General features: G+C 44.1%; 37 protein-coding genes and 1 pseudogene (2 of these 38 only partly in view). 18 read left to right on the forward strand and 20 right to left on the reverse strand.

Annotated features, from left to right (window positions below):
• The 5 genes from MSG35_RS06050 to MSG35_RS06070 form a co-directional block, all read left to right on the forward strand.
• Positions 1-1633: the 3' portion of a propionyl-CoA synthetase gene (locus MSG35_RS06050; protein ID WP_248383362.1), read on the forward strand. Its footprint begins 272 nt before the window's first position; only the last 1633 of its 1905 coding nucleotides appear in the window; its start codon lies off the left edge, out of view; the stop codon is at positions 1631-1633.
• Between the two features lie 146 nt (positions 1634-1779).
• Entirely contained in the window at positions 1780-2226 is a 447-nt protein-coding gene (locus MSG35_RS06055) for a hypothetical protein (RefSeq protein WP_048616354.1), read from the forward strand.
• 238 nt (positions 2227-2464) lie between these two features.
• Entirely contained in the window at positions 2465-2866 is a 402-nt protein-coding gene (locus MSG35_RS06060) for a glycine zipper domain-containing protein (RefSeq protein ID WP_017063819.1), read from the forward strand.
• Between the two features lie 215 nt (positions 2867-3081).
• A complete protein-coding gene (locus tag MSG35_RS06065) occupies positions 3082-3561 on the forward strand; it encodes a GNAT family N-acetyltransferase (RefSeq protein WP_248383363.1) in 480 nt (159 codons plus the stop codon).
• 85 nt (positions 3562-3646) lie between these two features.
• Positions 3647-5059 carry a phosphatase PAP2 family protein gene (locus MSG35_RS06070; protein ID WP_248383365.1) on the forward strand — a complete coding sequence of 471 codons (1413 nt, stop codon included), beginning with the start codon at positions 3647-3649 and terminating at the stop codon, positions 5057-5059.
• A gap of 100 nt (positions 5060-5159) precedes the next feature.
• Here the strand turns inward: MSG35_RS06070 and MSG35_RS06075 are convergent, their stop codons facing one another.
• Positions 5160-5969 carry a Cof-type HAD-IIB family hydrolase gene (locus tag MSG35_RS06075; RefSeq protein WP_048615105.1) on the reverse strand — a complete coding sequence of 270 codons (810 nt, stop codon included), beginning with the start codon at positions 5967-5969 and terminating at the stop codon, positions 5160-5162.
• A gap of 184 nt (positions 5970-6153) precedes the next feature.
• On the opposite strand from MSG35_RS06075, the gene queE reads away from it, so the two are divergent.
• Positions 6154-6822: a 7-carboxy-7-deazaguanine synthase QueE gene (queE, locus tag MSG35_RS06080; protein WP_348983477.1), complete on the forward strand. Its 669-nt coding sequence runs from the start codon at positions 6154-6156 to the stop codon at positions 6820-6822.
• Positions 6823-6880: 58 nt separating this feature from the next.
• Positions 6881-7576, forward strand: a complete 696-nt coding sequence (queC, locus tag MSG35_RS06085) for a 7-cyano-7-deazaguanine synthase QueC (RefSeq protein ID WP_017063822.1) — start codon at positions 6881-6883, stop codon at positions 7574-7576.
• Here queC and MSG35_RS06090 read toward each other — a convergent pair.
• From MSG35_RS06090 to MSG35_RS06105, 4 genes and pseudogenes are all read right to left on the reverse strand, one after another.
• A pseudogene (locus MSG35_RS06090) lies at positions 7536-9576 on the reverse strand (tetratricopeptide repeat-containing diguanylate cyclase). The gene queC and the pseudogene MSG35_RS06090 overlap by 41 nt on opposite strands.
• A 162-nt stretch (positions 9577-9738) precedes the next feature.
• Positions 9739-10089 carry a DUF2750 domain-containing protein gene (locus MSG35_RS06095; protein WP_017062305.1) on the reverse strand — a complete coding sequence of 117 codons (351 nt, stop codon included), beginning with the start codon at positions 10087-10089 and terminating at the stop codon, positions 9739-9741.
• A 135-nt stretch (positions 10090-10224) separates the two neighbouring features.
• A complete protein-coding gene (locus MSG35_RS06100) occupies positions 10225-10842 on the reverse strand; it encodes an OmpA family protein (RefSeq protein ID WP_248383368.1) in 618 nt (205 codons plus the stop codon).
• Positions 10842-12149: a TolC family outer membrane protein gene (locus MSG35_RS06105; RefSeq protein ID WP_248383371.1), complete on the reverse strand. Its 1308-nt coding sequence runs from the start codon at positions 12147-12149 to the stop codon at positions 10842-10844. Before MSG35_RS06105 ends, MSG35_RS06100 begins: the two co-directional genes overlap by 1 nt.
• Before the next feature lie 402 nt (positions 12150-12551).
• Between MSG35_RS06105 and MSG35_RS06110 the strand changes: the two genes are divergently transcribed.
• Complete coding sequence (locus MSG35_RS06110; RefSeq protein ID WP_282449830.1) at positions 12552-29060, forward strand: Ig-like domain-containing protein; 16509 nt, start codon at positions 12552-12554, stop codon at positions 29058-29060.
• Positions 29061-29144: 84 nt separating this feature from the next.
• On the opposite strand, the gene MSG35_RS06125 is transcribed toward MSG35_RS06110, so the two are convergent.
• Together MSG35_RS06125 and MSG35_RS06130 are read right to left on the reverse strand one after the other, a co-directional pair.
• Positions 29145-30338, reverse strand: coding sequence for a class I SAM-dependent methyltransferase (locus MSG35_RS06125; RefSeq protein WP_017059708.1), 1194 nt, complete (start codon positions 30336-30338; stop codon positions 29145-29147).
• Positions 30339-30467: 129 nt separating this feature from the next.
• Entirely contained in the window at positions 30468-31871 is a 1404-nt protein-coding gene (locus MSG35_RS06130; protein ID WP_017068925.1) for a methyl-accepting chemotaxis protein, read from the reverse strand.
• Between the two features lie 88 nt (positions 31872-31959).
• Here MSG35_RS06130 and yccX point away from each other — a divergent pair, with 88 nt between their 5' ends.
• On the forward strand, positions 31960-32247 hold the full coding sequence (gene yccX, locus MSG35_RS06135) for an acylphosphatase (protein WP_248383372.1): 288 nt from the start codon (positions 31960-31962) through the stop codon (positions 32245-32247).
• A gap of 58 nt (positions 32248-32305) precedes the next feature.
• On the opposite strand, the gene MSG35_RS06140 is transcribed toward yccX, so the two are convergent.
• The 6 genes from MSG35_RS06140 to MSG35_RS06165 form a co-directional block, all read right to left on the reverse strand.
• Positions 32306-32635, reverse strand: a complete 330-nt coding sequence (locus MSG35_RS06140) for a TusE/DsrC/DsvC family sulfur relay protein (RefSeq protein ID WP_017057205.1) — start codon at positions 32633-32635, stop codon at positions 32306-32308.
• A gap of 160 nt (positions 32636-32795) precedes the next feature.
• Positions 32796-33461 (reverse strand): Bax inhibitor-1/YccA family protein, encoded by a 666-nt coding sequence (locus tag MSG35_RS06145; protein WP_017057206.1) that lies wholly within the window; start codon positions 33459-33461, stop codon positions 32796-32798.
• Between the two features lie 283 nt (positions 33462-33744).
• Positions 33745-34509 (reverse strand): amino acid ABC transporter ATP-binding protein, encoded by a 765-nt coding sequence (locus MSG35_RS06150; RefSeq protein ID WP_017059704.1) that lies wholly within the window; start codon positions 34507-34509, stop codon positions 33745-33747.
• Positions 34510-34531: 22 nt separating this feature from the next.
• Complete coding sequence (locus tag MSG35_RS06155) at positions 34532-35629, reverse strand: amino acid ABC transporter permease (protein WP_248383374.1); 1098 nt, start codon at positions 35627-35629, stop codon at positions 34532-34534.
• A gap of 1 nt (position 35630) precedes the next feature.
• On the reverse strand, positions 35631-36836 hold the full coding sequence (locus MSG35_RS06160) for an amino acid ABC transporter permease (protein WP_065677515.1): 1206 nt from the start codon (positions 36834-36836) through the stop codon (positions 35631-35633).
• Positions 36837-36907: 71 nt separating this feature from the next.
• Positions 36908-37936, reverse strand: a complete 1029-nt coding sequence (locus tag MSG35_RS06165; RefSeq protein WP_048610904.1) for an amino acid ABC transporter substrate-binding protein — start codon at positions 37934-37936, stop codon at positions 36908-36910.
• A gap of 480 nt (positions 37937-38416) precedes the next feature.
• On the opposite strand from MSG35_RS06165, the gene MSG35_RS06170 reads away from it, so the two are divergent.
• On the forward strand, positions 38417-39358 hold the full coding sequence (locus tag MSG35_RS06170) for a bifunctional precorrin-2 dehydrogenase/sirohydrochlorin ferrochelatase (protein WP_017059700.1): 942 nt from the start codon (positions 38417-38419) through the stop codon (positions 39356-39358).
• Between the two features lie 190 nt (positions 39359-39548).
• Here the strand turns inward: MSG35_RS06170 and MSG35_RS06175 are convergent, their stop codons facing one another.
• Together MSG35_RS06175 and MSG35_RS06180 are read right to left on the reverse strand one after the other, a co-directional pair.
• Entirely contained in the window at positions 39549-40031 is a 483-nt protein-coding gene (locus tag MSG35_RS06175) for a YajQ family cyclic di-GMP-binding protein (RefSeq protein ID WP_004733632.1), read from the reverse strand.
• A 12-nt stretch (positions 40032-40043) separates the two neighbouring features.
• The gene (locus tag MSG35_RS06180) at positions 40044-41102 is read right to left on the reverse strand and encodes a 3-deoxy-7-phosphoheptulonate synthase (RefSeq protein ID WP_048615990.1); all 1059 of its coding nucleotides are present in this window, start codon (positions 41100-41102) and stop codon (positions 40044-40046) included.
• 207 nt (positions 41103-41309) lie between these two features.
• Here MSG35_RS06180 and MSG35_RS06185 point away from each other — a divergent pair, with 207 nt between their 5' ends.
• Positions 41310-42197, forward strand: a complete 888-nt coding sequence (locus tag MSG35_RS06185; protein ID WP_248383376.1) for a putative PEP-binding protein — start codon at positions 41310-41312, stop codon at positions 42195-42197.
• A gap of 176 nt (positions 42198-42373) precedes the next feature.
• Complete coding sequence (locus tag MSG35_RS06190; RefSeq protein WP_048612140.1) at positions 42374-42859, forward strand: DUF4442 domain-containing protein; 486 nt, start codon at positions 42374-42376, stop codon at positions 42857-42859.
• Positions 42860-42968: 109 nt separating this feature from the next.
• Here the strand turns inward: MSG35_RS06190 and MSG35_RS06195 are convergent, their stop codons facing one another.
• Entirely contained in the window at positions 42969-44324 is a 1356-nt protein-coding gene (locus tag MSG35_RS06195; RefSeq protein WP_048610915.1) for a hypothetical protein, read from the reverse strand.
• 28 nt (positions 44325-44352) lie between these two features.
• On the opposite strand from MSG35_RS06195, the gene MSG35_RS06200 reads away from it, so the two are divergent.
• Positions 44353-45261: a S1-like domain-containing RNA-binding protein gene (locus MSG35_RS06200; RefSeq protein ID WP_174214340.1), complete on the forward strand. Its 909-nt coding sequence runs from the start codon at positions 44353-44355 to the stop codon at positions 45259-45261.
• A 299-nt stretch (positions 45262-45560) separates the two neighbouring features.
• Here the strand turns inward: MSG35_RS06200 and rsmF are convergent, their stop codons facing one another.
• The 4 genes from rsmF to MSG35_RS06220 form a co-directional block, all read right to left on the reverse strand.
• Entirely contained in the window at positions 45561-46982 is a 1422-nt protein-coding gene (rsmF, locus tag MSG35_RS06205) for a 16S rRNA (cytosine(1407)-C(5))-methyltransferase RsmF (RefSeq protein WP_248383378.1), read from the reverse strand.
• A 149-nt stretch (positions 46983-47131) separates the two neighbouring features.
• The gene (locus tag MSG35_RS06210; protein ID WP_248383381.1) at positions 47132-49789 is read right to left on the reverse strand and encodes an MlaD family protein; all 2658 of its coding nucleotides are present in this window, start codon (positions 49787-49789) and stop codon (positions 47132-47134) included.
• Positions 49776-51059 carry a paraquat-inducible protein A gene (locus tag MSG35_RS06215; RefSeq protein ID WP_248383383.1) on the reverse strand — a complete coding sequence of 428 codons (1284 nt, stop codon included), beginning with the start codon at positions 51057-51059 and terminating at the stop codon, positions 49776-49778. Before MSG35_RS06215 ends, MSG35_RS06210 begins: the two co-directional genes overlap by 14 nt.
• 54 nt (positions 51060-51113) lie before the next feature.
• Entirely contained in the window at positions 51114-52910 is a 1797-nt protein-coding gene (locus tag MSG35_RS06220) for an ABC transporter ATP-binding protein (protein WP_017059690.1), read from the reverse strand.
• Between the two features lie 89 nt (positions 52911-52999).
• Between MSG35_RS06220 and MSG35_RS06225 the strand changes: the two genes are divergently transcribed.
• The 5 genes from MSG35_RS06225 to pepN form a co-directional block, all read left to right on the forward strand.
• Positions 53000-53491, forward strand: coding sequence for a GAF domain-containing protein (locus MSG35_RS06225; protein WP_017630025.1), 492 nt, complete (start codon positions 53000-53002; stop codon positions 53489-53491).
• Positions 53492-53588: 97 nt separating this feature from the next.
• The gene (gene proQ, locus MSG35_RS06230; RefSeq protein WP_017057223.1) at positions 53589-54212 is read left to right on the forward strand and encodes an RNA chaperone ProQ; all 624 of its coding nucleotides are present in this window, start codon (positions 53589-53591) and stop codon (positions 54210-54212) included.
• 17 nt (positions 54213-54229) lie between these two features.
• Positions 54230-56224 (forward strand): carboxy terminal-processing peptidase, encoded by a 1995-nt coding sequence (prc, locus tag MSG35_RS06235; protein ID WP_248383384.1) that lies wholly within the window; start codon positions 54230-54232, stop codon positions 56222-56224.
• Positions 56225-56498: 274 nt separating this feature from the next.
• Entirely contained in the window at positions 56499-57182 is a 684-nt protein-coding gene (locus MSG35_RS06240) for a hypothetical protein (protein WP_019823244.1), read from the forward strand.
• Between the two features lie 217 nt (positions 57183-57399).
• Positions 57400-57671, forward strand: the 5' end (the start) of a protein-coding gene (pepN, locus tag MSG35_RS06245) for an aminopeptidase N (protein WP_248383386.1). It continues 2335 nt past the right edge of the window; 272 of the gene's 2607 nt are visible here — the first part of the coding sequence; the start codon lies at positions 57400-57402; its stop codon lies beyond the right edge, outside the window.

Raw genomic sequence — 57671 nt, forward strand, 5'->3', positions numbered from 1 at the left:
TCAATCCTCGTACACTTACAATCAATTGCGTGACCAAGTGGCTAAAGTCGCAGGCATGTTGGCAACACAGGGCGTGACCAAAGGCGATCGTGTGGTGATTTATATGCCAATGATTCCCGAAGCTGCTATGGCCATGCTGGCTTGCGCTCGACTAGGCGCGGTGCATTCGGTGGTGTTTGGTGGTTTTGCTCCTCATGAGCTTGCCGTTCGAATTGAAGATGCCGAGCCGAAAGTGTTGATTACTGCCTCCTGTGGTGTCGAGATAAATAAAGTCCTGCCATATAAGCCGATGGTCGACAGGGCGATCATGGACAGCCGCTGGAAGCCTGAGAAAGTGGTGGTATTCCAAAGAGAGCAGTCTCTAGCCGAATTGAACAATGAACGCGATGTACTTTGGCAACAAGCGGTTGAGGATGCTTTGCCTCACGTATGTGTGCCTGTTCTAGCGACTGACCCACTATATATATTGTATACATCAGGGACGACGGGTAAGCCAAAAGGCGTGGTTCGTGACAATGGTGGTCACGCGGTCGCGATGAAATACTCGATGAGCACTATTTACGATATGCCGCAAGATGGTGTGTTTTGGGCAGCTTCTGATGTCGGCTGGGTAGTGGGGCATTCCTACATTGTGTATGCGCCATTGATTCATGGCTGTACGACCATTTTGTTTGAAGGCAAGCCAGTACGAACGCCAGATCCCGGGGCATTCTGGCGTGTGTGTGAAGAGTACAACGTCGATGTATTGTTTTCTGCGCCAACCGCGTTTAGAGCAATTAAGAAAGAAGATCCTGAAGGCGAGTTGCTCACCAAGTATGACTTATCATCGCTCAAGTCGATTTTCATGGCTGGCGAGCGCTTGGACCCGCCAACATTGGATTGGGTCGAATCTCATACCAATAAACCGGTTATCGACCACTGGTGGCAAACCGAAACGGGTTGGGCTATTTCTGCCAATCCAACAGGGCTTGAATCTTTGCCTGTAAAAGCGGGTTCTTCAACCAAGCCAGTACCCGGTTACCAAGTGGAGATCCTCAATGAACTCGGTGAAGTAGCTCAGCCTAATCAACAAGGTTTTGTGGCTCTTAAACGCCCGTTGCCACCCGGTTGTCTACCAACAGTTTGGCGTAATCATGATCGATTTGAATCTGGCTATCTGAGCCAATTCCCAGGCTATTACGTTTCGGGTGATGGCGGCTATCTCGATGAAGATGGGTATCTATTTATCATGGGTCGTATTGATGATGTGATAAATGTAGCGGGGCATCGTCTGTCGACGGGAGAAATGGAAGAGATCGTGGGTGGTCACCCAGCCATTGCAGAATGTGCGGTAGTCGGTATTCACGATGACTTAAAAGGGCAGCTACCTCTTGGTTTAGTTGTGCTGAAAGATGGCGTAAAAGTCGATGGCATTGAGTTGCAAAGGGAGTTGGTTGGCAAGGTTCGTAATGAGATTGGCGCGGTCGCTTGTTTTAAGCAAGCCTTGGTTGTAAAGAGACTACCTAAGACACGCTCAGGCAAAATTTTACGCAGAACCATCCGGCAGATCGCAGAAGGTGAACAATATGTGGTGCCTTCGACGATTGACGATCCTACCAGCTTAACGGAAATTGCTGAAAAGCTCGGTAAATAAGTTTTTTGCTTAGGTAATCTGATCTTCGGCTTGTTGATCTATACATAAGCCAGCGTGATGGTTTACCTAAACTCTACTTTATTCATCCGCTTATCCATTGCGTTTACTATGACCTCATTATGAATCCCACATATTGAGGTCTTTTTATGCGAGCTTACTTTTTGTTGATTGCTTTATTGGTCAGTGGTGCTGCTAGTGCCAGTATTTCAAAGGATGAAGCGAGTAGAGCGTTGTTAGAACCTTTGAGTCATCCCAAGGTATTTAAATGTGTGTCCAAGACTGGCGTCGATCTCTATCAAGCGGTTTTTGATATTGGTGTGGGATATGAAGCCGACCCGATCAACTCGAAGATGATCGTTAATTCAAGGAAAGGCCGCTACGAATATCAAATCTTAGGCGCGGTAAGGTCTGAAAGAGCCGGTGAAATTGTCGTGTTGACTCGTCATGTGGGAGACGGTGTTAAAGTTGCCGCGATGATTGATGACGAAAATGGCAAGATACTGGGGATAGGCGATAAAAATCATTATCGAGATTGCGGTGTTAGACCACCACCTAGCGCAGCAAACATGCAAAACTTTTGGTCTAAAGGCTAAGAGAGATATGTGAAAGACAAGAATTATTGAGAAAGCTCGATTGAGGCGACCTTATTGGTCGCCTTTTTTGTTGGTGAGGATAAAGCGAGCTCAAAGCTATATATCATTAATCAGTTATGTGATGGCTGAATAATACATAGCTGAACATGATGTATCGTCTAAACGTGGCTTTATTTATCTCATTAACGGTTCTGCTTAAGATGGCTCTACTCCAAACGAAGAACTAAGCGAGACTCCTATGAAATTCACTAAACCTTTTCTTTTAGCGACACTGATTGTGACTCTTTCTGGTTGCGCATCACCAGCAATGGATAACGAAAATGAGAATGCTGCACGTAATCGTGGTGCTGTGGGTGGTGCTTTATTAGGAGCGACAGCAGGCGCTCTAACTGGAGATGCGAGCTTAGCCGCGAAGGGTGCTGCATTGGGTGGTGTGACCGGTGGTGTTGCTGGTTCAATGAAAGATACGGATGATGCAAGAAACGCACAACGAACCCAAGTCACTGCTGATGGTCTGGCGCAAGACAATCGCACTGATGCAGAAAAGCGAGTTGCTGAAGTAGAGGCTGAAATTAAGCTTATTGAACTAGAACAACAGCTTGCTGAACTCAAAGAAGAGAAAGAGGACAACGGTGCATAAAGCTACCGCTACAGCAAAAGCTACAACTAAAGCTAGAGCCTAGATATTCGTTTAATTGAAAATCATTCAAACAGAATGGCCACGTAATGTGGCCGTTTTTGTATCTAAAATACGCACTTCAAACAATGAATTAATTCAATAACTTGTATAGATACTCACGCCAAGTAAACTAGACTCAGTTTAGATATTAATTTGGTTTGAGAAGCGCAATAGTCATGAATGTCATCTTAAGGGCTGCAAAGCACACGGATTTGGAACAACTTAACGAGTTAATGTTCGATCTCCACCATCACCACCACCTTGCTAGCCCAGAGCACTTTAAAACGGCAGAAGAGATTGAGCAGGAAAAAAGCATTGTACGATACTTGGATGACCCTGAATGTTTGGTTTATGTGGCATTAAAAGGTGAGCTCATTGTTGGCTTTATCTCGGGGCATTTTTGTGAGCTTATCTCAACGGTAAGTAAACCAGTGTCGATGGGGAGTGTCGATGAGCTGTTTGTCTTGCCTGATTATCGAAAAGAATCAATTGCAGAAAAGTTGTTTAGCAAAGTTGAAAGTACTTTTGATGATTATGGGGTTGAACAGGTCTTTGTAGAAGTTTGGGACTTTAATTCACCTGCCAAGGACTTCTATCAAAAAATGGGGTTCACACCTCACATTCAATGGATGAGGAAGGCTTTGCACAAAACGTAGACAGCGATTTTGTGTGGCTTTGATTACAATAGTTCAACTGCAACAGCAGTCTTAAATTTCTTCTATTATTTTTTAGGTAAACTCGTTGGTTATTCGATATCTATTAGTTTTCATACTGTCTCTTTTGAGTATTACTTCCGCTTGGGCAAACAACACTTTGCTCGATCATATCGCGGGCGCCTTGTGTGTAGTACGGGCTGATAACCAAATCGTGTTGGTTGATGAGTTGATCACAGGTCAATTGTCTCTACCGGGAGGCACTGTTGTTTCAGGTGAGCCGCCAGCCGTCGCGGCGCAACGTGAAACGTGGGAAGAGGCGGGTTTGTCAGTAACGGTCGGTGATGTACTGGGTTATACCGACAGTGCCGTCGTGTTTGATTGTATTTCTGACTCGGAAGTGATCAGCTACAAAGCTCGAAATGAGTTAGGAGGCTTTGAGCTGCCTATTTGGTTTGCGCCTCATTATGGCGTGGAAGTCAGTCGAGCGATGTTACTTCCTCCTACTGAGTTGCAAGATCACCAATACCGCTATCCAGAACAGTGGTCTGAGATTAACGAGCTGTTTTTATCCGCGACAGATCAACCGGTAACGTATGTAACTGAGCTGGTGGGCGCGGCACCCAAAGTCCATCAAGTTGAATTAAATTGGATTGTGTCACTTCAAAACACGTTCGATAAGATGCCAAGCGTGTTTGCGAATACTGTGCTTTTGACTGACTTGTTGGCGAAGCCATGGGTTTTCATTGTGATATTGCCGCTAATTGCTTGGTACTTTGGCCGTAACTTCGCGTTGAAGTTTGGCTTCACTTTGATCTCGGTGACACTACTTACTTTGATCGCGCACCAAGGTTTTGGTTTTCCACGTCCACACGCTTACTTGCCAACATTGAAGCTGGTGATGAGCAGTGGGTATAGTTTTCCAAGTCTGTTGGCTGCCTTGTGGGTTAGTTTAACCTTGTTAGTCTTTTGGAAACTAAAACGCCTCTTGGAGCAAAAAACTACTCTGATAGTGCTCGCTGGCCTGTTGTGGATCATGCTATTTAAGTCTTATTCAGGCAGTGCGTTCTTTAGTGATGTATTAATGGGTGGCGTATTAGGCGCGTTAACGACGTGGCATATCGTGAGATTAGACGCGAAACCGGATGTTGATATTAGCGCTTTGTTGAGCTCTAAAGGTGTTTGGTGGGCATTGTGCTTACTGTCGATTGTTCTCACGGTGATATGGCCACTGCCAACATTCTCATTCTGGGTGGCGATTTTGATGACGATTGCATGCCTAGTGACGTTAACAGACTCGAAACCTTTGGTTGGTCAGTTCTCATTCAAGATCGTTCTTGGAGTGATGGCGATGTTGTTAGCGGGAAATCTGCTGATTAGCTGGGCTGGAAGCTTTGTCTCTTTCAGTGGTATTGCTTCATTTATTATTGAAACGTTACGTTTCCCAATATTGATTCTGTTTGGTGTGGTGGCATTTCGTCTGCCATGGAAAAGAGAGTAATCGACTCGACTAACACAAAATCAAAAAGGCTGTGCAGTGCACAGCCTTTGTCATTTCTGAAACAAGCAAAAAGTAATTCTTATTAGAACCTGTTAAGCGTTTATGAGTTGAAGATAAACTTCTCAATCGCGACCGCTACACCATGGTCGTCGTTGCTCGCTGTGATGTGATCCGCCAGTTTCTTGGTTTCTTCCATTGCGTTTTCCATTGCAATGCCAAGGCCTGCGTATTCAAGCATATGGTGATCGTTTTCAGCGTCACCCATACAGATGACTTCTTCCGCTTTAATGCCTAAGTGTTTCGCTATCGCTTCAATACCGACACCCTTGTTTGATTTTGGGTTTAGGAACTCTAAGAAGAATGGCGCACTTTGTACGATAGTAAACTGAGTCTTAAGCTCTTGTGGCAACTTACCGATGATTTCAGTCAGCTTGCTTGGTTCAGCGACAATCATAGTTTTGATGATTTCGTGGTCATCTTCTAGTTGAGAAAAGTCGAACTCGGTTATATCTAAGCCATTAATACGCGCTTCAATACCAGTGTACTCATTGTTCTCAGGTGTGATTAAGCCGTGGATCTTGCTGAAAGCATGGACATAACCACCAAGTTGTTCAGCGAGGGCTGCAATCTCTTTTGCAGCTTTACCGTTGCTGATCTCACTGTGAATGATCTCTTTTGTCGATACGTTCTGAACCATAGAGCCGTTATAGAAGAGTACAAAGTCATCTTCGCCGTCAATCGAAAGCTCATCTAATTTGCTTTGCATGCCTTCTAAAGGGCGACCAGAAGCGAGAACCACTTTCACACCTGCAGCTCGTGCTTTGGCGATTGCGTCTTTGTTCTCTTGAGAAATCACTTTTTCACTGTTGAGTAGTGTGCCATCCATATCAAGAGCAATCAGTTTGTACATGTTGTTCCTTACTAAAAAATTAAAAGCTAACGAAATCTATGGGCGAAAGGATAAGGGAACTTGAAAGTTCAGGCTAGGGCTTTGATCAACTCATTTATCAGTACTCATTTGTTTGACCAAAAGGGGGAAGTGCTTTAAGGTCTGCGGTTGATTAATTTCATCAAATGATTGAGCTGAGGGAAAGTTGTACAAGATTAATGAAATGTTTGAAACCATTCAGGGTGAGGGCGTGTTTACTGGCGTTCCCGCTGTTTTTGTTCGTCTGCAAATTTGCCCAGTTGGCTGTTCTTGGTGCGATACCAAACAGACCTGGGAAGCGTTGCCAGAAGATGAAACCAGCCTTGGCGATATTATGGTTAAGACAGAAGATTCACCAACTTGGTCAGCAATCGATGCTCAAGGAATCGTGAATGAATATATCAAGCAAGGTTACACTGCTAAGCACATTGTGATTACTGGTGGTGAGCCATGCATTTATGATCTTGTTCCTCTTACTGAAGCATTTGAGCAGCACGGTTGTTGCTGTCAGATTGAGACTAGCGGAACATCAGAAGTTAAAGCCACATCTAATACTTGGGTTACGGTGTCACCGAAGGTGGCGATGAAAGCGAAACTGGAAATTTTAGATAGCGCTTTACAACGTGCTAACGAAATTAAGCATCCAGTAGGCACAAGCAAAGACATCGAACAACTTGACGGTTTATTGGAGCGAGCTGCGGTTGCTAGCGACACTGTTATCGCTCTGCAACCAATCAGCCAAAAAGACCGAGCTACTCAGCTTTGTATTGATACCTGCATTGAGCGCAATTGGCGCTTATCAATACAAACTCACAAATATTTGAGTATCGCATAGGTTGTATTTTTACTGGGCAAGATAAGTCGCTAGTAGAAGGTTCTCGTAAGGATTTAAGATGAAAAAAGCAGTTGTAGTATTCAGTGGTGGTCAAGACTCAACAACGTGTCTTGTTCAGGCATTAAAAGAGTATGATGAAGTTCATGCAATTACGTTTGATTATGGTCAGCGCCATAGACTCGAGATTGAAGTTGCTGAGTCATTGTCGAAAGAGCTTGGCGTGAAAGCGCATAAAGTGATGGACGTGACTCTGTTGAATGAACTGGCTATCAGCTCTCTGACTCGTGACGATATTCCTGTGTCTCATGAGCTGCAAGAGAATGGGCTGCCGAATTCATTCGTTCCTGGTCGTAATATTCTATTCCTAACTCTAGCGGGTATTTATGCTTACCAAATCGGTGCTGAAACCGTGATTACAGGTGTGTGTGAAACAGACTTTTCTGGCTACCCTGATTGCCGTAATGACTTTGTGAAGGCGATGAACTCTGCACTTGTACAAGGTATGGATAAGCAGCTTGATATCAAAACACCGCTAATGTGGTTAAACAAGGCTGAGACATGGGCGCTAGCAGACCAGTACTCAGCACTTGAGCTTGTTAGAAACAAAACACTGACTTGTTACAACGGCATTGTTGGTGATGGTTGTGGCGATTGTCCAGCATGTGAACTGCGTAAAGTTGGTCTTAACGATTACCTCGGTGATCGCGAAAGCATTATGGCTGAGTTGGTTCGCAAACAGGCTGAGAATAAATAATCTCAGGTAAATCAATCGGTTCGTCTTATGTCTACCAAAAAAGCATCAATAATACAGTTTCGACCGTTGCTTTTGGCTTGATAGAGCGCTTGGTCAAGCACTGAATACAAGTCATCAAAGTCACTTAATGCGTTTGAGGTTGCTAGATAAGCAAAACTCGCGGTCACATTAAGTGACTTTTTGCTTTCTGATAAGAAGACAGTGCTTGAAATTGCGTAGTGCAACTCTTCAACGCGTTCTCGTACCTCTGCTGGTTGGGTATCGGTTAACATGATGACAAATTCTTCGCCCCCTAAGCGACCAAACAATTCACCATTCACTAAGTGTTTTCTAACTTGATCACTAATGTGGACCAGTGCTCGATCACCAGTAGGGTGCCCATGCTCATCATTAATCTTCTTAAACTTATCGAGATCGAGCAGCACGAGCACATGCCGTTTGTCCGTCCCTTTACAGCGTTTCACTCTTTTGATTCTTCGAATTATCTCAGTTCGGCTATATGCTTTCGTTAAGCCATCAATTGCGGCTTTTGCGCGAACCGTTTTGTTTACCAATACCGTAAAGCTTGCAGCGCAAAGCAACAGAATAACAACGATGTTGTACATCCATCTTTGATGTTCCATTTTTTCAATTTGAACGCGGTCGAGTTTCGTTTGATGTGTCAGGAAAGAGCTTTCCAGTTCCTGCTCATATTTGGCGTGCGTCAGGCCGAGCGCTTCGAGTGCGAGTCGATTATCGATGTCTCTAGCTTCCATTTGTATTGACGAGTATCGCTGGTAGAAATAGAAAGCTTGTTGGTAATCGCCGAGTGATTGATGAATATCAGAAAGCTGCAGAAGTGACTGCGCGATGTATTTATGCCTTGTGACTTGTTCTGCTATTTCTAGCGCTTGTTGAGCATAGTTGAGCGCTTCCGTTGGCAATTTCTGTTCTTCGAACATGTCGCTGATCGCCAAGTAAGCATTGATGCGAATGACATCATTACTCAGTTCGCTCGAAGCTGAAAGAGACTCGATTAGGAAGGCTCTCGCCACATCATAGTTTTTCGTTTGAGTGTACGCCTTTCCTAAGCCAAGACTTGTGAGTGCGATACCGTAACTATGCGACGATGAGCTCAACAGTGTTCTTGCTGTCTGAAAGTGATGAATTGCCAGGTCACTTTGCTCTTGGTTGAGGTAGAGATCCGCAAGGCTGTGATGCACTTGTGCTTTCAGTAAATCTGAAGCGTTTGTTCTGAGAATGAGAGCTTCCTTTAGATACTCCACCGATTTTTCATATTGCTTTAATTCTTTGAGCAAGTTACCCACATCGTTGTAAACCCCTGAAATATCATGTCCTTGTGGAAACACGTTTATTAGTGATAGGTAGGTGTCTAGTGCAGCTTGATAGTCACTGCGGAAATGATGATTGTTCGCGATGACTCGATAAGTCCCGAATTTTGGTAATACAGGGTCAGCGATGTCATGTAAATCTGACTCAAGGGCAGAGCAGTAATAGTTCGCTTGATGGTATTTAGCTTGCTCGTTAAGCGATCGGCATAGCTGGTATTTTAGTAAGGCTTTACCAGTTAAATCACTGCGAGATTGCATTTTCGCCAAAAGTGTTAGAAAGCCTTGTTGTGCTTGTTCATATTGGCCTTTGCCGTCTTTCCTCAGAGCAGAAATAAACGCTGTTTCTATCGCTTGGTAGTCGCTGTCGTTTGAAGCGATTCCGTAGAACGGCTGATCTCGGTGGCTCATGTATTGATACAGAAGAGACGCAAGGTAAAGCTTATCTCCGTAATCCGTTGACCCGATGTAGCGTGTTTGCAGCATGTTTAATGCTCGCTCAGGAGAGTGGTTTAAAGTAGATAGATAAAGTGTGTTCCAATCAGCATTTGGAGTAGAGCTTAAATTGGAGGTATAGACTGGTGAATAGTGGTCACGATCTGACGTTGATACTTGGCTATAAGAACAAAAGCTAATGAGTAGTAGAAAGGTAACAAAAACGAAGTGATTCACAAGAGACGATCAATCAGATAAAGAACGATATTCTATTATTAGTTTGATGTTGCTTCAAATTTTGAAAGGTACAGCTACGAGGTTATGCGAGGTAGATCTCTAATTTATTGATACTAATCAGAGGTATATCGGTCGCACGATTCGCGCGACCGATATCGGAAATTAGATGTATAATTTCGCTAGGTCAGAAGGCTCAAGCTCTTTGCCTTCTAATGTTGCATTCCAGTTAGTACCAACAAGAACGCCGTCTTCAGCAAGAGTCAGTAACCAATCTTCTACAAAGATATCTAGTGGAATTTCTAATACTTCGAAGTCAGCCCACTCTTCAACGTTGTGAGTTTGAGCATCTTCTTTTGAAGACCAGAATGGCATCACTTCGCTGTTTTCGAATTCACTTGAGTCACATGCTAGCCAACCTTCTTCGTTGCGAAGGCCCCATACCAGTTTAGTTTCTTGTGTTTCAGAAACGAAAAGTTCTAGATTTGCTTGAGTATCAGCTGTTAGTTTGCTCATGGATTAATTCTCTATGTTGATAACGTGGCAAGATTAACATTATAGACGGCTTAGGTATATGCTATTCAAGGAATTATCACCATACTGAAACGTTAACTTAAGATAACGTTTCAGTATGGTAAAAGCAGGGTACGCTTACTTTTTAATTTTGGTGAAGATGTGCCATTCTTCTTTGATATTACCCTTAAATCCAACAACGGAAGCAACAACTTTTCGATGCAGTGCGTGATTGATTTGGGTGTCATCGCTGCTGAATTCAGAATCACCATGACCGACAATGTTGACTCTAGATGACTGAATACCGTTGCTTATTAGCGCACGTCTTACATGCGATGCTCGTTCTTTCGAAAGCTTTAGGTTGTGTGCCGCATTACCTACCTTACTGGCATAACCTTGCAATTCAATGCTTGTGCTCTCATAGCGCTTCAAAAACGCAGCCATTTGGCGTATCTGCCCTAGAAAGACAGGGTTTATTTCCGTGGAATTATTAGCGAAGAGTATATGCAGCTCTTTCTTTTCCGATGACTCGAAATATGATCCACAACCGTCGTTATCGATCTCGGCATCAATTTGTGTATCGGGACATAAATCTCGCGCGTTGATTACACCGTCATTGTCATCATCTTGAAGATCGTAAATCTGAGTAACAGGCGGAAGAGCGCGATATTCAAATTCATCTTCGTTGTTTTCAGCTAAAGCATTGGCAGATACAACCATGAAGCAAAGCGATAATACTGTGTTGGTAAGCTTCATTAATATTCCACCTTTTCATTCCATTCTTCTGGGATCTCAACTCGTAAACCGATGAGTAGGTTACCAGTTGCGTTCATTACGCGATATTTTGCGTATTGCTCGTCATACTTAGCATCTAAATAGCCTTTACGAGCTTCGAATAATTCATTCTCGGTGTTAAGCAAGTCGAGAAGGGTACGTTTACCGATGCGGTATTGTTTCTCATATGAGATAACCGTGTCTGATGCCGAGTCTACGTGGTCAGATAGGAACTCTTTTTGCTGAACCGTTAAATCAAGTGCGCTCCATGAAAGACGCAGACTCTCTTCTACATTGCGGTAAGTACTTTCGCGAAGGTCTTTGGCTTTGTTGAGTTGGTAGGCTGCACTTTCTGCGCGGTCTTGATCCGAACCACCATTGTAAAGGTTGTATCTTAAACGAACCATGGCAGAAAACTCATCGCTGCTACCTTCTGTGCCACCGGCGTCATCACGCCAAGTTTGAGCTGCTTCAAAAGAAACAGTCGGGTAGTTGGTACTCTTAGATTGTTTGTATTGGAACTTCGCTGAGTCAACATCGGCTTGTGCAATCTTGATTACTGGATGCTGGTTAAACGCTTTTGCCAACGCACCATCAACGGTGTAAGGAATTGCTCCCGCATCTGCGCGAGGGAAAGTTAACCCTAAAGGAGATTGACCAACAATTCTTTTAAACTGTGTATGTGTATCAAAAAGGTTGTTTTGAGCAGCAAGCAAATTCCCGTGCGCTTTTGCAATACGAGCCTCAACTTGTGACATATCTGCGGTTGAACCAATACCTGATTCCACGCGCTTACGAATATCGTTATATATCTCTTTGTGCGTCGCCAAGTTACTTTCCGAAAGAGAAAGCACTTCATAGGCTTTCACTGCGTCAAGATAAACCTTTGTTACTTCTAAAGCGATGTCTTGCGCGTTAGATAGTAGTTGATAGCGCACAGACTCTGCATCAGCGGCAGTACGGTCGATATCATTGGATGTATTAGCACCATCCCATATCAACTGGGTCAAGGTGATCGTTGCTTCTTTTCTAGTCAGGTCGGTAGTGTCTTGGTTGGTTGCAAGATCAGTATGTTCATAACCAATCCCACCATCTAAGTCTATACTTGGTCGATAAGCACCACCAGAAGCGTCGTTAAGATAACGCTTACTGATATATTCGTTATAAGCACTTTTGATTTCAGGGTTGCTTTCTAAAGTAAACGCAACGGCTTGCTCTAAGGTTTGTGCTGTTGTCGGCAAACTTAGCGCTATAGCTAACCCTAATGTTGTCGTTTGAATGTAATTCAATTTCCATCTCTCCAAATTGGACTGCATCTAAACCTACGCTTTTTAATGTGCTAGATACGAAATTTAGATGAACCGCCAAAAAAATAACGTTCGCTCGAGAAGCTACCGTAAATGGTTGTAAAGTTGTTAACAGTTTGCTGTGCGCTTTATGATGATTTTAAGAACGTCAATTTTACGTTTTTAGCTCTGTTATTTTTCGCAAACACAATAACTTATATTGATAGTGTGAGCACTTTCATTATTGTGTGATGTGATCAGCGTCATTACCTTGGCAGTGAGTATGTTAAATGCGAGATTCATAACTAGGAATTATGTGACGTTAAATGTTATATTTTGGCTAATATTATAAATAAGATGTCACAAAATTGACGTGGCAAGCGAAAATGGTTTTTAGGGGTTGATATGGACATTACAGCATTGAATTTGACCGGTGCTCTTGCATTGGGTCAACGCATTGTTATTTCAGTGGACGGCACGGTTAGAGTGCTCGAAGAGGGAGAGCCTCTTCAGGCTGGAGATGTAACTCTTGAGTCTCAAAATGAACCTAATGAACCTCAGGTATCAGTTAAGCGTTTTTCACCTGAAGACGGTGAAGTTGAACTAGACCAAGATATCGCAAATATCTTTGCCGCATTAGAAGAAGGTGAAGACCCTACTGAGTTAGGAGATGAGTTCGCTACCGCTGCTGGTCAAAACGGTTCTAGTCTAGCAACTAGTGGAACCGTAGAGCGTGATGGCGAAGAGACAATCCCTGGTACTGAGTTCATCACTACGGGTTTTGAAGCACTAGGCATGTCTCGAACTCAAAGCTTAAGCCTTCTAGAGCAATTTCGTTTCGCACAACAAGAGCCAATTTTTGTAGACCTTTCTTTTAGCGCGCTTGAAGATGCACTAAGTGCATCTGTTCCAGAAGATACTTTGTTAAGCGGCCAGTTAACTGCGACCGATGCAAATAATGACCTTCTTACCTTCTCAGTTGAATCGGGTCCTTCTAACGGTAGCCTTACCCTAAATGAAGATGGCTCTTGGCAATACACTCCAGATGCAAACTATAACGGCCCAGATAGCTTCCAAGTTATCGTGACGGATGAAACTGGTCTGACAGACACGCTAACTGTCACAATTGATGTTACGCCAGTGAATGATGCGCCAGTAGCAGAGCCTGAGGACCGTTCCTTATTAGAGGACCAGGTTATTAGCGGTATCATCAATGTTACGGATGTAGATCAACCTGTAGGTGAACCACTAGTGTTTACTGCGGACACCTTAGTTGAAGGACTAACTTTAAACGAAGACGGTAGTTATGAATTCGATGCGTCTTCTTATGATTATCTATCTGAAGGTGAAGAACTAAAGATTGAAGTACTAATCACAGTAACTGATGACCAAGGTACAACTGATACAACAACACTAACTATCACAGTCACAGGCACTAATGACCTTCCAATCGCAAACGCCGACACTGGTGCAGTTCAAGAGAACAGCACAGTAACCGTTGATGTGTTGGCTAACGACACCGATTTAGATGATAGCGCGACCTTTACCTTAGACAGTGTGAGCTCAGACAAAGGTCTGGTGACCATCGTTGATAACAAACTTGTGTTTGAAGCGACTGGCGAAGATTTTGATCACCTGCCAGTAGGTGTAACAGAGCAAGTTGTGGTGACGTACACGATGAGCGATGAAAGTGGCGAGCCAATCACATCGACCGCGACTATTACTGTCACCGGTACTAACGATCTCCCAATTGCTAATGCAGACACCGGGGCAGTTCAAGAGAACAGCACCGTAACCGTTGATGTGTTGGCTAACGACACCGATTTAGATGATGGTGCGACCTTTACCTTAGACAGTGTGAGTTCAGATAAAGGTTTGGTGACCATCGTTGATAACAAACTTGTCTTTGAAGCGACTGGCGAAGATTTTGATCACCTGCCAGTAGGTGTAACAGAGCAAGTCGTGGTGACGTACACGATGAGCGATGAAAGTGGCGAGCCGATCACATCGACAGCTACCATCACTGTCACCGGCACTAACGATCTCCCAATTGCCAATGCAGACACCGGGGCAGTTCAAGAGAACAGCACCGTAACCGTAGATGTATTGGCCAACGACACAGATTTAGATGATGGTGCGACCTTTACCTTAGACAATGTGAGCTCAGATAAAGGTCTGGCGACCATCGTTGATAACAAACTTGTCTTTGAAGCGACTGGCGAAGATTTTGACCACCTGCCAGTAGGTGTAACAGAGCAAGTCGTGGTGACGTACACGATGAGCGATGAAAGTGGCGAGCCGGTCACATCGACCGCGACTATTACTGTCACCGGTACTAATGACAAAGCGGTCATCAGTGTGAGTGACCCGCAGAGTGCTGATATTGTTGAGTTGGGTATTGATGCTCAAGGTGATGAGAGTGGTAATAGTTATGCAGAAGGTCAGCTGAGCGTTGTAGATGCCGATCAAGGTCAAGAGAGCTTTAACGAGGTAGATAGCGAGAAATTGCAAGGTAAGTACGGCATATTTACCTTTGATGAATCAACTGGCGATTGGACTTACACACTGAATGATTCTAAAGCTAATAAGCTAGACCAAGGTGATACGTACACAGAAAGCTTGTTAGTGACATCACTTGATGGTACCGATAGCTACGAAATACAAGTAGAGGTGTTGGGCAGCAACGATGCGCCAACCGTGGGCGATACACTGACGAAGACCACCCATGAAGACGCACCAGAGCAAACCCTGAACCTACTTAAAGGCGCAGATGACGTGGACGCGGACGCGACCTTGTCGATTGCTGACCTAGATACCTTACCTGCAGGACTATCGCTTGCCGCGGACGGTTACACGCTTGTGATTGATCCAAGTGCCTTTAACTATTTGGCCGCGGGTGAGAGCGAACAGATTGTTCTCAATTACAACGTCGTGGATGGCTTAGGTGGTGTTACATCACAAACGGCGACGATTACGGTGAATGGCCGTAATGACAAAGCGACTATCACGGTAGACGGAGAGCAAGATAGCAGCGTTGTTGAAGCGGGTATCGATGTAGATGGAAACCCAATCGGTGATGTTGCGGCGGGCGGCACTCTGAAAGTCGAAGACCCTGATCAGGGTGAAAGCACCTTCCAAGAAGTGGCCGACGCTAAACTAGCGGGTAAATACGGCACCTTTGAGTTTGATGACGCCACGGGCGAGTGGAGTTACTCCCTGGATGATACGAAAGCAGACAAGCTTGATGCTGGTGATACATACACTGAAACGCTAGTCGTTAAATCTGCGGATGGTAAGACGAAGCATGAAATTACGGTCGAAGTGAAAGGCAGCAACGATGCGCCAACCGTGGGTGAGCAGTTGATGAAGACGACTCACGAAGATGCTTCAGAGAAAACCTTGAACCTACTCAAAGGTGCGGACGACGTTGATGCGGATGCGGATTTGTCGATTGCTGACTTAGGTGCGTTGCCAACAGGACTATCGCTTGCCGGAGATGGTTACACTCTTGTGATTGATCCAAGTGCCTTTAACTATCTGGCAGCGGGTGAGAGCGAACAGATTGTTCTCAATTACAACGTCGTGGATGGCTTAGGTGGTGTTACATCACAAACGGCGACGATTACGGTGAATGGCCGTAATGACAAAGCGACTATCACGGTAGACGGAGAGCAAGATAGCAGCGTTGTTGAAGCGGGTATCGATGTAGATGGAAACCCAATCGGTGATGTTGCGGCGGGCGGCACTCTGAAAGTCGAAGACCCTGATCAGGGTGAAAGCACCTTCCAAGAAGTGGCCGACGCTAAACTAGCGGGTAAATACGGCACCTTTGAGTTTGATGACGCCACGGGTGAGTGGAGTTACTCCCTGGATGATACGAAAGCAGACAAGCTTGATGCTGGTGATACATACACTGAAACGCTAGTCGTTAAATCTGCGGATGGTAAGACGAAGCATGAAATTACGGTCGAAGTGAAAGGCAGCAACGATGCGCCAACCGTGGGTGAGCAGTTGATGAAGACGACTCACGAAAATGCTTCAGAGAAAACCTTGAACCTACTCAAAGGCGCGGACGACGTTGATGCGGATGCGGATTTGTCGATTGCTGACTTAGGTGCGTTGCCAACAGGACTATCGCTTGCCGGAGATGGTTACACTCTTGTGATTGATCCAAGTGCCTTTAACTATCTGGCAGCGGGTGAGAGCGAACAGATTGTTCTCAATTACAACATCGTGGATGGCTTAGGTGGTGTTACATCACAAACGGCGACGATTACGGTGAATGGCCGTAATGACAAAGCGACTATCACGGTAGACGGAGAGCAAGATAGCAGCGTTGTTGAAGCGGGTATCGATGTAGATGGAAACCCAATCGGTGATGTTGCGGCGGGCGGCACTCTGAAAGTCGAAGACCCTGATCAGGGTGAAAGCACCTTCCAAGAAGTGGCCGACGCTAAACTAGCGGGTAAATACGGCACCTTTGAGTTTGATGACGCCACGGGCGAGTGGAGTTACTCCCTGGATGATACGAAAGCAGACAAGCTTGATGCTGGTGATACATACACTGAAACGCTAGTCGTTAAATCTGCGGATGGTAAGACGAAGCATGAAATTACGGTCGAAGTGAAAGGCAGCAACGATGCGCCAACCGTGGGTGAGCAGTTGACGAAAACGACTCACGAAGATGCCTCAGAGAAAACCTTGAACCTACTTAAAGGCGCAGGCGACGTGGACGCGGATGCGACCTTGTCGATTGCTGACTTAGATAGCTTGCCAACAGGACTATCGCTTGCCGGAGATGGTTACACTCTTGTGATTGATCCAAGTGCCTTTAACTATTTGGCCGCGGGTGAGAGCGAACAGATTGTTCTCAATTACAATGTCGTGGATGGCTTAGGTGGTGTTACATCACAAACGGCGACGATTACGGTGAATGGCCGTAATGACAAAGCGACTATCACGGTAGACGGAGAGCAAGATAGCAGCGTTGTTGAAGCGGGTATCGATGTAGATGGAAACCCAATCGGTGATGTTGCGGCGGGCGGCACTCTGAAAGTCGAAGACCCTGATCAGGGTGAAAGCACCTTCCAAGAAGTGGCCGACGCTAAACTAGCGGGTAAATACGGCACCTTTGAGTTTGATGACGCCACGGGTGAGTGGAGTTACTCCCTGGATGATACGAAAGCAAACAAGCTTGATGCTGGTGATACATACACTGAAACGCTAGTCGTTAAATCTGCGGATGGCAAGACGAAGCATGAAATTACGGTCGAAGTGAAAGGCAGCAACGATGCGCCAACCGTGGGTGAGCAGTTGACGAAGACGACTCACGAAGATGCCTCAGAGAAAACCTTGAACCTACTTAAAGGCGCAGGCGACGTGGACGCGGATGCGACCTTGTCGATTGCTGACTTAGATAGCTTGCCAACAGGACTGTCGCTGGCTGCGGATGGTTACACTCTTGTGATTGATCCAAGTGCCTTTAACTATTTGGCCGCGGGTGAGAGCGAACAGATTGTTCTTAATTACAACGTCGTGGATGGCTTAGGCGGCGTAACACCACAAACGGCGACGATTACGGTGAATGGCCGTAACGACGACCCAGTAGCGATTGATGACACATATGAAACTCATAGTGAGACGCTGCTCTTCTCTGAGTCCTTTGAAAACATGACAAACACAGGTCGTTGGACAGTAGTAACTGGCGACGAACTAGGTGATTGGGAAGCAACAAATGGTCTAGAGATTCAGCGTGACGGTCTCATAGCTGACGCGACAGACGGTGACTACCTCGCTGAACTTGATGCTCATCAAAATACCTCGATCACAACAAGCATTAATACGTCAGACCAAGATAGCGTGCGTGTTGAATTTGATTACAACCCTCGACGAGACGGTAATTCATCTTCTGACATGACGTTTAAAGTCGGTGACACGTTAGTTACTGTTCACGCAGATGGATCTCTATCGGGTGCCGACGGACTTAATGTCCAAATAGGGCAACCTGACGCAAATGGTTGGTATAAGATCACGGCTGAGTTCGAAGTCCAAGGGGACGTTACGGACCTTACATTTGCAGGCGCTGGAGCTTCAGATAGCTACGGTGCGTTGTTAGATAACATTACAGTGACAGGTATTAATCAATCTAAACTTGTTACTGCTGAAGACACGTCTATCACGATTTCTTTTGATGAATTGTTAGCGAATGATACTGACATTGATGGTGATGAGCTCTCAATTGTTGTGGGTTCAATTACCTCCGCGACTAATGGTGAGCTGTTTGTCGACTACACAAACAATACAATTACATTCACACCGGATACCGACTATAACGGCGAGGCAACTTTTAAATATAAAGTGACCGATGGGAACGGTGGGGAAGACGAAGCAGAAGTTACGCTTAATATCACTCCTGTGAACGATGCACCAGTGCTGACAGGCGATTTGGCGGCGGAAGTGGACGAGGCAGGCAGCTACACGATCTCGGCAGCTGACTTGGGTTATACAGACGTTGACGATACAGACACAGGCGTGACCTTCACGGTCGGCAACGCGAGCAACGGCACAATCTTAGTGAACGGCGTCGCGTCGAGCAGCTTCACGGTGGCGCAGTTGGCGGCGGGTAAAGTGACGTTTAAACATGACGGCAGCGAAACCACGTCGGCGTCGTTCGACGTTAACGTTGAAGATGGCAACGAAGATGGCAGCACACCGGTAGACAGCACGTTCAACTTGACGGTGACGCCAGTGAATGATGCGCCGGAGCTGACAGGCGATTTGGCGGCGGAAGTGGATGAGGCAGGCAGCTACACGCTCTCGGCAGCTGACTTGGGCTACACAGACGTTGACGATACAGACACAGGCGTGACCTTCACGGTCGGCAACGCGAGCAACGGCACAATCTTAGTTAACGGCGTCGCGTCGAGCAGTTTCACGGTGGCGCAGTTGGCGGCGGGTGAAGTGAGGTTCAAGCATGACGGCAGTGAAACCACGTCCGCGTCGTTCGACGTTAACGTTGAAGACGGCAACGAAGATGGCAGCACACCGATAGACAGCACGTTCAACTTGACGGTGACGCCTGTGAATGATGCGCCGGAGCTGACAGGCGATCTGTTGGGTGAAATGGATGAAGCAGGCAGCTACACCATCACGGCGGCAGATCTTGGCTATACGGACGTTGACGATACGGACACAGGCGTGAGCTTCACGGTCAGCAACGCGAGTAACGGCACAATCTTAGTGGACGGCGTCGAGTCGAGCAGCTTCACGGTGGCGCAGTTGGCGGCGGGGAAAGTGACGTTCAAGCATGACGGCAGCGAAACCACGTCGGCGTCTTTCGATATTAACGTCGAAGACGGCAACGAAGATGGCAGCACACCGGTAGACAGCACGTTCAACTTGACGGTGACGCCAGTCAACGATGCGCCTGTAGCCATTAGTGATTCTTACAAAAACGTTCAAGAAACCATATTGCTCACTGAGTCATTCGAAAATATGGCAAACCCAGCGGGTTGGACGGTTGTTTCTAAAGACCCATCAGAGGTATGGGACTTTACTAATGGTATAGAGATTGAGCGAGACGGCTTAATTGTTGATGCTACCGACGGTGATTTTTACGCAGAGCTAGACCCACATAAAAACACGGTGATGACGACATCAATTGATACGTCGGATCAAGACTCTTTGAGGGTAGAGTTCGATTATAACCCTCGCCAAGATGGCAACTCGTCGTCTGATATGACTTTTACTGTTGGGAATACAACTATTACGCTGCATGCGGATGGAACAGTGACTGCTCCAGAAGGCATTTCTGTAACACTAGATGGTCCGGATAACAAAGGTTGGTATCAAGTAAATGCTGAGTTTGATGTTAGTAGTGATGCTACTTTAATCGCTTTTGCTGGTGCGGGTAAATCTGATTCGCTTGGTGCGTTCATCGATAACATTACAGTTACCGGAATAGATGCACCCAAACTTATAACGGAAGAAGATCAGGCTCTTACTATTAGTGGTAGTGAGCTGCTAGCCAATGATTTCGATGTTGATGGGGATGACATAACCATCTTTTCTGTCAACGCAACCGATGCTACAAACGGTTCTGTTCAGCTGATAGATGGCAATGTCGTGTTTGAACCTAACCAAGACTTCAATGGTGAAGCGACTTTCGAATACACCATTGTTGATACTCATGGTGAAAAAAGCACTACGACAGTGACCGTTAATGTCACACCAGTAAATGATGACCCTATCGCGAACGATGATTCAAGAGCGTTAGGTGATAACCTGATCGTCAATGGTAGCTTTGAAGACTATGAATCGGTATCAAATGCCGGTTGGGGTTCTCGAATCGACCAACTAGATGGTTGGTCCTACGATGCAAGAACTGGTGCTTTAGATTCAGTTCAAGAAGGCTATGCTGTTGATGAAACAGATGGCGATCGTATGATTGATATGGAAGGTAATGGTGACAATGTAACCCTTACTCAACAAATTCGAGGTGTAGAAAGCGGTACCTTATACCAACTGTCTTTTGATACGGCAATGTACGAACGATTGCCAAGTGCTGAGCTTGAGGTCATTTGGAACGGCGAAGTTGTTGCTACGATCACCCCTGAAAGTAACGTAATGCAAACTCAGTCATTGGAATTATTAGGTGGGAGTGGAGATGGTTCAAATACCCTTTCATTTAGAGAAGTTGGCACTGAAGGCGACAAGAGTGGGACTTATCTAGACAATATCAAATTTCAAGAAGTGATTAAAAATCTTCAGACACAAGAAGATTTAACTTTCGATATCCCTAGTAGCGAGTTACTTTCGAATGATTCTGACGTTGATGGTGATACGTTAATCATTTTAGATAGTTTAGTGATTGATCCAACATACGGTCAGGTTGAGTTAGTTGAACTACAAGATGGTTCTCAAACCGTTCGTTACACTCCTGCGGATGACTTCAATGGTATCGCTACGTTTACTTACACAGTTTCTGACGGTAAAGGTGGTACTGATACCGCCGTGGTTACGATTAATGTCACTCCAGAAAATGATGCTCCAATATTTGTCAAAGATGGAGTGCCGATTGGCGAGACTGATCAAATAAGTGTATCGACTAAAGAGGATAACTCTGTATCTGGTAAGGTTACTGCAACCGATATTGACGACACTGACCTGACTTACACGGTGAGCCAACCTACAAACGGTAGTGTTGAGATCGACTCTGAAACGGGCGAGTGGAAGTACACTCCGAACAACGAGTTTGATGGAGATGATTCATTTGTTGTTACCGTGTCGGACGGCAACGGTGGTACAGATACGGTTGTAGTGAATGTTGATGTATTACCTGTTGCTGAGCTAACAATTACGGCTGGCCAACCAGTGATAGAAGCAGAAGATGCTTTCTTATCATTTGAAATCAACCTAGATGAGCTTGTTTCAGAGAACGTGGCTCTAGACCTGACTCTGGGACATGCAGATGATACTGCAACTAAAGGTGTCGATTACGAAGACAAGATCTACGTTAAAGATGGACAAGATTATAAAGCGCTTTCAGAGCAGGAGCTTGCCGATCTTATTATTGCTAGCGGCTCTGATAGCTTAGAAGTCTTCATCAAGGTTCTTGATGATAAATTGCTTGAGGGTGAAGAGACTGTAACTCTAAATGCTAGCTCAACTAGTGAGTTTGTTGAAAATGACAAACAGGACTCAGGTACAGCTAAGATTGTCGATGAGACAGATACAAACGACAAAGATACCGTTACAGTTGGCCTGACAGGACCTGATTCAGTTGTTGAGGGTGATAAGACAAGTCCATTTACGATTACGTTAAGTGAACAAGTGCCTGAAGATAGTGTGGTTACTCTTCAGTACTCTTACACAAACGCGAGCAATGAAGATATTGTTGAAGTTATAACTGTAAACGTAGACGCAAATACAAATACAGCGACCTTTGAGATTCAAACGGAACAAGACAACGAATACGAAGTTGGACAAGAGTTTAACGTTAGTGTTGTATCCGTAACTCAAGATGGTACCGATGTATTTGAGAAGCTAGATACGTCTAGCGCTGATAAAAATGTAGCTATTGACGATAGCCATGATAACCTGCCAAAAGCTGAAGACTTCTCTATTTCTCTCAATGCAGATGGCTCTTCGCAAGTTATTTTCGATACCGGGATGGGGACTATCGAAGGTGATGGTACAGACCATATTTCTGATAATGAAGATGATAACGATAATGACGCAGATACAAATCTCGGCGTGATCATCACAGAGCTGCCTGATTCAGGAACTCTTTATTATGTCGATGGTAATAACAAGGTTGAAGTGGTAGTTGGGCAGACGTATGCAGATCCTAACAACATCGTTTATGAAGATGACCAAGAATCAACAGGCTTCTTCTTAGGTGTTGATGATACATCCACATTAGATAAAGGCCCTCATAGCACTGCAGAGTTCCATAACTGGGGTGATGAAGTAGATGCGTATACTCGTGAACTGAAATTTGATAATGGTGATGTCGTCACAATTACCTCGGAAGGTCGAAATAACGTTGACGCTAAGCCTTTAGTACAAAACAACAGTCAGCAAGGCCATATGGGTTTCGGTATTGCATCGACTAATCGCGGTATTCACCAAGACGAGGCAATCAACATTGATTTATCTTCTCGTCCAGCGGACTCAGTAACGGTTGGTCTAAGTGGTTTGGGTGGCTGGTTTGCCCCAAATGCTGATGATAGTGTTCAATCAAGAGCTGAGATTACAGTCACCTTTGATTATGGTAATGGTGTCACAGAAGAACAAACCTTCCTTTATGATGACACCCACAATAATCAAAATGTCACGATTGTCGCTCCTGAAGGTGCTGAGATTGTTTCGGTGGAAGCAAGCACACAAGGACCAGGTAACTGGGAGCTGACTTCTCTTGAAGCTAAGGCGTCAGATTCATTCGAATATAAAGCAGTAGACAGTGATGGTAACGAAAGTGAAGTTAAGACAGTTACTATCGATAAGTCTGGTGACCTGAATGCGAATAACGATCCGCAAGGCTTCGAAGTTAAACTGGGTGAGTTCAGTGAAGACAATGACTCTCCATGGTCAGCCGAAGGCGCTGAGCTAAATGCTAGCTTCAATGGCCAAGATAAAGACTTCGCACACAGCGGCATTAAGATTGGTGTTGCCGGCAAAGTAGGTGGATTGGGCGCTCAGATTGAATATGATCGTGCAGAGCAGCAATCTGAGAAGTTTGAAATCAACTTAGATAGCCCTGCGACTCAGTTTACATTTTCAGTATCTAACTTGTTTAAAAACGAAGGTAATGACGGTGATTTCACTGATAATCATGAACAAGGCAGTTGGGTAGCGTACCTCAATGGCGTAGCGGTTGCAGGTGATACGTTTATTGCTGAAGACGGTAACAATAAAGGTACTTACGAAATAACACCGCTTGGTCCTGATGGTATTCCAATCGCGTTTGATACTGTGGTATTTGAAGCAACTGAGTATTCCAACCAAGCAACGCATGATAATGATGCATCAGATTACTTCCTAACTGGTTTTAAAGCCTCTAGTGAAGGCGCATATGCAGTGAATCAAGGTGGCATTCTTGAGATTCCAACATCGAAGCTTGCTGGCATTATCGGTTCTGAGCTTCTAAATAACGATATCGATTCAGATGGCGACAATCTACGTATTACCTATGTATACGGTGAAACGGAAGGTAATGCGTATATCAAAGACGGCATCGTATACTTTGATTTAACTGGCGATGACTTTGTCGGTGAAACAACGTTTAAATATCAGATTACTGATGATAATGGCCAAATCGCGAGTGCTGAAGTTAATGTTATCGTCAACCCTCTACCAACCCCTTCTAGTGTTGCGTCTGTAGACCTGCTAGCAGACTCAGTAGTTGAAGGTGATGAACTTGGCTTTAAAGTCACTTTGGATTCAAGTGCACTTGTTGAATCTGCGTTGGACGTTACTTTTGGTAAGAACACGGATGCTGCGAATGATTCAGGTGACGAAAAAGATCTCGACCTGAGTCTGGTTCGTTTTACTAATGGCGTCACCTATGATCAGCAAAGTGGAAAGCTGATTGTCCCAATTGGAGTGAAGGATTTTGCAATCTTGATTCCGACAATTGATGACAGTCTCCATGAAATCGCTGAAACATACACCGTGACTGTTGATGGTGAATGCGCAGTGGGTAGCATTACTGATAACGATGAAGCTCCAATTATCGATACAGTGAGCAACGCGGTTAATCCAAATAATGAACAAGTAATTGAAGGCGATGTAGCTGTCTTCACCGTGAACCTAGTTAACACAAGCAGTCAAGAGACTCAATTCGACTGGTCGTTAAACTCCGGTTCTGCCGAGCTCGGTGATAACAAAGATTTCACCGACAACGTAGAGTTCACTGAGGGAGTGACGCTTGTTAATGGTCAGCTTGTTGTGCCTGCGGGAGTAACGTCGTTTGACATCAAGGTACCAACTAACGAAGACGGCATTGATGAGTTAAATGAGAACTTCACGCTCGAAGTGGGTGGTAAGCAAGGTATTGCGACGATCATTGATAACGATGAAGCACCGCAAGCACAGGACTCACATGTCATTGGCGATGAGGCACAAGCCCAAGGTTCATCGATTACGTTTAAGTGGGCCGATTTCAATGTTTCTGACGCAGATTCTAGTGAATTGTCGATTGTTATCACTAGTGCTCCAGGTGCGGGTGATATGTATCTGTACAACGAATCTACTGATGAATGGGTTCTGTTAAATACTGAAACGATTGGTACAGGAGTATCAGTAAGCCAAGAGCAGATTGAACAAGGTTTCTTGATATTCAACCCAGTAAGCTATGAATCAAGTACATTAATGTCTGATGAAGAGAATGTAGCAACTGGCAATAATCAGCAAGATTATGCGGAGTTTAACTACCACAGTTCTGACGGCATCAACATCAGCTCTAGTACGACGATGTCGATTGATATTCGCCCTGATACGACACTTGCCAAGTTAGTTGTAGAAACACCAAATGTAGATTTAGATGAAGGTTTTAAGTTAGAGCAATGGGAAAACCTAGACTTTGATTACAACAATGGTAGCGGAGTGGCTCCAGACCTTGTTGAACAAGCAATCGAGTCTGCAGGTGTTGCCAACTCTTCAGAAGTTACACAGGCGCCAGACTTTGGCACTCAGAACTCTCCAGCTATCGAAAACATTTCGAGCAAACTTACTGGTTTAGTATTCCTAGTTGCTGGTGAGTCATACGTGTTTAGCGGTCATGCGGATGATTCATTTAGACTTGAAGTCGGTGGTGAAACCATGGCCTCTCAAACTTGGGGCGGAGGCGGTACCTATGAGTCTTCAGCCTTTGTACCATCGGCATCTGGTTGGTACACAATTACTGCATTCCACGACAACGAGGCTGGTCCAGGTAATGCCACTATCAGTGTCGCAGTTGGTGGTAATGAACCCGTAGACTTTAACACGGACAACTTCGATATTGTTCCTGATGTAAGTTCGCTTGAGGATAAAGTTAATATCGGGGCACAGGTTGAACATGAATCCTTAGAGGGTGGTTATTACCCAGCGTTCGATATTAATGAAGGGCTGGAAGATACCTTTATCAATGTCTCTAAGATCACTACGCAGCTTGTTGATACCGATGGTTCAGAGACGTTGAGACTCGTCGTGTCCGGTTTGCCTGAAGGTTCAATTGTTAAACTTGGAGATCAGGAGCTTGTTGTTAATGCTGATGGTGAAGTTGATATATCTGCTTGGTTAACATCAAATGGTACTGCCGAAACAGTGCTCGCTGATCTGATGATTCAGGTTGATGAGCCAGGCACTTATAGCGTTAAGATTGAAGCTATTTCAGACGAGATTGTCGGCGATACCAGTGAGATTTCGAATGGGGCCTTCGAGCTAATTGTCCATCCAGTACCTGTTGGGCCAGATGCTGAGAGTAAGGAAGCCTTTGGACAAGAAGATACTATTTTAGTGCTATCGATTGATGATTTTGGGATTGAGTCTGGCAACGATGTGGTGATAACTCATCAACCACTCGATGGAGCGTTGGTGATTAACCTTGGCACTGTTCAAGAGCCGAACTGGCAACCATTAAACTCGAATCAGATTACATCGGCTCAATTAACTTCAGGCGTGATAGGCTTTAATCCAGATGCTAACGAATCTGGTTATGACGGCTTCAATGTTGAAGGTGTAGGCAATAAATCGAATGACTACGCTGAAATTAAGTTCAAGGCTGTAAACGAGAATGGTACGTCAGAAGAGCATACGCTTACGGTAGATATTACGCCTGTGGCTGATGCTCCTGTTGTTACTATTACTATTGGTGATTTGAAAACAATTCGAGTGGAACCTAGCTTCGATACATCTGACGAACAGGCCATTAAAGATCTATTTAATAATGGCACTCTACTAGAAATGGGTAATACGGGTAATATTGTTGAGGGACTCACCTCTAGTGGAGACGTTATTAATAACGCTGATACTACTGATGATCGTACTGACAAAGATGATTTGTTTATAGCGAAAGATCAGCGCAATCCAGATGATGTAGCATTGTCTCCCATCCACTTTGTCGGTGATGTATCGGCGGGTACACAGGGAAGTGATACATTTATAGGAAGCGCTTATAACGACCACTTTGACGGAGGTATAGGCTCGATCGATGATCCTAACCAAGTGGACAGTGTTATTTATACAGGGGACATATCAGACTACGTTTTACGTTGGTTCCCTGCTGATGATCATAGTGAAGTTCCATATTGGATTGTTGAAGACAAACGTTTCATTGATACGGCTGACCAAGTAGGTGCTAGTGATAAAGAAGCTGGTGATCACCTTTATGAGATAGAGCAGATTGTATTCAAAGATACTATCGTGAGTTTGGACAATGAATCTGGCACTTATCAAATTCTAGAAGATCAAGTTCTACCGATTGATGTGTCAGTTGCGCTTGTTGATGTCGATGGAAGCGAGACCTTAAGCGACAAAGTTGAACTAACCGGGATTCCTTCAGGGTTGAAGCTAGAAATAGATGGAGAGGCTATAGAGCCAGTATCATCTGCGAATGGTGTTGCAACTTATGAGTTAGATATTGATGCTGCAGGTAACGTTCTTGGAGATGTACAGATTCGAGTACCTTCTGAGTACCAAGGCGACCTAGACTTTGAACTTAAGGCTACAGCAACTTCGGTTGAAGTGGATGGTACTTCGCAGGACAGTTATGCCACATCTTCTGCATCAGTCCGCAATCACAGTATATTAATGGGTGAAAGTGGATCTGATAACATCATTACTGATGAAAACAGTAACATTGTCATCGGCGACACATCAGGCTTGCAAATTATCCCAGGGCAGGACTACAACATCGCGTTTATTTTCGACACTTCCGGTAGTATGAAGGGTACGATTGCCGAAGCTAAGCCCGAATTGCAGGCGGCATTTGATAAGTTAGTTGAAAGTGCAGGCGGTGAAAACTCAGGTACTGTGAACGTGTTGCTAACACAATTTGAAACTAATGCGTCTCATGTCATTAGTATCGATTTGAGTTCAGCTAGCCCTAAAACTCAGTTTGAGAACGCCCTCAACACGATAATTGATGACAACTCAGGACGAACCAACTATGAGGCTGGCTTCGATTCTGCGATAGACTGGTTTAATTCACTACCAGATAATGACGCGACTAATCATTCGTTCTTTATCACTGATGGTGAAATTAACCAAGCAACAGAGGATGATTTGGACGATGATGAACTTGATCAGTTCTGGATGTATGCGGATAAATCTAAGGGTGAAGCTCTAAGCTTACAAGATATCCTTGGTTCCGATTTTGACCTAGCATCTTTGCAGCCATCAGGAAGCATAGAAGTAAATGGTGTTAAGGTTGTTGAATATAATAATGGTCATGGCCATAACCATGCGCACGTATATTCACCTTATTTAGATAACAATGGTAATCGCGTTAGGCTTGGTACGTTGAAAATTGATGGTAATGAGCTTGTATTTAGGGATAAATACAGCGCTTCCGATACAGGCAGCAATAAGGTGACCCCACAAGCCGTTCACATGTTTAATATTTTAGCTGGCTTGTCTGCGGTACAGGCTATTGGCCTTGGTGGTAATGTCGACAAAGACACCTTAGAAATGTTTGATACAGACAAAGTGGTTGACCACAACATCAAAGTTGAAGACCTTGCTGAAGCAATCGCTGGAGATACGGTTCAGGCTGTCCCGGGACAAGATACGATCACCGCACAAAGTGGTGATGACATATTGTTTGGTGATCAGCCAGTGCTGTTTGCTGATGACGGTTCGACAGAGCTAACGCTCCAAGAATATGTAGCTCAAAAACTCAGTTCGGGTTTAGCTGACGTTGATGCTAAGACGATTCATGATTACGTCACTAGTCACAAAGAAGAGTTCGGCACTGCGTCAGAAAACGATGCTGATGATGAATTGTCAGGTGGTGAGGGTAACGATATCTTGTATGGTCAAGGTGGAGATGACACTTTAGATGGTGGCTTGGGTGACGACTTCTTATTTGGCGGAGAAGGCAGCGATACGTTGACCGGTGGGGAAGGAGCAGATTTATTCGCCTGGTTAGACGGAGACTTAGATGGAAGCGCTGATGTCATCAAAGATTTTGATGTGAATGAAGGCGATAAAATTGACCTTTCTGAACTATTTGAAGAGCTAAACTCAACTGAAATCGATTCTCTTTTAGGTGATATTAAAGACTCAGTCTCATCTAATGGTAATGGTGGTTCTGTTGTTACCGTTACTAAAGGTGGTGATTCAGTATCGATTGAGTTTGAGGGAGTAGCGACGGATGACCTAGCCAACTACTTGTTTGACCAAAGTGGTCTAAAGTATACCGATGGGTAAATAAAAAGACCGAAACATAAGCTTCGGTCTCTAGTCCAAACAGAAACCACCTTTGTCTAAGGTGGTTTTTATTTTTAGTGGCTATTATAAAACCTTACAAGCAAAACCTTTCAGGTAGAAACCTTCTGGGTAGGCTGTGTCTGTTAGATGATCGGCTGCTTGCTCGAAGCGTTCTACGAACTTAACAGTGCGGCCTGCATCTAATGCTGCATCAGCGATGATTTTTTGGAACAAATCAGTACCCATTAAGCCAGAGCAAGAGTAGGTGAGTAGAGTGCCACCTGGTTTCAGGATTTGCATCGCAAGCATGTTAACGTCTTTGTAGCCGTTAGCGCCTGAAGTTAGGTTATTCTTGCTTGAAACAAACTTTGGTGGATCCATGATCACTACGTCAAACTTAGTGCCTTGGTCACGGTACTCTCGAAGCAGTTTGAAAACGTCAGCGTTTAGGAATACAGCACGCTTTTTCGAGATATCAAACTCATTAAGTTCAGCGTTGAACTTAGCTGTATCAAGAGCAAGTTGAGATACGTCAGCGTTGATAACACGCTTCGCGTCGCCTTTAAGTGCGTAAAGGCCAAAACCACCTGTGTATGAGAAACAGTTAAGGACATCTTTGCCTTTAACGTACTTCATCGATTCTTTGCGGCTATCACGTTGGTCCATGTAAAAGCCCGTTTTGTGGCCTTCCATAATGTTCACGCTGATTTTGACGCCATTCTCTTCAATCACAATTGATTTAGGTGGCTCTTCACCATGAAGTACGCCGACAACTTGTTCTAGACCTTCTTTTTTACGAACCGCTACGTCTGAACGCTCGTAGATGTTGCAGTCAGGGAAGCACTCGATTAACGCTTCTACCAATACGCTTTTGTTAAATTCAGCGCCAGCACTTAGCAGTTGGCAAACAAGGAAATCTTGATATTTGTCGATTGTGATACCTGGCAAGCCATCAGACTCTGCGGCCGTTAGGCGGTAGCCCGTTAGACCATCACGCTCGATAATGTCTTCTCGTAAAGATTGTGCGTCTTGAATTCGTTTTACGAAGAACGCCTTGTTGATCTCTTCTTTTTCAAATGTCCAAACACGAGCTCGAATTTGAGATTCTGGTGAGTAAGCCGCTTTTGCAAGCCACTGACCATTTTGAGCATATACGTCTACAGTTTCACCTTGTTTTGGTTCGCCTTCGACCTTATCGATACCGCGTGAAAATACCCAAGGGTGTTTGCGGCGTAGTGATTTATCTCGGCCTTTAGCTAGATGAATTGAAGGAGTCATAATTTACTCTGTTTGTTGAATTTGAAGGAGGGGTATTGTCGGGGAAGTACAGGTGAAAAGCAAATAAGAAAGGGCTGCAGAAGCAGCCCTAGTAATGATTAATCAACACATTGTGGTTGGAGAGCAGTATTAAGCTTTAAGACCTGTCAGCAAACCTTCCATCGTATCGCTTTGTTTACGAAGTTGGTCAACATTGGAATTACTCTTGCTGATCATCTCGCAGATGCTGTCTGATTGATGACGAATCTCTTCAACACTCTGTGCAATGTTGTCAGCGACTACGCCTTGTTCTTCAGCTGCGGTAGCAATTTGAGTGCTGCTATCTGAAATAGACTGGTTCTTTTCCGCTAATGAACCGATCTCGACGTTCACTTCTGACATCAGTGTTTGGCCTTCGTTAGCATTATTCACCGTGACTTCCATCAGCTTGGTCAGTGATTGACTGTTACGTTGTAATGATTCAATCATGCTTTGGATTTCAACCGTTGCTTGCTGAGTACGACCGGCAAGGGCACGAACTTCATCGGCAACAACAGCAAATCCACGACCTTGCTCGCCAGCACGTGCGGCTTCGATAGCGGCGTTCAACGCCAACAGGTTAGTCTGTTCAGAAATACCGTTGATGGTTGTGACTACTTCATCGATCTGCGCTGCGTTGGCATCCAGCTCTTCTACTGCTTGTGAAGCGGATTGGATCTCTTGAGATAGGCTAGAGATAGACTCCAATGTATTTGAAACCTTTACTTGACCGCTCTGAGCAACGCCGCGAGCGTCCATCGTTTGTGAACTAGACTCATGAGCAAGGGTAGCGACTTCGCGAATGGTAGCCGCCATTTGTTCCGTTGCACTTGCCAAGCTATTCAGGTGTTCCTGTTGGTTACCTGAGATGTCTGAACTTTGTTGTGTTGACTGGTTCAAGTCTGAGCTGATTTGCTGCATGAGAGCGACAGACTCTTGGATTGATAGAACCATGTTTTGTTCACGTTCAGCGACTTTATCGATTGTAATAGCGATTTCACTGAACTCGTCACGAACTAAGAAGTAGTTCATGCGGCAAGTTAAGTCGCCATTCGCTAGGGTGTTCAGAGCTTTGTTCATAGAGAACATCGCGCCGCCAATGAAAGTCATAATGTAGTAAACACCTAGTGCGATAAGCGTTAGGGTTACAGCTATGATAGAAACCTGAGTCGTCGATAGAGCAGACCAAAGGTTTTGGTCATGGTTGGCAACTAGGCTGAACGCACCATTCATTACTGAAACAGAACCAGCACCATAGCCTAAAGAGATGGTTTCAGAACTGCTGACAAGCTGAGCTACTTGATCTTTAGTGAGTTGACCCGCTTCGATAAGCCCTTTCATCAAGAGCATTTCTTCTTGATAAAGATGAGCAAGTAAAGAGTCCGCGGCACTATCTAAAACGAGAGTTAATATAACCAAGGCGAGAAGAGGTAATAAGAAGAGTAGATAGAACTTTTCTTGGATTTTTAGGTGAATGAGATATTTGTCAATCCAACGAAATGGGATTTCTTTCATAATCGTTATACTCGAAGTAAGTCCACCAATAAGCGGTGAATGAATAGAAACTCGACTATATCATTCATATAATTTATGAGGCAACGTTATGGAAAGTTCACAATATATTTTTGTCGTGTCAGGCGTAGTTCAATGTGTTGGGTTCCGTTACCACACCAGTAGGCAGGCGCAAGCTATGGGTCTCTCAGGTTATGCAAAGAACTTAAATGATGGTCGAGTTGAAGTATTAGCTGTCGGAGAGGGTCAACAAATAGAGAAGTTACATGCTTGGCTCAATATTGGCCCTTCGAGCGCAACAGTAGACAACGTTGTGATGCATCAAGTGAAAGATAGTGAGCGCCAGGACGTACGCGTAGGGGCGTTTAAAATACTGTAGTTATGGCACTACAGTATTTATATCGAAAGTAACTTAATGGCCTAAAGCGGGTTAGGTTTTACAAGCACTTTGCTGGTTTAGGTAAGCCGGCGAGCTTGGTCGCTTGTTTTGCAGGACCTTTTTTGAATAACTTGAAAAGGTACTTACTGTTGCCTTTTTCTGGGCCGTGGGCTTTTTCCATTGCTTTAACGAGCATGCGAACCGCTGGTGAGGTGTTGAACTCTTCGTAAAAGCTCCTTACAAAATGTACGACTTCTAAGTGTGCATCTGTAAGTTCAATCGCCTCGTCTTGAGCAAGAATTTCAATCATGCCTTCTTCCCATTGCGTGTAATCCAATAGGTAGCCTTGAGCGTCGGTTTCGATTTGCTTGCCGTTATATTCAAACATGTTTAATCCAGAATCCAATTAACTATGTGGATAGGGTACATGACCAAGTTTGTCTTTCTCAACAGAAATTGTAGCTATCCAATGAAATATCACACTTATAGATACAAAAAAGCCCAAGAGATAGGCTCTTGGGCTAGATATTCTTCAGTGATGGGAGCGATTAGTCGTCGCTGCCCATGATGCCTAGGATGCTTAGTAGGCTGATGAAGATGTTGTAGATCGATACGTACAAGCTGATCGTCGCAGATATGTAGTTTGTTTCACCGCCACGAATGATGTTTTGCGTTGTAAGCAAGATAACACCAGTCGAGAACAGGATGAACATACCGCTCATTGCCAATGATAGTAGAGGCATTTGTAGGAAGATGTTTGCAACCATACCTACAAGTAGTACTACGAAACCAGCTAATAGCATGCCATTAAGGAACGACAGGTCACGCTTAGTTGTTAGTGCGTAAGCTGATGCGCCCATAAACGCCAGTGCTGTACCGCCAAGTGCAGTTAGGATGACATCACCCATGCCTGCGCCAACGTACATGTTTAAGATTGGACCGATAGTGTAGCCTAAGAAACCCGTAAATAGGAATGTGAAGACTAGACCCATGCTGTTGTCACGGTTCTTTTCTGTTAGGAAAAGTAGGCCGTAGAAGCCAACAAGCATGATAATAAGACCCGGGCGAGGAAGGTTCATCGCCATGGATACGCCTGCTACAACAGCAGACCAAAGTAGTGTCATAGACAGTAATGCGTAGGTATTACGCAACACTTTATTGGTTTGCAGAGCACTTTCTTGAGATGCTGTGCGTGAAAACATAGGGCTGTTCATAATCTTCCTCGTAAGGTGACTTCAATAGTTATTAGTACATTTATGGGGGTGAAAGTTCGAAAAATCAAGTCTCTCATTCCTCTTGTATACGTAAAATAATAATCAAAATAGTCGGTTAAGTGTTTCTGAAGGTGTAACAAAGTATTTCTTATAGTGCAGTTAAGGTTCGATGCTTAATTTTTATCGCACTGAGTCGCTGTTTATAATCTTGAAAAACTTAATTATAACACTGAAAACAAAGAGGCGACCTAAGCCGCCTCTGTAGTTTATGCATCATAACACATTAGTGGTGTAAGATTTGGCTTAAGAAGTTCTGCGTTCTGTCTGATTGTGGGTTTTCAAAGAAATCGACAGGATTGTTCTCTTCTATGATTTCACCGGCATCCATGAAGATAACGCGATCTGCGACCTCTTTAGCAAAACCCATCTCGTGCGTTACACAAAGCATCGTCATGCCTTCTTCTGCAAGCTCAACCATTACGTCTAACACCTCACGAACCATTTCTGGATCGAGCGCCGACGTTGGTTCATCAAACAGCATCACTTGAGGGTTCATACACAAAGAGCGAGCGATAGCTACACGTTGTTGCTGACCACCTGAAAGTTGACCTGGGAACTTATCCGCTTGCTCTGGGATTTTAACTCGCTCTAGGTACTTCATTGCAATCGCTTCGGCTTCTTCTTTTGGCATCTTTTTGACCCAGATAGGGGCCAGAGTACAGTTCTCTAATACCGTCAGATGTGGAAACAGATTGAAGTGTTGGAAACACATGCCGACATCTCTACGTACGGCTTCGATGTTCTTTAGATCTTCCGTTAATTCATTACCTGAAACGAAGATATGACCTTTTTGGTGCTCTTCTAATCGGTTGATGCAGCGGATCATCGTTGATTTACCAGAGCCAGAAGGGCCACAGATAACGATTTTCTCGCCTTTTTTAACTTCTAGATTGATGTTCTTAAGTACGTGGAATTCACCGTACCATTTGTTCATGTCTTTCAACTCGATCATAAGACCTTGAGAGTTGTTTTCTGTCTGCTGCGTCATAATACGTCCTTGATCTTGTTAATTATCGTTTGTGACCGGTGTGAAGTCTGTTTTCTAGCCATATCGAATATCTCGACATGCCAAAACAAAACACCCAGAACACTAACGCGACAAATACATAACTTTCTGTTGAATACCCAAGCCATTCAGGGTCGGTATTCGCGGCTTGGCCAATCCCTAGTACATCAAACATACCAATAATCAAAACAAGACTGGTATCTTTAAACAAACCAATGAAGGTGTTCACAATTGAAGGAATCGTGATTTTAAGAGCTTGAGGAAGAATGATAAGCCCAGTCTTTTTCCAGTAGCTTAACCCCAGAGCATCAGCCGCTTCGTATTGGCCTTTTGGTATTGCTTGTAAACCACCACGAATTACTTCGGCCATGTAGGCTGCACTGAATAGAACTACCCCTACAAGTGCTCGAATCAGCTTATCGGTTTCTGTCCCTTCTGATAAAAAGAGTGGGAGCATTACTGAAGCCATGAATAGAACTGTAATGAGCGGTACACCACGCCAAATTTCGATGTATACGGTACACATACTGCGAATGATCGGCATCTCTGAGCGACGCCCAAGAGCAAGTGCAACACCAATAGGAAGTGACACTACAATACCAACAAGTGCGATGACCAGTGTAACCAATAGGCCGCCCCATTTATGGGTATCAACAACTTCTAACCCAAAGACCCCACCGTATAGCAAGCCGGCAATGATAAATGGGTAGATGTTGACGAAGAACAACCAAATCCACGTGCGTTTAGGTGTTTTTTCATAAGCCAGTAAGGCTACAAAAATGGCCAACGTTGCGTAGAAGAGGCGAGGTCGCCACAGTTCAGCTTCTGGGTAGAAGCCATACATGAATTGGTCCCAACGAACGCTGATAAAAACCCAACAAGCGCCTTCGCTAGTACAGGCATCGCGTGTGGTTCCTATCCAGTCGGCACTGATGAATGCCCAATCCGCTACTGCCCATAGAAGGGTAAAAGCAAAGTAAGCAAGAACCACAGTGACGACGCTGTTAACAGGTCCATTAAATAGATTTTTTCTTAACCAACCTACTGGTCCAACGGTATTCGCTGGAGGCGGAAGATCAGGTTGAAATTGATGTGTACTCATCTTATCTCTCCACCAACGCTACTTTGCGGTTGTATATGTTCATTAGAGCAGACGTTAATAGGCTCAAGGTTAGGTAGACGCCCATTGTCATCGCGATTACTTCGATAGCTTGTCCAGTTTGGTTCAGTGTTGTTCCTGCAAATACAGAGACAAGATCAGGGTAACCAATGGCCATCGCAAGTGATGAGTTTTTGGTCAGGTTTAGATACTGACTGGTTAGTGGTGGGATAATGATTCTTAATGCTTGTGGAATAATGACAAGCTTAAGAGTTCTAGAGCGTGGGATGCCTAGAGACATAGCTGCCTCAGTTTGCCCATGGTTTACCGCGTTAATACCTGAACGAACAATCTCAGCAATGAACGCTGCTGTGTAGATACTTAAAGCGAGCATCAATGCAGCAAGCTCAGGGATTATGCTAACACCACCCTTGAAGTTAAACCCTTTCAACACAGGATAATCTGCAGAAATAGGCATGCCCATAACAAAGTAAGTTACCAACGGTAAGCCTAAAATCAACGCAGCGGCAATTCGTAACATCGGTGTTTGTTGGCCGGTCAGTTTCTGTCTGTTCTTAGCCCAGATATTGATAATAAACGTAGCGATAATACCGACAATCAATGATGCGATGACAATGCTACTGCCTTGCTCAAACACGGGTGCAGGGAAGTACAATCCACGTACATTCAGGAAAATTGCCTCACCTAGACTCATACTTTGACGAGCAGAAGGTAAGGCTTGTAGAACGGCGAAGTACCAGAAAAAGATTTGTAATAGAAGAGGGATATTTCGGAATATCTCAATGTAGACAGCTGCAAATCGGCTAACTAGCCAGTTTGAAGAGAGTCTAGCGATACCCATACTAAAACCCAGCACTGTCGCTAGCATGATGCCGAGTACTGAAACCAAAGCGGTATTGAGAAGGCCGATAAAGAATGTACGACCGTATGAGAAGGTCTCGTCGTATTCAATCAGTGTTAAGCCGATACCAAAACCAGCTTCTTGGGAGAGAAAATCAAAACCAGTGGTGATACCACGGGAATCTAAGTTTGTGAGTGCATTATTTACAATCGTGTAAAAGAAAGCACAAAGCGCCCCGACGGCGATAATTTGGAAAATGATGGAGCGAAAAGTGGGGTTGTAAAATAAGTTGGCACTTTTGGGCTGTGGCTTTGCCTGAGCTGGAGAAATAGTTTCATTAGGTTTCATACTACTATAACCTCAAATCCATTTAATAAATAGGGCGGAAAACTCCGCCCTAATTGATGCTTGAAAATTTATTAACGGATTGGTGGAGCGTACATAAAGCCGCCCGCATTCCATAATGCATTTACACCACGAGAGATCTGAAGTGGAGAACCTGTACCAACAGTACGCTCAAAACTCTCACCGTAGTTACCAACTTGCTTAATTACTTGGTAACCCCAGTCGTCGCGAATGCCAAGGCCTTTACCTTTAGGACCGTCTACACCAAGAATACGTTTGATGTTTGGATCTTTTGACTTAAGCATTTCGTCTGCATTTTTAGAAGAGATGCCGTATTCTTCCGCGTTAATCATTGCTGAAAGTGTCCACTTAGCAACGTTAAACCATTTATCATCATCTTGACGAACAACAGGGCCTAGAGGCTCTTTAGAGATGATTTCAGGAAGTACTTCTGCAGATTTAGGATCAGCTAGGTTTAGACGAAGTGCGTATAGACCAGATTGGTCAGTCGTTAGCACGTCACAACGACCAGCGTCGAAACCTTTAGATGTTTGTGCTGCCGTATCGAATACCACTGGCTTGTAAGACATGCCACTGTTACGGAAGTAATCGGCTAGGTTAAGTTCAGTTGTTGTACCTGATTGAACACATACAGAAGCGCCATCAAGCTCTTGAGCACTTGTTAGGCCAAGTTCTTTCTTAACCATGAAGCCTTGACCATCGTAGTAGTTAACGCCTACGAAGTTCAGACCTAGAGCAGTGTCACGATGTAATGTCCATGTTGTGTTACGAGATAGTACGTCGATTTCGCCAGATTGAAGCGCAGTAAAACGCTCTTTTGCTGTTAGAGGTACATACTTAACTTTAGTCTTGTCACCGAGTACAGCCGCTGCAAGAGCTTGACAATACTCAACATCAATTCCTTCCCATTCACCTTTTGAGTTAGGGTTAGAGAACCCTGGAAGACCGGTACTTACACCACAAGTTAGAAAACCTTGAGATGTGACTTTGTCCAGAGTGCTTTCTGCCGCTGATGCCGATGTTGCCATCATCGCAGTTGATGCAGCTACTACTGAAGCAAGAAGTGTTAGTTTATTTGTCATTTGTATCCTTCCTTGTTAACCAGGTGACACCTGATACTCGTGCTCGTTTGAGTTTCTCTTATGTGTTGCGTTTTCTATGACCTTGTTGTTCAAATTAAACGAGTTGCATTTTGCAAATGAAACTGTGTGCGATTTAAACAACTGTTTATAAGGTTAGGAAAGGATCCGTAGTTTCACAAATGTATAATTTAAAAAGAATTTTGAATGAAATCACAAATCCGAACACAATTAGAATGACCAAATGTTAAGTGAATGTAAATAGTGCAACGGTTCACACTGTTGGTGCAACAAGATTTAGGTTTTTATATTGATAATCGACTAGATAAATATTCTGAATCAATATCACAATGGTGAAATATTAAACTTAAAAAATGTTGAAATTTGGTCAATAAATATTTTTATTACACTTCGATAGTTATGAATATGCTCCAAATTTGGTAGCATGGCTGAATAGTTATTGAAGTAGTCTCAAGGAAGAACATGCGTTATTTCCCAATGTTTTTGGATGTAGAAAATAAGCCAATCTTAGTGGTTGGTGGGGGTGAGGTTGCTTGCCGTAAAGTCGATAGCTTACTACGAGCGGGAGCGGATGTGACTTTGGTGTCTCCCAAGGTAGCGCCTTACTTAAAGCAGCTTGTGGACGAGAACAAACTCCACTGGGTTCAAAACTTTTATTCGTCACAGATCATATCGAAAAATTACTTGCAGGTTTGGGCCACAACAGACAACCCAAGTTTGAATCACCAAGTGTATAATGATGCGAAAAAACTGGGTATTTTAGTCAATGTGGTTGACGATCTTCCTTACTGCGATTTCATCACACCTTCGATGATAAATCGCGGCAGAATCCAAATTGCCATCTCTAGTGGCGGTGCATCACCTGTTTTAGTAAGAAATATCAGAGAAAAACTCGAAACGGTATTGCCACAAAACATAGGTTTGATAGCAGACTTCGGTGCATCAAAACGCAATTCAATCAAAGAGTCATTCCCAACCGTCGACGAGCGTCGTAAATTTTGGGAGCGTTTCTTGTCATCCAGCTTTATCGAGCAGGTGAATGACAGAGAGCAGTTAGAGTCTTACTACCAGCAAGCGCTAACCGAAGGCATTGATAGCGAAGGGCAGGTCACTTGGATCGAATTTGAGCAAGACGTCGAGCTGCTGTCTATGAAGGCTTTACGTTTGATGCAAGAGGCAGAACTCGTACTTTCACCGAGCGATTGTCCATTTGAATTTATAGACCTGTGCCGCCGAGATGCAGAAAGAGAGAGCTACGCCAACAGCGGAGAGCTATCAACCAAGCTTGAGCAAGCAAGAGCAGAGAAATTACGAGTGTGTGTGTTTATTCCACCAGCAAGCGTGGAGTTTAATCTGTTGGTCGGCAAAGACCTAAAATTGTCAGCAGCCCAAGTACTCAGTTGAGGTAGTTGCTTCTAGTTGCAATGAGAGCTTTCTGGTTGTTTTAAATCGGCTAGAGGCTCGGAATAAAACTAAACCTGGACCCGATAAATAAAAAGCCACTTCCTGTAAAGAAGTGGCTTTCTGCTATTTCATACACGACATTGTGTTGATGAATGAACAACCCAAATAGGCGGTCGCTCAAACTCAATAATTAGTCGCGGAAGTTGTCAAACTGGAAAGGTTGACCAAGTTCACCGCTGCGAACTAGAGCCATAACAGCTTGTAGGTCATCACGCTTCTTACCTGTTACACGAACTTTGTCGCCCTGGATAGAAGCTTGAACTTTAACTTTGTTGTCTTTGATTAGCTTAACGATCTTCTTAGCGACATCAGTCTCAATGCCTTGCTTAAAGATAACCGTTTGGTGCCAAGTGCGACCTGTTTGGTCTGCCGCTTTCGCTTCCATCGCGTTAGGATCAACATTACGCTTCGTTAGGTTGCTGCGAAGGATATCGCGCATTTGCTTCAGTTGAAAATCGTCTTGAGCAGTCAATTTTACTGATTCATCTTTGTAATCAAAGCTTGCTTCAACGCCGCGGAAATCGAAACGAGTCGATAGTTCACGGTTTGCGTTGTCTACTGCGTTACGCAGTTCTACTGCTTCTACTTCAGAGATAATGTCAAATGATGGCATTGTGTTGTTTCCTTAAGCTAAGTTTCTATCTTTAATTGCTGTTGCAAGCATATCTAGCATTGTTGCAGTATCTTCCCAGCTTAGGCATGGGTCAGTAATCGACTTGCCATATTCTAGGTTGTTGATATCTGTCATTGGCTGGTTGCCTTCAATAATGAAGCTCTCTGCCATAATGCCTGCAATTTGGTTCTTGTTGGATTTAATTTGCTCACAAATGTCTTGTGCAACTTCTAACTGCTTACGGTGCTGTTTCTGACAGTTAGCGTGGCTAAAGTCTACAACCAAACGTTGAGGCAGGTCGAATTCAGCCAGTTGCTTACACGCAGCATCTACAGATTCGGCGTCGAAGTTAGGGCCTTTATCACCACCACGTAGAATAACGTGACCGTATGGGTTGCCAGAAGTACGGTAAACCGTCATGCGGCCGTTCTTATCTGGAGAGTAGAAGTAGTGTGAAGCATGTGCTGCGCGAATTGCATCGATAGCAATCTTGATGTTGCCGTTGGTCGCGTTCTTGAAACCAACAGGGCAAGACAGTGCAGAAGCCATTTCACGGTGAATCTGAGATTCAGTCGTACGAGCGCCAATCGCGCCCCAAGTGATAAGGTCCGCAATGTACTGACCTGTGATCATATCAAGGAATTCAGTCGCGGTAGCTAGGCCAAGCTTGTTGATATCTAGCAGAAGCTTACGAGCTTTGTTCAAGCCTGTTTCAAGTGCGTAAGAACCATCAAGGTTAGGATCGGTAATCAAACCCTTCCAACCTACAACAGTACGAGGTTTCTCGAAGTAGGTTCTCATTACCACGAACAGTTCATCTTTGTACTGGTCTTGAATTTTGCTTAGGCGCTCAGCGTAATCAAGTGCCGCATCTGTATCGTGAACAGAGCAAGGGCCTACGATAACTAATAGGCGGTTATCACGACCAGTTAGGATATCTTCGATTTGGCGGCGAGAATTTTTAATGCGCTCAGCAACGTCGTCAGTAATAGGGTGTGCATTGCCTAGTTCGGCAGGAGTTGGCATAGGACCCAGAGCTTGGGTTCTCAACTCATCAGTTTTTAATGGCATGTGATAGCTTTTTTATTCTATTGCGAAGTGGTTAAGATAACGGAATTGAACAGAGGAATAAACTCTATTGAGTCAAAGTTATCTCAGTTATTGCTAATATTCTTATTTTTATCAGCAGGCCAGCGTCAAATAAGGGATTTTCACTTGTATTAACAGGCAGCTATCGGTATTTTCGTTTGAACACAACATAAAAATGCTGGAGCAGCAATGACTCAAGAAAATCAAAGCACTTTGCACCCAGAACTTGTCTTAGGTGATGTGCTGCCTTCTTACAACGATAATAATAATTCCAACCACTTATACGTTTCGTTATCAGAATTAGTGATGGATCGTGTCTTCTACCACCCAAGTATCGAAAGTCACCTAGATACACTGACTGATATTGAAAAAACGTCTTTAGATGCGATCCTTGGCGATAAAACCGTCGATGAGCATTTTGTTTCGACCTTAGTGATTGCCATTCAAGCTGCCGTTCAGCCAAATCACACTTCTGTTCGTATCGCATTAAGCAGTGCAGACAGCTATGGCTTCCGTTCGCTACTTGGCGGGAACTGTGAAGCTGAAGAGGTTAACCCAGCACTAGGCGTTCGTGGCGTTGCTCGCTATGCAACACCAGAATACAGCAAGGCTTTCGCTTTAGAGTGTCAGGTTATTAAGGCATTACGTGAGCAGGGCATCAACGTTGAAGTAGTTGTGCCTTACGTTCGTGCGTTAAGCGATGCCGCTAAGATTATTGACCTGCTTGCCGAGCAAGGGTTACCACGTGGCCTTAATGGTTTGAAAGTACTGTTCTCGTGCGATGTGCCGTCTGCAGTGCTACTGAGCGAAAGATTGCTGCATTACTTCGATGGTGTAGTGGTAAACGTTGATAGCTTAGCGTCTTTCACTTTAGGCGTAGACAAACACAATGAAGCTCAGCAACACGCTTTTGATCCACAAAATGAGGCGGTTATTACTTTGTTGGATATGATTGTTAAAGCAACCCTGAACGCGAAGAAGCCAGTGCTGCTAGTAACTCAAGGCTTAGTGGATTACCCACGTCTACAAGGTTACATAGCTGATCTTGAAGGCGTAGAAACGGTCGTGACTGCATAAATCGGTTTGTTGTCTTAGTAAATCAACTTGCTATATTCGTTTATTTGAAGCGCTAAAGCTTTGAGAATGAGAGAGATATCATTGTGCGATGATATCTCTTTTTTGTAACGTTTTTTTGACATCTCTATCGCAAATCGATTAACTGGTCTGATGACTTATTTGACTAGGTAATCCGAATGTTGACCCCTCTACAAAAAGCAAATTTCTACTTGAGCATGTTTGGTTTTTTCAAAGTGCCTCTGATCTGGTTATGCAGACCAAAATTGCTCGCACTGGATAACCAACATGTTGAGGTCAAAATTCCTCTTAAAAGGCGAACGAAGAACCACCTTAATAGCATGTATTTTGGTGTTTTGGCTGTGGGTGCTGATGTGGCGGGTGGCTTTCTTGCGATGAGCAAATCTCAGCAGCAAGGTGAAAAGATTTCGTTGGCGTTTAAAGAGGTGACGGGCAACTTCTTAAAACGTCCAGAAGGCGATGTACACTTCACTTGTAACGATGGTGAGTTGATCAACACTATGCTGGAAGAAACTATGTCTACCGGGGAGCGTGTAAACCAACCTGTAACCATTATCGCGACTTGCCCATCTTTGCATGGCGACGAGCCGATGGCCGAGTTCACGCTAACGCTTTCGATCAAGAAAGTCCCGTCTAGGAAATAGCTCGAAGTAGATGGAAGCTTGAATAAGTGAATAAGTGAATAAGTGAATAAGTGAATAGAGCGGTATGTGAATTGAACACCCACATACCGTGCTGCACACCATAGCAAAGCTAAGATTCTTGAGTGATTTGCTCGATGTCGACGATCTTTGAACGGTTCATTACGATTTTCCAACGGTAATAGGTCGGTTCGTTATCGTGATTGTTCTCTTTAATGATCAAGTTGAGCAAGTGGCGCTTTTCTACCGATTCACGGCTAACTTGCCCTTCATTCAATCGATACACCTTATTTGAGCCCTTATCCATCAATCGTGTCAGCGCTCGGAGGCTGATGGATAACGTTTCACGAGTCTCTTCATAACCACTCATGAACGTCGATGTCGACATCTCAGTGTGCGAACGGTAGTGCAGGATTTGCTCTTCACGTTGGACGACACGCTTCTTACGTATCGATTGAATACGGTCTGCTAACTTAGAGAAATTCGCATAGTCCAACCATTCCAGTTTATGGCCGACAGACTTATTGGTCGTTGGGTCATAGTAACGACGCTTCCATTTTGGTTTGCCTTTACGCAGCCAGCGCCAAAGAATATCTCTCAAATCATCTTTGAAGATCTCACGTAGAGCGTAGATGAAAGACATCGCCACAATGAAAGAGGCGGTAATCTCACCAAGAAAGTCACGAGCCAAGATCACAGTAGTGGTCACGACAACCATCACCAAACCCGTTGCAATACCTTTCACGGCGCGCTTAACGTTCTTACCCATCGATGTCGTTTTTTCTTTAAGCACGATAGGGTGCTCAATCAAACGACGCAGCAAACGCATCTTGTTACTCAAGCGAGTAACGTCTTCTCGAACTCTCGCTGAGTTGTAGCGGTTCAGTTTACGGTGTGCAGTCTCTTTATCACAAAGCGTTAAGAGTCGTTCTTTAATCGTTGAATACTCACTGCCACGTGGCATATGCGAAACCAGCGATAAGAACTTTTGCTCTGTGTACCATGAAAGGTAGTTATCAATGTTTGCGTAGTAGCGTTTGAGGTTCTCTTCATAGGGAATACTACGACGAAGCTTTTTCAGAATATCTAACGCCAGTTCAATGACTTCATCTACTTCATCAGCCGTTACGTCGTCACTATCAGTTTTATTTAAGCTGCTGACTGCTTTATCTAAAGCAATAACATATTGGTAGGCAAACAGACTCAAACTGACACGATACTGTGTTGTAGATAAGCGTCCACGTTTTGCTAAGCGACTGTGTACCAAAGGTAAAAGTGTCTTGTCACTGTAGTAGGCACGTTTTTGAGTGATTGAGCTGTAAAAAAAGGCACTTTCAGAAAGCACTTCAGGAGTCAGTCCAAGTTCACCGGGAATGAATAGATAAACGTCCATGTCGAGCTTTTTTGTCTTAGCCATGGCATGGTTAATTTTAAGTGTTATCGCATCTTGTTTATCAACGGTGATCAACGATGTCTCCTAGAATGTAAAAATATGAATGAAACTAGCGAAAGCATATCAGAGATCACGTATAATCTCCGCCAAATTTAAAGTAGAGACAATCTTGATGATTAATATTGGTCAAATAAACAACTTAGAAGTAGTAAAACAAGCAGACTTCGGTGTATTCCTTGACGCGAGCGACTATGGAACCGTGTTGCTGCCGAAACGATTTACTCCTGAAGGTGTTGAAATTGGTCAAAAGCTAGATGTTTTCTTATACATTGATTCTGACAACCAGATCGCTGCAACGACTGAAAAGCCGATCGCTCAAGTAGGCCAGTTTGGTTTGATGACGGTTGAAGGTGTTAACAGCACTGGTGCATTCATGAGCTGGGGCGTGAAAGGTAAAGACCTTCTTGTTCCTTTCAGCGAGCAGCGTGGCCGTTTAAACGAAGGCCAGTCAATCTTAGTATATGTGTATATCGATAAAGCATCGAGCCGTATCGTTGGTACAACGAAGTTCAACAAATGGTTAGATAACACGCCTGCGACTTATAAGCAAAATGAGCAAGTTGATCTCATTATCGCTGAGCGCAGCCAATTGGGTTACAAAGCGATCGTGAACGGTGAACACTGGGGTATGATTTTCCCATCTGACATCATCGGTAAGCTGTTCATTGGTAAAACACTAAAAGGCTACATTAAAAACGTTCGTGAAGAAGACGGTAAGATTGATTTGTCTCTTCAGAAAGTTGGTGTCGCTAAGATGGATGACCTAAGCACTAAGGTTCTTGATCTGCTTGAGAAGAAAGGCGGTTACCTGCCTTTGAATGATAAGTCTTCTCCTGAAGTTATTTTCTCTGCATTCAGAACCAGCAAAGGTACGTTCAAGAAGACAATTGGTGGTTTGTACAAATCTGGCAAGATCACTATCGACAAAGAAGGTATTAGCTTAGTTAAATAAGCGATCCTCTCGGTCAAAAAAAAGCCCAAACCTTCCTGTTTGGGCTTAGGGGAAAGGGCTCCGAAGAGCCTACGCTAATCGTTTTAATCTTTTGACTATTAGATTGAAGTCTAGTTTAGATTCCCTAAAGTGCGATTTTTCTTTTTAGAAATAGTGGCTTGAATTGATATTTATATAATTAGTTATTGATTTACAAGCGCTCGCACACTGAGTTACATGGCCGATAGAATAGAAAAAGCCCAAACAATTAACGTTGTTTGGGCTTTTTGTTTATCTAGCTGTATAAAGGGAGAAAACTTTTAGAAAAGGTTCTTATCGCGCACTAGTTCGCGTGGTAAACCGTTCTTCACTCGGTTGCCAACCCACTTACCAAGGCCGATGATTGCACCATTGTACTTCACTAGTACTTCACCTTTGCCAGACAAGTTTTCAGGGCGAACATCGCGTCCCATGAACCATTCACGAGCATCTTCAATACTTAGCTCAACAACATTAGCTTCATTACCTGTTGCCAGCGTTGTCGCCACTTGGTGCTGCCAGCGGTAACCTTTTTTATGGGTTTCGGCGATCTTGATTCCCATGCGAGAAAAACGGAACTCACCGATCATCGGCTCTAGCGCTTCTGGGAATAGCCAAACGTCTTTGTCGCGAATCCAAACCTGAGTATCGCTTGGCAATTCGATATCGAGAGTACTCATTAGTTGTTCAGCGACTTCTTGCTGAGTTTTCTTTGATGCTTTTTCAAATGGGAATTTACCCATACGTTTTTTAACTTCTTGTGGAGTAACAGACGCTAGTTTACGGATACGTGCAACAAAGAAACCTTCTGAGTCATAAACTTGAGGGAAGATGTGTAGGAAGCCTTCCTCTGTCGTGGTTGCTTTTGCGTTGTCGAATAGTGATTCCAGAGATTCAAATTCAACCGCATCACCAAAGGTTTCTTTTAAGTGATGACACACTTGTTGGTTCTCTTCGGTGCTAAGCGTACACGTTGAGTAAACCAAAACACCATTAGGTTTAAGAGCATGGAATGCACTTTCAATCAGATCTTTTTGCGTGTCGGCAATATCGACCACAGATTGATACGTCCAGTTCTTCATCGCATCGGCGTCTTTACGAATAGTGCCTTCGCCAGAGCAAGGTGCATCTAGCAACACAGCATCAAACTGTTCTGGTAACCAACCACCAAAAACTCGACCGTCAAAGTTACTTAGAGCGGCATTACGAACACCACAACGTTCGATGTTAGCGTGAAGGACTTTCACACGGCTTGCTGCGTACTCATTGGCAACCAATACACCGCGATTATTCATTAGCGCAGCGATTTGCGTTGTTTTAGACCCGGGTGCAGCCGCAGTGTCTAACACCGCTTGGTAATCAGCTTCACCTTGGAAAAGTGCCGAAGGTGGCATCATCGAGCTGGCTTCTTGGATGTAGAAAAGACCAGACATGTGTTCTGCCGTATTACCTAGTGGCGCTTCACTTTCATCAGCTGTAATCCAAAAGCCCGTTTCACACCAAGGTACAGGTTCCAGTTCCCAGCCTTTCTCTTTTGCTCGTACTAGGAAGTCTTCAACACTGATTTTCAATGTGTTGACTCGAATGCTTTTACGAAGTGGTTTTTGGCATGACGCAACGAAAGAAGCCATATCTAGATGACTAGGCATGATTGCTTCGATGTGCGTTAGGAATTCTTCAGGAATATATACGTTAGCGTGCAAAAGAGTATCTCGATTTATTGCATTAATGCGGGGAGTTTAAAGCAAAATGAGGCCGCCCTAAACCATATTTATAGCAAACAACAAAAATGCAGCCGAATGGCTGCATTTTGATGAAGAATTAATCTTCCGGAAACGTCAGGGAATTCACTCTATGGACGAGGAATTGCTGTTCTCCATGATTTCCACTCATCTTCGGCTTGAGGATAGAGGTAGAAAGACTGATCTTCGCTTGCTACTGGTTGAAGTTCATTTGTCGGTGGCGTTGAGAATGTAATACCACCTCTTAACAAGCTGTCTACCGTTCCGGCTTTGATGTTTGCGCCTGACAGGCCGATTGAGACATCGACGCCCGACACGTTCCAGAACACGGTGTTTGCACGGATTAGATACGCGTAGTCAGGTTCTATTTGAATCGTAGAGATGATGCGATCAGCAAACTCGCCCAGCTGAACATCTATAACACTGCCAATTTCTAGTTCACGGAATAGGATAGGTGTACCTTCAGATACTGAGCCGCGCGTTTCGCTTTGCAGTTGGAATATCTTGCCTTCAGGCTGCACAGGTCCTTTGCTAAGCTCAAATTTCGTGTTTCTTTCACCTTTGCCCGGGTCTACGTTGATGTGTTTAGAGAGCAGCGCAGAGACGTTTTTGATGCCATTAAGGCCAATCTCAGGTTCTGCCAACCAGAAGTGACTGTTCGTCACGGCAATCTTGTCGACGTACTCAGGTAAAATACGCGCAGTAATTTCAATGCCGCCCTTGTTGAAGTTCGGAATCACCAAAGTAACCTCACCAACAGTGACACCTTGATATTTGATCGCCATGCCCTTGCTGACTTCTTGATCGCCAGAAGAGGTGATAGTAATCGCGCGGCCAAATTTTCGAGCGGATTTCGAATCTTTGTAAAGCTTCCACACATCACCAAGTTTGTTGTCGATTCCTGGCAGAGAGTCAAAAGCAATACCGCCTTGGATAAGGGTTTTAACTGGTGCCGCTTTAATGCTGATACCCGATAGCGACGCATCAACCTCAACCCCTGATCGGTTCCAGAAAACAGTGTGCTTGTTGAGTAAGTGCGTGTAACGATTTTCGATTGTGACTTTGATTCTTACGCCACCGTCGGCAAGCTGAAAATCAGAAATACTACCCACTTGTAGGTTGCGGTAGAGGAGTGGGCTGCCTTTAGATATTGAAGGTAACTCACTGGCAAACAAAGAAAGTGTCTTTGAACCCGACTGATTAAACTTAGCAATTTCTGCTAACGACTTACTTTGGAAAAGTTGGTAGTCCGCTCGAGCTTCAGATTTACCTTCACTCACAAAGCTAATCGAGCCAGTAAGAAGCTGTTTTGCTGGTGGGACCGTAACACTTAAGCCTGATTCGGTAAGCTCTGCAGTCGCACTGCCTGTTACAAAGAAACGGTTGTGGCTTTTGATAAGGTGCGCGTATTCATTATCGATAAGTGCATCCATGAAGACTTCGTGTTTATCAGAGCCCGTACCAACACCATCAACTAATCCCACATGGATGATAGAGCCAACGGCAATGCCTTTGTAGAGCAGTTGTGTACCGACATCTAAACCGAACGAATTGTTCGACGTTAAGCGAATCGCAACGGATTTCTCTTGTTCCTGACTGAATTCATTCTTGCGAATCGCAGTAAATCGACGAGCCTTTTCACCTTCGCCCGGTACCAAGGTTAAAAAGTTACCTGTCACTAAGTTGGCAATGTTTTTCATACCAGTGAGTGACAACTCAGCTTCTTCTAGAACGAATTTACTGCCGCTGTTTAAAAAGTCACTGAATGCCGGTTGGATAGCGGCAGATGCAACGACGTTTTCACGTCCTTCACTTAGCGATAAATCAGTGATTTGACCGATTTCAATGCCGCGATACATGATCGGTGCGCCTGTTGCGCTGATTTTATTATCATCGGGAACAGCGATCTTGATAGAGATACCACGACCGGCTGTTTTTAAGTCTGGGTAGAGCTTGAACTTGGTGTTCATCTCTACGGGCTGGCCTTCTCCTGGAGAGTCAACCGCAATTGAACCGCCAAGTAATGCACTAAGGCTCTCTAAGCGAACATCAACACCGGAAAAACCAATACTTGCACCTAAACCACTGACATTCCAAAAGCGGCTTTGGTCGGTAATGATATGGCTGTATTCATCTTTAATTGACGCTTGAATCGTAACGGATTTAGCGTTGTCGTTTAATTGGTAGTTGTAAACCTCACCAATTGGGATTTTACGGTAAACGATTTGAGAACCCACAGACACACCGCCCAGATCTTTGGTCGTCAGTGAAATATTCAAACCTTCAGAAGCCAGTAAGTCAGAAGGGGAGGATTCTAACGCTTGGAAAACAGTTTCCGGGTCTTCTTTGGCTTCGCTCGGGTGGATAGCAATATAGTTACCTGAAACAAGTGCGTCTAATCCTGAGATACCCGACAAACTTGCTGTCGGCTTTACAAGCCAGAAACGAGTGCCTTTTGAGAGTAGCTTCTTCGCTTCTGGGTAGATGTCAGCATCGACATAGATACTCGATAGATCTTTGGATAAAGTGATGTCACGCACCATACCCACCTCTAAGCCTTGGTAACGAATCGTTGTTCGACCTGCGACTAAACCTGCGGCATCTGAGAAGTATATCTGCACACGTTGCCCAGCATCGTGTATCGATTTCATGACCAACCAACCGGCTAAGGCGACGGTTAATATCGGCAGAATCCACAAAGGAGAGATGCCTTTGTTTTTCCTTACTTCTGGTGAATATGACGTTTGTGATTGGTTATCGTTGTTCATTCACTGACTCATCTTTAGAGGTGTAGTTATCCCAAATTAGCCTAGGATCTAAGCTTTCCGCTGCTAGCATCGTGAGAACAACTACGACGCCAAAAGCGACTGCACCATAACCTGGTGTAAAGTTTAAAATTTGTCCGCGGTCGACCAAGGTCATCATGATCGAAATAACGAACAGATCCATTACCGACCATTTCCCCACCCATTTCACGATGAAATAGATGGTCATACGTTGCCTGTGGTAAACGGCGCGCTTCATCTTTATACAGATTAAGATGTACGCGAGGCCCAGTATTTTCGCGACTGGCACGACGATACTAGCAATGAAAATGATCGCAGCGATGCCATACATATCGCTATTAATCAGCGAAGCGACACCGGAAATGATGGTGTCTTCCAGCCTTTGACCGTTGGTAATAAGGATAGAGATAGGAATAACGTTAGCGGGAACAATAGCCACGGATGCGGCAAACAGCAGAGCCCAAGTCTTCTGTATAGAGTAGGGCTTGCGGTGATATAAGTCATGGTGACAACGCACACAAGTATGACCGTCAGGCTGAGATAGGTGACAGTTGTGGCAGTGTACGTTCTTAGTTTCAGCAAAAGAGTATTCAGATTCTTTTGCCCAAGCTTCCCAGTAGCGACGCACACTGATGCGGCTTACCAGTAATACGCTGAAAAGCTGCAGAAGAATCAAGCCAATCAAACCAGGGCCAACAAAAATATCCGAGTAATCTTGCAGTTTGAAACACGAGACCGCCAAACTTACCAGAAACACATCCAACATCATCCAATGTTTGAGAGTCTGAATAATGGCTAATGAATAACGAAAGGGGGTGAAGATCTTAAAACGCAGTGATGCATGAGTGATGAGTACCGACGTGCACACGAGCAACGGAGCGATCGAACTGCAGAACAGGATCAGCAAACCAAGTAGAGGAAAGCCTTCGCCCATTAAGGTAAAGACGCCGGATGGTAACGTCGCGGGAATCATGACACCAATCAGGCGAATACTGATGAATTCAAAAAAGTGCGATGGGATAAACAGCAATAAGCAGGTAATTGCGATTGCTAGGTTTCCTGAGAGGCTAGGGGTGCCGCCTCTATAAAGCTGAGTTCCGCATCTTGGGCAGTAAGCGGATTTCCCTAAAGGGATGTCCATTTTATCTACGGGAAGTTCGCAGCCCTGGCAAAGACGCACTGAGCTGCTATCGCATTGGTGTTTTGTTGATAAAGGGTTGGTTACGGATGGGGAGGTCACGCGACCTCCCAAGTTGAAACGTAAGTTAGGTTAGCAACCCGACTTAAAGACTGAGAGCCACAAACATCAGGCGTGCGATTGCACACTGCCGTAGAGTGTTTGATAGAGTCCTTGTTGTTCAACCAATTCACCATGTGTTCCCGTCTGTGTGACTTGTCCATCTTCTAAAACATAGATTAGATCGGCTTGTTTCACCGCTGATAATCGATGAGCCACTATCAAAGTTGTGCGATCTTTCAAAAACTCGCTCAACGCTTTATGCAGCGCTGACTCTGTTGCTGTATCGAGTGCAGATGTCGCTTCATCAAGAATAACAAACTTAGGATTGCTCAGCACCATACGAGCTATTGCTAAGCGTTGTCGTTGACCACCAGACAGTCGAACGCCGTTCCTACCAATTTGTGTATCTAAGCCATTACTCAGTTGCTTGATGACGTCTTGCATTTGAGCGACTTCAAGCGCACGCCACAACGACATTTCATCGTATTCAGCACCAAGGGTCAGATTATGCCTTAATGTATCGTTAAAGAGTATAGGTTGTTGTAAAACCACGGCAATTTGATTGCGTATTACATCAAAGCTAATGTCATCGGTTGTTTCACCGTTATAGCGAATGCAACCCGAGTCTGCTTGGTAAACCCCAATCAGCAACTGGATTAAGGTAGATTTACCACCGCCACTTGCGCCCACCAAAGCGACTTTCTTACCTGCAGGGATGTGCAGCGATAGCCTATTTAAAACAGTGTTTTCCAATGTGTAAGAGAATGTAACGTCTTCGATGTCGACTGTCACTTCTTGATCTTCAGTGAATGGGTTCACTTTACTAATAGGACGCTTCTCTTCTTCTAACTGAAGAAGATCGTTGATGCGTTGCAGTGCAGCTTTCGCGCTATACCAAGAGAATTGAATCCCTAGTAGCTCTTGAACTGGGCCTAACATGAACCACAAGTAGCCAAATACCGCGAAAATCTGACCAATGGTTAAGTCACTGAATAACACCATTAGCATAGCGACGGCACGGAAAAGCTCGAAACCTAATAAGAAGAGTAGAAACGAAACACGGCCAGCAGCTTCAGATTGCCAAGCGTATTTGTCGGCATCGATTCTTACTTGGTTTGCTTGAACCTTAAGTTCATCGAGAAAGATACGTTCTTTATTCGCCGCACGCAGTTGGTAAATGCCGTCTAAGGTTTCTACCAAACGGTTTTGAAAGCGCTCGAAAGATTGGTTTTCGTATTTCTTAAGGTGTTTGACTCTGCTGCCTAGTTTACGAGAGAAATAAATTACAACAGGATTGACCAGCAAAATGAACAATCCTAAACGCCACTCTAACCACAACAGCACGATCGCTGTCCCGAACACGGTCAGGAAGCTGATGATAAATTTAGAAAGAGTCGAGCCAATGAACTTATCTATTGTCTCTATGTCTGTTATTAGGTGGGCGTTAATACCGCCACTGCCTTTGGTTTCGTATTGTCGAATACTGATGCGGCCAAGCTTATCTATCATCTTGCTGCGCATTTGATAGGTAATTGTTTTGGACACAAGCGTAAACTGACGCCCTTGCAGAATGTTCAGCGCTTGGCTAACGGAGCGCATGATAATCACTAACAACAAAGTTAGTGCGATATAGCCAGTCGGTGTTTGTAATGAAGATGGAAGTAGGTGGTTCATCATCTCTAAGCCTGAAGCGGGCTTATCAAGTAATACTTCATCAACCATTAATGGCATGAGCAACGGGATAGGGACACTAATGAGAGTTGCAAATATGGCAATAATGTTAGCAAACAGTAATTTGGACTTGTGTTTTTTTACTTGAGTTATTAACCAAGAACGGCTAATAGTGTCTTCTGAATTGTTCATTGTAATGAGAATAAGTCCTATTTAGTTTGATGGCCGCATTCTACTGCGTTCTCTTGATAATGGAAGTCTCAATTTAATTGGAAGTTAATATGAAAATAGAACATTACCAACGCTTAACCAAACAAGCCGTTGCATTAATTGAATCAGAAACCGATCTAACTGCTAATCTTGCTAATATCAGTTCATTATTATTCATGGAATTGGATGACTTGAATTGGGCGGGTTTCTATTTAATGAAGCAGGATCAAGCTAAGGAAAAAGACGAACTTGTACTGGGTCCTTTCCAAGGTCAACCTGCTTGTGTGCGAATTCCGGTCGGGCGTGGTGTGTGTGGAACAGCGGTTGCGACGAATACAGTTCAGCGCATTCATGATGTTCATGAGTTCGAAGGTCACATCGCTTGTGACGCTGCAAGTAACTCAGAAATCGTTATTCCGTTCTCGATTGGCGGAAAAATAGCGGGCGTTCTTGATATCGATAGCCCAAATGTTGGTCGTTTTTCTCAAATTGACGAGGACGGATTAACATTTTTCATGGCAGAAGTGGAAAAGCTGCTTAATTCGCACGCGAACAAGGCATAAATTATTCTCTTACTGTGGTTTTTCCCAAGCATCTCTCTATAATACGTAAAAATATTTTCTTAATGCTCGCGGAAAACCGCAAAAACCAGGAACCCACATGGAAAACACTGAAAAGTTAAAAAACAGCAAAGAAGTTATCGCATATATTGCTGAATGTTTCCCTAAATGCTTTACTCTAGAAGGTGAAGCGAAGCCACTTAAAATTGGTATTTTTCAAGATCTTGCTGAACGTCTAAATGAAGACGAAAAAGTAAGTAAGACTCAGCTTCGTGCAGCGTTAAGACAGTACACATCATCATGGCGTTACCTGCACGGCGTAAAAGCTGGCGCAGAACGTGTTGACCTAGACGGCAACGCGTGTGGCACACTAGAAGAAGAGCACGTTGAACACGCTAAAGCTACACTTGCAGAAAGCAAAGCGAAAGTTCAGGCTCGTCGTAAAGAACAAGCACAAAAAGCTCGTGAAGAAGGCAAAGCGAAACCTAAGGCGAAGAAAGCTCAACAGCCTCGTCGTCAAGCGCCTAAAGCACCAAAAGTAGAAAAGCCTGTAGAAACACGCGCTTTGAACGCTGACGAATTCATCGCTGGCAAAGAAGTAAATGTGAACATGGGTAAAGGAAACATGGCTGCGACCATTGTTGAAATCAATAAGGAAGATGTGCGTGTTCAGTTAGCAAACGGCCTACAAATGGTTGTTAAAGCGGAGCACTTGCGCGCTTAAAGGAGATACTCCTACGCATGAAATGCCGTTCAAAATTGACACTGATTGCTGCTAGCTTTTGGCTAGCAGCTTCAGCTCAGGCTCTTGAAGCCAAATTAGATCAGGACGATTTACCTCTACTCGCTCCTGAGGTCCAACACGAAACTGCTAGTAAACGTGTTACTTCTCGATTTACTCGTTCTCACTATAAACACTTCAATCTCAACGATGATTTCTCTCAAGCTATCTTTAATCGTTACTTAGAGATGCTGGATTATAATCGTAATATCTTCACTCAAGCTGATATTGACTCTTTCGCTGCGTCATCTAAACAAATTGATGATCAGCTGAAATCGGGCAATAACCAGATTGCATTCGATGTTTATAATTTGTCTATGCAGAAGCGTTTTGAACGTTTTCAATATGCATTGTCTTTGCTAGATACAGAGATTAAGTTTGATACCGATGAAAGTATTGAGCTAAATCGTAGTGAAGCTGAATGGCCAAAAGATATCGCTGAAGTGAATGAGCTTTGGAGAAAACGCGTTAAATACGATGCGTTGAATCTAAAACTTACTGGTAAAGAGTGGCCAGAGATTCAAGACGTTTTGGAAAAGCGTTACAACAATGCGATGAAGCGTATTACGCAGTCGCATAACGAAGATGCTTTCCAAATCTACATGAACGCATTTGCGCGTGAAGTTGATCCTCACACCAGTTACCTTTCTCCAAGAAATGCAGAACAATTCCAATCTGAGATGAATCTATCTCTAGAAGGTATTGGTGCTGTACTTCAGATGACAGACGACTACACCGTTATTCGATCTTTAGTTGCTGGTGGCCCTGCGTCAAATAGCAAACAATTGAGCGATGGCGACCGTATTGTTGGCGTTGGTCAAGATGGCGAAGAGATTGTTGATGTTATCGGCTGGCGTTTAGATGATGTAGTGCAATTAATTAAAGGACCGAAAGGGACTAAAGTTAAGCTACAAATCTTGCCAGACGGTAAAGATGCAAAAAGTCACGTTGTCACAATTGTACGCGATAAGATTCGTTTAGAAGACCGCGCTGTTAAATCAGAAGTTATCGAGAAAGATGGCAAGAAGATTGGTGTACTCGAAGTACCTAGTTTCTATGTTGGTCTTTCTAAAGATACTGATAAACTGATCACCGAGCTTAAAGAGCAAGGTGTTGAAGGTATTATTGTTGATCTGCGAAACAACGGTGGTGGTGCACTAACGGAGGCAACCGAACTCTCTGGTTTGTTTATCAAAGAGGGGCCTGTTGTTCAGGTTCGTGATAGCTACGGTCGTGTCAAAGTGAACAGCGATACTGATGGTGAAATCAGTTACCAAGGTCCGTTAACGGTATTGGTGAATCGCTACAGTGCTTCGGCATCTGAGATCTTTGCGGCAGCGATGCAGGATTACGGTCGAGCAATCATCCTAGGTGAAAACTCTTTCGGTAAAGGTACGGTACAACAGCATCGTTCTTTGAATCATATTTATGATTTGTTCGACAAAGAGTTGGGCTACGTTCAATACACAATCCAGAAATTCTACCGAATCAATGGTGGCAGTACGCAAAACAAAGGTGTAGTACCTGATATTGCTTACCCAACGCCAATTGACCCGGCAGATACTGGTGAAAGTGTTGAAGACAATGCTCTACCTTGGGACAGCATTGAGAAAGCAAATTACTCAGTGTTACAGCGTAACGATGAGCAGATCGCAGCGTTGACGGCTAAACACCAAGCTCGTATCGCAACAGACATGGAATTTGGCTTTATCGCGCAAGATATTGAAAAATATAAGGCAGATAAAGACGACAACGACCTTTCTCTTAATGAAAAGGTTCGTCAACAAGAGAGTGATGATGCGGATGTGCTTCGTCTAGAGCGTATTAACCAACGTCAAAAAGCCGCTAAATTAGAGGCATTTAAAACGTTGGATGATATTCCAAAAGACTACGAAGCCCCGGATGCTTATCTTGATGAATCAGTTGCTATCATGCTGGATATGATCAAGAAATAAACAGTATGCCTGTTAAAAGGTGATTGTTTAAAGACGTACTATTTAAAAAGCGAGCCTAGGCTCGCTTTTTTTGTGTCTATGATTTGACAGGAATATCTAATTGTAACCGTTGAGATTGTCACAAAGAACACTCAATAATTAGGTGATTTAGCTCTGTTTTGCGTTGAATAATGACACTTAAGTTACTTCGCACTTAAAATTTAGTGACTTAGATCATATTTTTTCGCTTTCTAATCATTACGTGCCTAAGCTTAAAGAAAACGAGGGGGCGCGTATGAAATGGATTCTACTAATTTTATCTTGTTTAAGTTTTGTTGCTTTTGGGAGCGAGGTCGCTTCGAGCAGCCAACAATCAAAAAGTGATAGTAATCTATCTCATTTTGACCTTCCTCTGTTGCTTGGCGATTGGTATTTGATGAATCCAGATCCTGAGCAAGGTACTGAAAACTTTAGAGCAATCAAACTCACTCTCGATTCTAATTACTCATTCACTATCGATATCCAAAAGAAAGACTACAGTGTGGATCATTGGGAAGGTTTGTATAACGCCAATGAAGACACGATTATTTTGGGTTTGAATACTTCTGAGCCTCAGGTTTACGCGTACAGCAGTAATCACAATATGCTGAATCTTAACGGTGTTATGTTCACCAAAGCCTTGCCCAACGCCCTGGCTGGAATATGGTCAAGCGCCGAATTGTCAGGAAGCGACTTGCGTGCCAGCAACATTCAAAAAATGGATTTAGTGCTTCAACCTGATTTTATCTTCATGTTTCGAGTGTCCGATGAAGAAGGGGGTGAAGTCATTCGTCGCGGTGTGTATTACACCGAAGGTGACCAATTAGTACTACTTTACGAGAACGGTGAACACGGTACTCGTTACACATTGAATAGTGATGTTTTGACACTTCAAGGTGAAGAGGGAGACATGTTCGCGGTGCTTAATCGAATACGATAAGTGCGAGATTTAGCCATAAAATCGGCTCGTTGAAAATATGGCACACAGTTCATTTATTAGCCGTTTCTTTCTGATTTGATTGATAAAATAGCAAAACATGGAGGCATTTTCCTACAATGCCTCCTTTTTTTAATATTCCCCTTGTGTTCTTGGCGCTCAACCTTTAGATATATACAGTTAACAAATAATTACGTATAACGATCAAAAGGAACCCGTCATGGCACATACACCTCAAGCCAAGTATCGTAAAGATTATCAATCACCATCTCACACTATTTCTGAAATCGATCTTACTTTCGATTTGTACGATTCAGCATCCATCGTTACGGCGGTGTCTAGTGTTAAGCAAGAGAAAGATAGCTCGACCTTAGTACTTGATGGTGAAGGCTTGAAGCTGGTTTCTGTTTTGGTTGAAGGTAAAGAGTGGACTCAGTATGAGCAGTCTGAAACTCAACTGACACTGAATGATTTACCAAAAGAATTCACATT

The sequence above is a fragment of the Vibrio sp. 1CM23M genome (assembly GCF_023161755.1).
GTDB lineage: Bacteria > Pseudomonadota > Gammaproteobacteria > Enterobacterales > Vibrionaceae > Vibrio > Vibrio coralliirubri.

Coding starts and splice junctions, on each gene's coding strand:
- MSG35_RS06145 (WP_017057206.1), bottom strand. CDS start 33,461: ATGAACAGCCCTATGTTTTCACGCACAGCATCTCAAGAAAGTGCTCTG.
- prc (WP_248383384.1), top strand. CDS start 54,230: ATGAAATGCCGTTCAAAATTGACACTGATTGCTGCTAGCTTTTGGCTA.
- MSG35_RS06055 (WP_048616354.1), top strand. CDS start 1,780: ATGCGAGCTTACTTTTTGTTGATTGCTTTATTGGTCAGTGGTGCTGCT.
- MSG35_RS06210 (WP_248383381.1), bottom strand. CDS start 49,789: ATGAACAACGATAACCAATCACAAACGTCATATTCACCAGAAGTAAGG.
- MSG35_RS06125 (WP_017059708.1), bottom strand. CDS start 30,338: ATGACTCCTTCAATTCATCTAGCTAAAGGCCGAGATAAATCACTACGC.
- proQ (WP_017057223.1), top strand. CDS start 53,589: ATGGAAAACACTGAAAAGTTAAAAAACAGCAAAGAAGTTATCGCATAT.
- MSG35_RS06060 (WP_017063819.1), top strand. CDS start 2,465: ATGAAATTCACTAAACCTTTTCTTTTAGCGACACTGATTGTGACTCTT.
- MSG35_RS06150 (WP_017059704.1), bottom strand. CDS start 34,509: ATGACGCAGCAGACAGAAAACAACTCTCAAGGTCTTATGATCGAGTTG.
- MSG35_RS06220 (WP_017059690.1), bottom strand. CDS start 52,910: ATGAACAATTCAGAAGACACTATTAGCCGTTCTTGGTTAATAACTCAA.
- MSG35_RS06200 (WP_174214340.1), top strand. CDS start 44,353: ATGAAACTAGCGAAAGCATATCAGAGATCACGTATAATCTCCGCCAAA.
- MSG35_RS06065 (WP_248383363.1), top strand. CDS start 3,082: ATGAATGTCATCTTAAGGGCTGCAAAGCACACGGATTTGGAACAACTT.
- MSG35_RS06095 (WP_017062305.1), bottom strand. CDS start 10,089: ATGAGCAAACTAACAGCTGATACTCAAGCAAATCTAGAACTTTTCGTT.
- MSG35_RS06160 (WP_065677515.1), bottom strand. CDS start 36,836: ATGAAACCTAATGAAACTATTTCTCCAGCTCAGGCAAAGCCACAGCCC.
- MSG35_RS06110 (WP_282449830.1), top strand. CDS start 12,552: ATGGACATTACAGCATTGAATTTGACCGGTGCTCTTGCATTGGGTCAA.
- MSG35_RS06165 (WP_048610904.1), bottom strand. CDS start 37,936: ATGACAAATAAACTAACACTTCTTGCTTCAGTAGTAGCTGCATCAACT.
- MSG35_RS06225 (WP_017630025.1), top strand. CDS start 53,000: ATGAAAATAGAACATTACCAACGCTTAACCAAACAAGCCGTTGCATTA.
- MSG35_RS06075 (WP_048615105.1), bottom strand. CDS start 5,969: ATGTACAAACTGATTGCTCTTGATATGGATGGCACACTACTCAACAGT.
- MSG35_RS06240 (WP_019823244.1), top strand. CDS start 56,499: ATGAAATGGATTCTACTAATTTTATCTTGTTTAAGTTTTGTTGCTTTT.
- MSG35_RS06130 (WP_017068925.1), bottom strand. CDS start 31,871: ATGAAAGAAATCCCATTTCGTTGGATTGACAAATATCTCATTCACCTA.
- MSG35_RS06155 (WP_248383374.1), bottom strand. CDS start 35,629: ATGAGTACACATCAATTTCAACCTGATCTTCCGCCTCCAGCGAATACC.
- MSG35_RS06175 (WP_004733632.1), bottom strand. CDS start 40,031: ATGCCATCATTTGACATTATCTCTGAAGTAGAAGCAGTAGAACTGCGT.
- queC (WP_017063822.1), top strand. CDS start 6,881: ATGAAAAAAGCAGTTGTAGTATTCAGTGGTGGTCAAGACTCAACAACG.
- MSG35_RS06180 (WP_048615990.1), bottom strand. CDS start 41,102: ATGCCATTAAAAACTGATGAGTTGAGAACCCAAGCTCTGGGTCCTATG.
- yccX (WP_248383372.1), top strand. CDS start 31,960: ATGGAAAGTTCACAATATATTTTTGTCGTGTCAGGCGTAGTTCAATGT.
- MSG35_RS06170 (WP_017059700.1), top strand. CDS start 38,417: ATGCGTTATTTCCCAATGTTTTTGGATGTAGAAAATAAGCCAATCTTA.
- MSG35_RS06185 (WP_248383376.1), top strand. CDS start 41,310: ATGACTCAAGAAAATCAAAGCACTTTGCACCCAGAACTTGTCTTAGGT.
- MSG35_RS06140 (WP_017057205.1), bottom strand. CDS start 32,635: ATGTTTGAATATAACGGCAAGCAAATCGAAACCGACGCTCAAGGCTAC.
- MSG35_RS06100 (WP_248383368.1), bottom strand. CDS start 10,842: ATGAAGCTTACCAACACAGTATTATCGCTTTGCTTCATGGTTGTATCT.
- MSG35_RS06190 (WP_048612140.1), top strand. CDS start 42,374: ATGTTGACCCCTCTACAAAAAGCAAATTTCTACTTGAGCATGTTTGGT.